Here is a 45,371-nt window from a genome sequence, read left to right on the forward strand (position 1 = left end):
CCGCGCCCCCGCACTCTCGTACAGCGAGTCGGGGAAGCTGGCCCGGGCACCGGCGTCGTGTTCAACGACAACCTCGTAGCCCAGCTTGATCAGCTTTCCCGCTGTGTCCGGAGTAGCGGCGACCAGAGTCTGATCGCCAGACTCCCGTGGTACACCAATGCGCAACTTCACTCCTTTTGTCGTTACGTGCTAAAGACTCTTTCAGCATATCCCGCGCTCGGCGGGCGTGCGTCGCTTTCTTGCCGATGGGCTCGCGCACTATTGCCGTAGCGCGCAGATGGTGACGATGGCCCGCTCGAGCGCGTACTCCGGGTCCCGCGAGAGGCCCTTGACCTCCGCGTCCGCTGTGGCGATCGCCTGGATCGCCTCCGCCAGGCTCGCCCCCGACCACCCGCGCAGGTCCTGCTTGGCGCGGCTGGCCTGCCAGTTGTTGAGCTTCGGAGTGGGCCGGCCCTTGGCCGAGCGCACACCCAACACCTGCGCCATCGTGCGTAGCTTCATAGCGATCGCGCCCACGATCGCGACGGGCGAGTTGCCGGTGGCGACCGCGTGCCGGGCGAGCTCCACGGCCTTTCCGGCGCGACCTGCCACGACGGCATCGGCGACATTGAATGCGGTGGCCTCCACGCGGCCGGCGAAGTAGGTGCGCACGTCCTCCTCGGTGATCGTACCCTTCACGTCACTCAGGAGCTGGCTGACGGCCGAGAGCAGTTCGCGCAAGTCGGAGCCGAGTGCGGCAACGATCGCGTCCACCGCGTCCGACGTCATTTTCCGGCCCGCATCGCGCACGTCCTGCACCACGATCTTCGCCTTGTCGTTGGGGTACTTGACCTTCTCAAAGGCGTAGGTGGGCACCTTGCCCTTGAGCGCGTCGAGCACCTTTTTCCCGCGTTGGCCCCCGTTGTGGCGCAGCACGAGCACCGAGTCCTGCTCCGGGGCCTGGATGTAGGCAAGCAGGTCATCTTGGAAGGGCGCGTTGACTTGCTCGAGGTTGGGCACGACGATCGCGCGCGGCTCCCCGAACAGCGACGGCGTGAGCAGGGCCTCGAGCTGGCCGCTCACGTACTGCGAGGAGTCAATCTCCACGATGTTCGTGTTCGGATCCGCCGCGCGCAGCTGGCGGCGCAGGGAGGCCACCGCCCGATCCCCCAACACGGGTTCGCCGGAGGTGATGAGCACGATGGGTGCGAGTGTGACTGCCATGCGTGCCATTATTCCACGTCCATCCGACAACCCGAGACCATCTCGGCTGCCCCGAGCACGGCGGGCCCGCACAGGTCCGTGCGCACCTGGATTGGCGCGTGCCAGATCTCCAGCGCCTCGCGCGTGGGGTGGCCGTACGTGTTGTCCTTACCCACGGAGAAGATCGTCACCCTCGCCTCGAGCCTCTCGGCAAGCTCCCGGCTCTGGTCGCGCGCCCCGTGATGGCCGACGACGACGACGTCGATCTCCCCCACGTCCCCGAGCAGGGATCGCTGACGGTCTTCGGGTGCATCACCGAGGATGAGGATCCGGTGCGAGGCGGTGACCATCTGCACCACCAGCGAGTCGGCGTTCGTGGAGTCGTCGGTGCCGATCACCGAGCGCGGGCCGATGATCTCGATCCCGCCCGTGCGCTGGCCAAACTCCACCGGTCGGTGCTCGACGCCGCGCCGGTCCATGAGCTCAAGGGCCCAGGAAGAGTTGTAGACGTGGTTGAGGTTGGGCGAGTACCACACTTCGCCGACGTCGGCCGCATCCAGCACGTCCTCCAGTCCGCGCACGTGGTCGGCGTCGAAGTGGCTGATGATGACGAGGTCAATGCGGGCAACGCCAGCGAGCTCCAGGCAGGCCGCCATGTTGCCGCCCTCGGGCCCGACGTCGACGAGGACAATGCCTTCTTCGGTCCGTCCGAGGAAGGCCGAGCCCTGCCCCACGTCACACTGGATCGCCTCCCAGTCCCCCGCCCCGCGCTGCGGGATGAAGGCGGAGACGAGCGCGGCGCAGACGAGCGTGCCCACCGCGCCGAGGATGACGCGCACGCCCCCAAACGCCAGGGCGGCGAGCAGCACGCCGAGGAAGGCGACATTGGCGATGAGCACGGCGATCGTGGGCAAGCCCGAGCCGGGCAGACCGATGAGCAGGGTGGTCACCTTCGCCATCCACCACGTGCATGCTTCGCACGCGCGCAGGATCGGGGTGGCCAGCCAGGGCGCCACGGGTAGCAGGAGCGTGCCGGCCATGCCCCCAATTGTCAGTGGTGCCACGACGGGCGCAACCAGCGCGTTGGCCAGGATCCCCCATAGGGAGGCCCGTTCCTGGATGGCGAGAAGCGGCGGGCCTGTGGCGATGGCGGCGATGAGGGAGATGGAGACGACGTCGGCGATCGCCCCGGGCACGTGCTCGGCCAGCCGACGCTGGAGCGGGTAGGAAAAGACGATGATGGCAGCCGTGGCGAGCGCCGAGAGCTGGAAGCCGAGGCTGCGGGCGAGCTCGAGGTCGAGCAGGCTGACCCCGATGATCGTGGCAGCGAGGAGCGGCAAAGCGTTCGTCCGCCGGCGCAGGGCGATCGCCAGGCACATGAGCACGCCCATGTAGCCGGCCCGAAGCACGGAGGCCTCGGGGCCGACCAGCGCCACGAGCCCGCCCAAGCTCGCCAGCGCGAATGCACCGGCAACGAGCGGTCGGCGTCGGCCCACCGCGCCGAGCACCACCGCGATCACGAGGGAAACGTGGGCGCCAGAGACCGCCGTGAGGTGGGACAGGCTGAGCATGCGCATCTGTTCGGTGGCAAGCTCGGGCAGGCCCGTGTCGTCGCCCACCACCACGCCGGGGATGAGTTGGGCGTGCCAGGGGCGGTCGGCAACGTACTCGCGCAGGGCCGAGCGCAGGCGCCCTGTCAGGGGCGCGGAGAGGGGCTCGATAGTGGAAGCGTTGAGGCGGAGCATGGCATCGCCGGCCGACAGCCTGCCGCGTGCCACGAATCGCGTGCCTCGCTCGAGGCGTTCGCCTTCCCAACGCATGTAGGCGCTCGCGCGCGAGCTCATCGCCGGCCCAGAGTTAGCCGCAGCGCTCACCCGTGCGACCGCCTCGATCCGCACCATCGCGCCGAACTGCCCGCCCGTCGTCTTCGGGTGGCGTTCGATTGCGCCGGTGACCTCCACCTCGCGGCCGACCTCGTGATAGATGGCATCCGACTCCCCCACCAGGGCATCCGTCCCGCCCGCGATCGTCCCGGAGAGCAACGCCACCCCGACGATCGTGGCGAACCAGTTGCTTCTCAGCGCCCCGAGCAGGGTGACAAGGAGCGCCACGAGCCCGAGCGCGAGGTAGTCGGGGGCGAGGAGCGCCACCGCCCACACCACCCCCGCAGGCACGAGCAACCGGAAGTCCTGCATCAGATGCGCACGTGGTCGCGCAGCTGCTCGAGCGTCTTGGGACCGATCCCTCGCACGTCGATGAGCTGGTCGATCGAAGTAAAGGTACCGTTGGCGTTGCGCCAATCGATGATGGCTTTGGCTGTCACCGGCCCGACCCCCGGAATCGCCTCCAGCCCCGCCTGGTCCGCCGTGTTGAGGTTGACCTTCCCGTCCGCAGCGCCGGTATCTCCCGCCCCGCCGCTCGCTGCTCCTTCCCCGCCGACGACGCCCGAGCCGGTCGCGTCCCCTCCCTCTCCGACAGCGGGGACGTGGATGTGAACGCCGTCACTGATGGGCCCGGCCAGATTGATGCGGGCGAGGTCGGCCTCCCCGGTTGGCCCGCCGGCCGCCTGCACGGCGTCCGCAACCCGCGCGGGCGCCGGCAACGTGACGACACCCGGCACCGCCACCTGCCCTGACACGTGCACGACGATCGTCTCCGCCCTCGCGCTCGCCTCCTCCGAGCCCGCAGAATCTGGCGCTGCCTTGCCACTGGCGGTACCGTCCACTGCGTGCCCACCCTCGGTACTCTCGCCGGAGCCTGCTCCCCCGTCCCCCGCGCCGGCCTTAGACTGCGCTGACTCTTCTCCCTGCGGGATCGCGGCCACCTCGGTGGAGCGCCCGGACAGCGCTCCGATCACCCCCGACAGCGCAAGGACGAGCAGGAGGACCGCGGCGATGCGCAATGAGTTACCGTCAAGCACGAAGCGGCGCTTCATAGCGGGCGTGGTGAGCGCCCCGACGTCGTCGCCGGCACCGAGGCGCATGGCCGTGCGGGTGAAGCCCTCGACCTTCTCCCAGTCGGCGGTCGACTGGCGGGAGGCGGGGCGGCGGGTAGGCATTGTGGTCATGAAGCCATTATGTGCGCTCGTCCCCACGTGCCTTCGCGCCCGAGCCCCAAAAATGGGGTTGCCCTCCCGCGAGCGAGATTGTGGAAAATGACTCGCACCTCGGCCCCGGCCTGCCCGTAGACTGGTCCCATGAACGATGAGATCCTCCGTTTGCAAGCTGAAGCGCTCGAGGCCGAAGCTCAGGCCGCCGCGGCAAAGGCGGCCGCCGCCAAGGCCCGCCTCGAAGCCGCCCTCGCGGCCCAGGAGTCTGGCTCCCCGGAGCCGCAGCCCAACGAGGACACATCTCCCGAACCCGCGCCAGCAGCAGCGCCAGCGAAGTCGGCCGTGCCCGCAACAGAGCAGCACGCCGAACCGGCCGCCTCCCCCGCACCAGACCCCGCACCCGTGCCCTCACCCGCAGCCTCGGACTACGAGCAAACCGTCCGCGCCGGCTACACCTTTGACGGCCCGACACTCACGGTCGGCACCTACATGGAAGACGGCGTTCCCCGCCCGGCCACACAGGTGCGCCTGCCGCTTGGCATGCTCAACCGCCACGGGCTCATCGCGGGCGCCACCGGCACCGGCAAGACCCGCACGCTCCAGCTTTTCGCCGAGGGCCTGTCGGCCAGCGGCGTGCCGTGTTTCGTCACGGACATCAAGGGCGACCTCACGGGCTTGCTCGAGCCCGGCCCGGCATCGGACAAACTCGCCGCTCGCGCGGCTGAGCAGGGGCAGGATTGGGCGGCGTCGTCGTTTCCCACGGAACTGTATGCGCTGGGAGGCGAGGGCAACGGCACCCCGATTCGCACCACGATCTCCGACTTCGGCCCGATCCTGCTCGCCAAGGTGCTCGGCCTCAACGAGACGCAGGAATCGGCGCTGTCCCTCATCTTCCATTGGGCCGACACGAATCAGCTGGCCCTCATCGACATCACCGACCTACGGGCCGTCTTCTCCTACCTCACATCCGATTCGGGCAAGGACGAGCTGAAGGCGATCGGCGGGGTCGCGCCGGCCACCGCGGGCGTCATCTTGCGCAACGTCGCCGAGCTCGAGGCCCAGGGCGGCGCGCTGTTCTTCGGCGAGCCCGCGTTCAGCGTGGCTGAGTTCATCCGGACCGACGACGGCCGAGGCGTCATTTCCGCCCTCGAGCTCCCGGACATCCAGTCCCGGCCCGCGCTGTTTTCCACCTTCCTCATGTGGCTGCTGGCCGAGCTCTTCCAAGAACTGCCCGAGGTAGGCGATCCGGACAAGCCCAAGCTCGTGTTCTTCTTCGACGAGGCCCACCTCCTGTTCGACGGCGCCTCGAAGGAGTTCCTGCGCCAGGTGGTGCAGACCGTGCGGCTCATTCGCTCGAAGGGCGTGGGCATCGTCTTCATTACCCAGACCCCGACGGACATCCCGGCCGACGTGCTCGCCCAGCTCGGCTCCAAGGTCCAGCACGCCCTTCGCGCCCACACCCCCGCCGAGGCGAAGAAGCTCCGCGAGACGGTGGCGACCTTCCCCACCTCACCCCTCGACCTCGAGCAGATCCTGCCCAGCCTGGGCACGGGCGAGGCGATCGTGACGATCCTCGACAAGAAGGGCCGCCCCAGCCCCGTGGCCCCAGTGCGGATCTGGGCGCCGGCCGCCGTCATGGGCCCGGCCAGCGCGCAGGCGATCGACGCCGCCCTGCGCAACTCCCCCACCCTCGCCCGGTACAAGGACCCCATCGACCCCGAGTCAGCCTTCGAGCTGCTCGAGCAGCGGATGGCCGCGGAGGCGGCGGCCCGCGAGGAGGCCCAGCGCCTGGCCGAGGCAGCCAAGGAGGCCGCCAAACTCGAGGCGGAGCGCAAGAAGGAACTCGACCGCCAGGCCCGCGAGCTGGAGAAACAGATCGAGCGCGAGCGCCGCGAGGCGGAGAAGGAAGCCGAGCGTCGGCGTCGTGCCGCCGAGGCCGAGGCGGAGCGCCAACGCAAACGCCGCGAGGCCACGGTCGATCAGATGGTGCGCACGGCTGGCCGCACGCTCACGCGCGAGATCACGCGAGCAATCTTCGGAACCCGCCGCCGCTAGGCCGGGCCACGCGAAACGGGTGGGACCTGATGAGAGTCGAGGGTGCCAGAGCAAGCCAAAGTCAATGGCCATTGACTTGTTATAGTCTACCGGTCTAGACTAATGTGACGAAGCGAAGAATCCTCATCAAAACGCTAGAAAGGATCGCACGCGAAAGAGGCGAAATACTCATTCTGACTGAAGGTGGTAATCACACGAAAGCCACCATTGGCCAATGGAGCGAGCCGATCCCCAGACACCGAGAAGTCAGCAAACGCCTCGCCAAAGCAATCATTAGGAGGGCAAGTCAATGATCGATATCCTCATCTCCGCCGTCCGCGACGGTAAGTGGTGGGTGGCAGAATTCGAGGTTGAAGGTCACCCGTACGGGACACAGGCGCGCCGCCTCGATCAGCTCGAGGGCATGGTCAGGGACGCCGCGAGCCTCATGACCGGCAAGCCGGCCGCCGAGTTCAACGTCGACATCAACGCTCAGGGCATTCCCGGAGAGGTCGTTGAAAACTACCGCAAGGCCGCCCAGGAAGCGAGTGCCGCCGAAGCCCGCCTGTCTGCGGCATCGCGCCAGGCTGTTAGCACACTGACGGACGCTGGCCTGTCCATGCGCGATGTCGGCGCGCTGATGGGCCTGTCCACGCAGCGCGTCTCACAGCTGGCCAAGGCCTAGAAACCCGGTCCCCACCCTTCGCCAACAGTAAGTGCCATAGCGCAACCCGGGCGCGGCGCCGGCTCTAGCGGCGGAAGGTCAGCGTGGCTGTCATCTGGCGCGACTGGCCGGGCTCCACGCGAACCGAGCCGACGGCGTCGGGACGATTGAACGAGTCGGCAACGGCGGACATGGGCGCGAGTGCGATGGCTGTGCGGGGGTCGCGCTCGAGGCGGTCGCCGGTGTCGATGTGGACGACCGCGGCCTCGCCGGGCTCCTGCGTGAGAACTACGGAGGCGTTGGTGGACGGGGTGACGACGCGTGTGGCGACCACCCCGTAGTTGTCGGGCACGAGCCCGCGGTAGTAGTCGTTGAGGGACGCCGACCCCAAATAGTCGATGACCACGGGCGTGTTGACACCGCCGTAGGCGGACTCCCCCGGCAACGGGACGCCACGGCGGTCGGTGAGGATCTTCGTGCGCGCAGGGATGGACAGGCCGAGGTTCGACACGGTCTCCATGCCCGGCAGCATGAAGTAGGGGTGCCAGCCCACGGCGATCGGCGCGGGCTCATCAGAGAGATTTTTCGCCTCGAGGGTGATGGAGAGGTGCTCCTCGCCGTCGGCGCCCGAATCGAGGGAGAAGTGCACGGACACCTGGCACGTCCACGGGTAGGAATCGCAGGGCTTGATCACGGTCTCCATCGACAGGGTGGTGCCGGCGGAGACCACGTGGAAATCCTGTAGGTAGGCGAGTGAGTAGGCGCGCACGGCGTCGTCCACCTGGATGTCACGCCCGTCGAAGGTGTAGGTGGCGTCCGCGATCGGGCCGGACCACGGGGCAAGGATCATCGAGCGCGCACCCGCGCCGGCCTCGAGTTCCTCTTTCGATTGATGGCCTGCCAACACCTCCACGCCGGGCTCCGGCTGCCAGGACAGCAGGGTGGCGCCGCGTTCGGACACGATGGCACGCGCGCCCGTCGGCGAGGCGATCTCCCAGGCGGCATGCCCAAACTTGTCGACCTTTGAGATGTCAGTAGATGCCATCACACACCCTTTCCTTCGTCGTTCACTGTATCGGTTCTTGAGCTGGCGCGCCGAGCCGATATCACTGGCTGGAATTGTTACGAAAAACTACGGAACAATGTTGACCAGGTTCGGCTCGCGCACGATCACCTTGCGCGGCTCACCCTCCAGGAACTTGGCCACCTTCTCCGAGGCCAGCGCCATCGCCTGCAGGTCAGCCGCCGAGATGTCGGCCGGGACCTCCAGGCGGTCGCGGACCTTCCCGCGCACCTGCACAACCGCCGTGACCGTGTCCTCGGCCAGCAGCGATTCGTCCGCCACCTGCGGGAACGGCGCGAAGGCAAGCGACTGATCGTGCCCCAGCCGGCTCCACAGCTCCTCGGCCACGTGCGGCGCCACGGGCGCGACCATGAGCACGATCGCCTCCGCCACCGAGCGCGGCACCTCACGGCCGGTCAGGTGGTTGTTGAGCATGATGAGCTTGGCGATCGCGGTGTTGATCCGCATACCCTCGTAGTCCTCGCGCACGCCCACGATCGTCCGCGCCAGCAGCTTCGCCGTCTCCAGGTCCGCTTCCCCATCGACGACGACGAGCTCGCCCGTCTCCTCGTCCACAATGTTGCGCCACAGGCGCTGGAGGAATCGCTGGGAGCCGACAACCGCGCGGGTCTCCCACGGGCGGTCCACGTCGAGCGGGCCCATCGACATCTCGTACAGGCGGAACGTGTCCGCGCCGTACTGCTCAGCCATCTCGTCAGGGGTGACGATGTTCTTGAGCGACTTGCCCATCTTGCCGTACTCGCGGTTGACCTTCTCGCCCTGGTAGACATAGGTCACCTCGCCCGAGGCGTCGGCGGCGGCCACTTCCTCCACCTCGTCGGCCGGCACGTACTGCCCGCGCGAGTCGGTGTAGGCGTAGGCCTGCACGTAGCCCTGGTTGAACAGCTTGTAGAATGGCTCAAAGGAGGACAGGTGTCCGAGGTCGAACAGGACCTTGTGCCAGAAGCGGGCGTAGAGCAGGTGGAGTACCGCGTGCTCCACGCCGCCCACGTACAGGTCCGCGCCGCCCGCGACCTTGCCCTCGCGTGGGCCCATCCAGTACTCCTCCACCGCCGGGGCCACGAAACGTTCGGCGTTGTGCGGGTCAAGGTAGCGTAGCTCGTACCAGCACGAACCTGCCCAGTTCGGCATCGTGTTCGTGTCGCGCGTGTACATCTGCGGGCCATCCCCCAGGTCGAGCTCCACGTTCACCCAGTCCTGCAGGCGCCCGAGCGGCGGCTCAGGGTTAGACGAGGCGTCGTCGGGATCGAAGGAGCGCGGCGAGTAGTCCGGGGTGTCCGGCAGGTCCACCGGCAGCATCGACTCAGGCAGGGCGTGAGCGTTGCCATCGGCGTCGTAGACCACCGGGAAGGGCTCGCCCCAGTAGCGCTGGCGGGAGAAAAGCCAGTCGCGCAGGCGATAGGTCACCGTGGCCTTGCCCAGGCCCTTGGCGGCCAGCCAGTCGCTCATCGCGGCCACCGCTTCGGCCTTGTACATGCCGTTGAGCGAGATCTCTTCATTCGCCGAGTCAATGATCTCGCCGTCTTCCTCCCACGCGCTCTCCCACTCGAAGCCGTCGGCGGGCTTCATCGTGGGTACGATGTCGAGGTCGTAGGCCTTCGCGAAGTCGAAGTCGCGCTGGTCGTGGGCCGGCACGGCCATGATCGCGCCGGTGCCGTACCCCATCATGACGTAGTCCGCAGTGAACACCGGGATTTGCTTGCCGTTGACCGGGTTCGTCGCGTAAATGCCGGTGAAGACGCCGGTCTTTTCCCGCGCGTCGTCGGCCCGGTCCATGTCGGACTTCATCGACGCCTGGCGCTGGTAGTCCATGACCGCGCCCATCGGCGTGCCAGCCCCGCCGGTCCACGCCTCCTTCGTGCCCTCCGGCCATTCGGTGGGCACGCCCGAGCCGCCCAGCATCGGGTGCTCCGGGGAGACCACCATGAACGTGGCGCCGAACAGCGTGTCGGGGCGCGTGGTGAAGACTTCGAGCGTGACGTCGCCCTCGGCCGTATGCGCCGCGAACGTCACCTTCGCGCCGTGCGACTTGCCGATCCAGTTGCGCTGCATGAGGCGCACCTTCTCCGGCCAGTCCACGTAGTCGAGGTCCTGGGCGAGGCGGTCGGCGTAGTCGGTGATGCGCATCATCCACTGGCGCAGCTCGCGCTTGAACACGGGGAAGTTGCCGCGCTCGGAGCGGCCCTCGGCCGTGACCTCCTCATTCGCCAGCACGGTGCCCAAGCCCGGGCACCAGTTGACGGGCGCGTAGTCGATGTAGGCAAGGCGCCGGGCATCCACTGCACGACGCCGTTCGGCCGCGTCCAGCTCGGCCCACGGGCGTCCGTCCGGGGTTGCGACCTTGCCCCGCTCGTATTCTTCGACGAGCTCTGAGATAGGGCGGGCGCGGCCCACCGTGCCCGCGACGCGGCCGGGGGCTTCGGTGTCGTACCAGGAGTTGTAAATCTGGAGGAAGATCCACTGGGTCCAGCCCACGAAATCCGTGTCGGTGGTAGCGACCGAGCGGCGCGCCTCGTGCGACATGCCAAGGCGGCGCAGCTGGCGGCGCATGTTGGCGATGTTTTGCTCGGTGGTCACGCGCGGGTGCTGGCCGGTCTGCACGGCGTACTGTTCGGCGGGCAGGCCGAAGGCGTCATATCCCATCGTGTACAGCACGTTCTTGCCCTGCATGCGGGCGAAGCGCGCGAGCGTGTCGGTGGCGATGTAGCCCAGCGGGTGGCCCACGTGCAGGCCCTTGCCCGACGGGTAGGGGAACATGTCGAGCAGGTAGAAGGGCTCCTTGAGCTCCGCGCGACCGTCCGCGAGCGCGCCAGCCGGGTTGGGGGCGTTGAACGTCTCCTCGCGCTCCCAGCGATCCTGCCACTTCTTCTCGATCTCGCCGGCAAGCTCGGCGGTGTACCGATACGGGGTGCTCATGAGTCTCCTTTACTTAAGATCGCGGCTATTCTAGCTCAGGTGCCTGGCCCGGCCCGCCGGCGGCCACTGTGAGAGACATGACGCACGCCGTAGAATATAGCCATGAGCACCATCTTTTCCAAGATCATCGCCGGGGAGATCCCCGGCCAGTTCGTCTGGGCCGACGACGTGTGCGTCGTCATGGCCACCATTGAGCCGGTTCGCCCCGGCCACGTCATGGTCGTCCCCCGCGCCGAGGTGGCGAAGTTTAATGAGGTGGACGCCGGCGACTTCGGCCACATGATGCGCGTGGCGCAGATCGTGGCGAGCGCCCAGGAGAAGGCGTTTGGCGTGCCGCGGGCCGTGGTGGCGATCCTCGGTTTCGAGGTGCCGCACACGCACGTGCACGTGATCCCCGCCGAGTCGGAGGAGGCGGCGCGCTTTTCCGACGCCGTGGCCGCACCTGCCGAGGAGATCGCCGCAGCAATGGACAAGCTGCGCGCCGCGCTGATCGAGACCGGGTACGCCGATCAGGTGGCAGCCGCCCGGTAGTGCCTGTGCCGCCGTCACTTTGGGGTTGTTAAGGGAATAGACTCTCCTTGCACTCACACCCGAGGAGAGTATTATGCGATCACTATTTTCGCGTCTTGCGACCGTCGCATTGACGGCGGTTCTCATGGTGGTTGCCGTGGCACCCACCGAGGCGAGCACGATCCGTTCCGGCTACCGGGACACGCTTCTTGCCCGCCATACGAACAATGATCTTTATGCCTACGGGGGGGGGAGCGCTAGCTATCTCTCTCCGGGCATGAAGATTGGCCACGGCTGGGGCGGTTTTGATTACGGCATCCAAATTGCCTCGCTCGACGGCGCCGATTATGGCGACGTCATCGTCCGCTCCCCCGACGGCCTGCTGCGCATCTACCACTCGGATGGCACCTCGCTGACCGGCGGGTACCAGATCGGGTACGGGTGGCACGTCATGGCCGATATCGTCCCGGCCGATGACTGGGACGGGGACGGCCACCCGGATCTCCTCGCCCGCCACAGGGACGGCCGCCTGCTCCTCTACCCCACGCTGAGCGCGGGCGAGTGGGACCGGGTTCGCGAGATCGGATGGGGCTGGGACGACATCGACATGATGGTGGTGCCCGGCGACATCGATGGTGACGGGGTGGCCGACCTCGTCGCCCGCCACAAGCCCACGGGCCGCCTGCTCCTCTACCCGGGCGACGGCAGCGGTGAATTTGGCGCGATGCGCCAAATCGGCCACGGCTGGGAGTCCTTTACCAACATCACCTCGATTGGCGACATCGATGGCGACGGCCGCCCCGACATCATCGGCCAGCGCGCGGACGGCAAGCTCTTCCGCTACACGAGCCTGGGCAACGGCTGGTGGTCCAAGGCCGTGCAGATCGGCCACGGCTGGCAGGACATGACCCTGCCGGGCAAGTGGAAAGCCACCACGGTTGCGGGCCCACCGGCGCCGAAGCCGCAGCTGCTGCGCCAGCCCTTCGTCTACGGCACGCTCCGCACGGGCGACATCGGCTACCACATGGTTCAGGGCCGCGTGATCTCGGAGCGCAAGGATACCGTGCCGCGTTACGCCCTGTGGGTCACCCACAAGGGCACGTGGCCGTGGGCGATCCCCAGCGCCACGAGCCGCCCGATCGTTGGCCAGATCATGGAGTTCCCGGCCTCGACACTGGCCGCGAACCTCACGCGCCTGGACGTCTACGAGGGCTACTACCCGAACCGTAACATCAACACCTTGCGCTACTTCCGCAACGCGGCCACGACGACGTCGGGCAAGCCGGTCTGGATCTACGAGACCTCCCCGCGCCAGGCGCAGTGGGTGGTGCGAAATGGCTACCGGGTGTCGAATGGTGACTGGTTCAACCAGATCCGCGCGACCTCGCTACGTAGTGCGTCGGGCGGGCTGTGGGTCTCGCCTGATGCCGAGGCGTACGTGCAGGTTGACAAGGCCACCGAGATCACGACCTGCACCTCCGAGCTCGGGAGCCTGGATGGCCAGTTCCTCCACCTCGATCTGACGGCTACCGCCCCGGCCTCGACCGAGCAGGGCTACATCTCCGTCCCGGCGGAGTCCTTCGTAGCCGTGGATTCGGACGGCAACCCGTTTGCACCGTTCGACGAGTCGGCGCGGTACTGCTCCGCCATGAATGACCAGCTCATCGCGTTCGTCGACGACGGCGTCACGGCTTCCGGCACGCTCACTCTTTCCGGTGACATTGCCGAGCTGTACTGGGTCAACGACGACGGCGAGGCGGTCCTCATCTGGTCGAAGAACCCGGCGCAGCTCAGCCAGCCAAGCACGGAGCCGACAAAGGATCCTACCGCTGAGGTGACCGAGCCGGCCGAGGGGGCGGACCAGTCCGCGACAGAACCGGCCGCCGAGCAGACCGGTGAGCAGACCGGAGCGGCGGAGTCGGACAACAACGACTAGTCGGAACGCCGCCTGCCTAACAGTGAGGGCCTCCGGGGATTCCCGGAGGCCCTCACCATTGGCGGAGGTTGATTAGAAGACGAGCGCCCAGGAGTCCCAGAACCAGATGACGGTGAACAGGACGAGGACGAGGTAGACCACTGCCACGGTGATCCAGCGGTTGCGCACTAGGGCCGAGCCGAAGCCCTCGGCACCCTCCCCAAGGTGTCCGGCTTGGGCCACGCGGGCCAGCAGCACGATGAAGAGCGGGATGGTCACGATCCACACGACCAGGCAGAACGGGCACAGTGACCTGTTGACCACGTAGGATTCGTAGGCGAACCAGACCACCCACACGATGCCCATGCCGGCGCCGGCGAGCGCGGCGTTCCACAGCCAACGGTGGAGGGTGCCGCCGAAGGCGAGCACGAGCCCGAGGGCCACGATTCCGGCGAAAAACATCATGCCGAACAGGGCGTTGGGCACACCGAACAGGAGGTGACCCTGCCAGGCGGTGAAGTACTTCGAGCAGCCGATCAGCGGGTTGACGTCACAGATGAGGCTGGCGTTCGGGTTTTTGTAGTAGGTGAACTCGGACAGGACGAGCATGAGTGAGGCGAACAGGCCGATCGCCCCAGTGATGATCATGGTCAGCGAGGTTTCGAGCGAGGCGCCGCCGGCGCGCTCGTGCTCGCTGGCCTTGGCCTCAAACTTGGCGATTCGACGATCCATTTCCTCGATGTCGAGTTCACTCATGATGTTCCTTCGCGTTTGCGACGTACGATTCAACAAAGTGGGCCGTGTCGGACCAGTCGGAAACGGCGTGGGTGTCGATCCCGAGTCGGGTGACGGGGTAGTCGTTGCCGCCCTCGTCGAGGCGGTCGCCCACAAACAGCATGTTCGCGATCGGTATGCCCGTGACCTTCTCCAGTTCGGCGATTCCGTAGGCCTTGTCCACGCCCTTGCGGGTGATGTCCACCGACGTCGATCCGCCCGATCGCACTTCGAGGTGCGGTAGGCGCGGGGCGACGGCGGCGCGCAGGGCCTCCTTCTTCTTCCCCGTGGGGTCCCAGGCCTTCTTCGCCTCGAGGGGCGCCTGCTGGCCGAGCGCGGAGAACGTGATTTGCGATCCGCGGTCTTCGAGGATATCTCCCCACACCTCGGTCTCCCACAGCCCGAGACGCTTGGCCTCTTCCTCCACGACTGCCATCGCCTCGGCCCTCTCCTCGGCGCTCAGGTCACGCACGTAGACGGGCCGCCAGTCGGCGTCGTCGTAACGCATGTAGCGCGTGCCGCACGTGGGCATGAGGTGGAGGCGGGCGAGCTGGGCGTCGGTGGCGTCGAGGTTGGCAAGCAGCTGGCCGCGGAACTGGTCAAACGTGCCGCCGGAGATGACACACACGTCGTGAAGATCGAGCAGGTCGCGAAGCGCGGCGGCCATCCGAGGTGACAGGGGTGATTTCGACGGTGCGAGCGTGTCATCGAGATCGAAGGCGAGCAGTGCGTACAAGGTTCCTCCTGAGCAGTTCGGCGTCCATTCTCTCACGCCACACGGAATAAAACACATTTCAACTATTTCACGTTGGAAAAAATGCAGCCTCACCCGATAATGTGGCACCTATGGAAGATTTTCAGCCACAACACGCACCGGACTTCGAACCTGACGAGGTGACGGTCAAGGCACACGAATACCGCTCCCCCGTCCCATCCGCCCTTGAAACCGCCGCCGGATGGGCGTGGCGCATCATCGTTCTCGCCATCCTGCTGATCGGCGTGGGCTGGGTCACCTTCAAGCTCTCCCTCCTCTTCATCGCGCTCATGGTGGCGCTCCTCATCGCCGTCGTGCTCGAACCTGCCAGCGCTTACCTACGCAAGCGCTGGAACTGGCCGCCGGCCGCCGCGGCCGCAGCCGGAGTGCTCGGGTTGGTCGTCATCATCCTCGGTCTGCTTGTGGGGGCGGGCACCGGAATCGTGGCGGGCATGTCCGACCTGGCCGACCAGGTTATCGCCGGCGTGTCCACGATCGTCGACCTTCTGACTGACAAGTTCCCCACCCTCCAGCAAACACTGAACGAGAGCTGGTCGAAGGCGCAAAGCGCCCTACAGAACAACGCCGCCACCCTGCTGGGCGGCGTGGCCTCCATCGGATCGAGCGTCACGGGCTTCCTCACCGGCATGATCCTGTCCCTGTTCTCCCTATTCTTCTTCCTCAAGGACGGCCGGCGCCTGTGGCACTGGATCGTGCGCGCCACACCGCGCTCGCAGCACGACCGGGTCAACGAGGCCGGCATCCGCGCCTGGGTGACGATCGGGAACTACACCCGCACGCAGGCGATCGTCGCCGCTGTCGACGCCGTCGGCATCGGTATCGTCGCGATGCTCCTGAAGACCCCGATCTCGCTCGCCTTCCCCATCGCGGTGGTCGTCTTCCTCTTCTCCTTCATCCCGATCGTCGGCGCCTTCCTCTCCGGCTTCCTTGCCGTGGTGATCGTGCTGGTCAACACCCAGTCGGTGGGCTTCGCGCTGCTCATGCTGGCCGGTGTCATCCTCGTCCAGCAGATTGAAGGCAACGTCCTCCAGCCCGTCCTCCAGGGCAACGCGCTCAACATGCACGCCCTGGCTGTGGTGCTCATCGTGGCAGGCGGATCGGCGCTCGCGGGCATCATCGGAGCTCTGTTCGCCGTGCCGCTTGCCGCCGCGATCAACACCGCGATCCTCTACCTGCGCGGGCATGACACCTACCCCTACCTCAACCGGATGCAGGACCGCCCGGGCGGCCCGCCGCGCGCGTTCGAGGAGGTCTCGGCCGAGCACTGGGAGCGCTTTGACGAGAAGGTGGCCCAGCACCTCACGCCGAAGGAGCGCAAGGCGAACGCCAAGCAGGCCCGCGCGGAGCGGCGAGCCGCCCGGCGCTCGCGTTAGACTAGATCAGTAAACTTTCCGCCTTACGTTAAGGAAGAACATGGCAACGCCACACATCAACGCAGAAAAGGGAGACATCGCTCCCGCCGTCCTCATGCCGGGTGACCCGAAGCGCGCCGAGCGCATGGCCCAGATGCTCATGCCGGACGCCAAGGTCGTGTCGGACGTGCGCGGCATTAAGGCCTTCACGGGCACGGTGGATGGCAAGCCACTGTCGATCATGGCATCGGGCATGGGCCAGCCGTCGCTGGGCATTTACGCCTCGGAGCTTTTCTCCATGTTTGACGTGCAGCGCATCATCCGCGTGGGCACGGCCGGCGGCCTGTCGAAGGACGTGAAGGTGGGTGACGTAGTGATTGCCAGCGGCGCGCACTACGAAGGCGTGATCAACACCTACCTCATTCCGCAGACCCACTTCTCGGCTATCGCCTCCTTCAACCTGGTCAGGGCCGCGGCGGACGCGGCTGGGGATGACCCGGACGTCGTCGTGGCACCCGTGATCTCGCGTGACCGTTTCTACAACGTGCCCGAAGAGGTCAACGAGGCCGCCGCGAAGGTGGGCACCGCCGGAGCCGAGATGGAGGCAGGCGCACTCTACGGCCTGGCGTCCCTGTACGGCAAGGAGGCCCTTGCCGTGCTGACCATCTCGGATCACATGACCGTACCGAGCGAGGACATGACGCCGGAGGAGCGCGAGACTAAGTTCGTCAAGGCGCTCGAGCTCGCGGTGGCGGCAGCCCTTTCCTAATGAACACGCTCTCCCCCTCGACCGAGGATTACCTCAAGACGATCTGGTCCATCTGCGAATGGTCCGGCGATGAGGTAGTCCCGATCGAGCTTGCGCGCCGCATGGGGCTGAGCCCCTCCACTGTGACCGAAGCCGTGAAGAAGCTCAGCTCCCAAAACCTGGTCAGCCATCGGCGCTACGGCCCGATCCGCCTCACCGAGGAGGGCTTGCGCGAGGCACTGCGGGTAGTGCGCAAGCACCGGCTCATCGAAACCTACTTGCACACCCACCTGGGTTATGCCTGGCAGGAGCTGCATGACGAGGCCGAGGTGCTCGAGCACGCCGTGTCCGCGCGTTTCATCGACGCGATTGACGACCTGCTCGGCCACCCGCTGCGCGACCCGCACGGCGACCCGATCCCCCAGCCCGACGGCTCGATGCCAGCCATGGACGTCTTCCACTTGCACGAGGCAGCAGAGGGCGCGCCCGTGGTGATCGAGCAGGTGGACGACGACGACGCCGACGTGCTCATTTACCTGGGCGACCTGGGGGTGCGGCCCGGCAAGAACGCCACGGTGACCTCACAGAGCGCGGTGCTGGGCCTGACCACGATCGAGATCGACGGCCAGTCCATTGCACTGCCCAACCCCGCCGCCCGGCGGGTGCGCGTGACAATCCCAGAGCGCTAACTCATCGGGCGGGCGCGCACTGCGCGCCCGCCACGTGAGCGCCGCCCACGCAGGGTACACATCCACGTCAAAGGGCATATCCTGCCCGCGGGTGAGGATCCATGTGAGCCGCAGCCGGCCCGTGTATTGGCGTTCTTCCATCTCCATATCTCCACTCTCCCATGCCCCTCCGACAATTCTTTCCCGCCGATGCCCTATGCTGGTACAGCTGGACACTTTCGAAGGGATGAGCAGTGGCAAAACTGTATTTTCGTTACGGCACGATGAACTCGGGTAAGACCGCCGGCCTGCTCATGGCGGCCCACAACTTCGAAGAATCCCACCAGCAGATCCTCATCCTTAAGCCCGCCCTGGATTCGAAGGCCGGCGCCGCGCTCTACACGCGCATGGGGATCGAGCGGCTCGTGGATCACCTCGTGGCCGAGGACGACGACCTGTTCGAGCTTGCGAGTAACTGGCTCGCCTCCATCGAAGGCAAGACGGTGGGCGGGATCCTCGTGGACGAGGCGCAGTTCCTCACCACCGCACAGGTGGACCAGCTGCTCATGGCGGCCCTCACCCTCAACATCCCGGTGCTGTGCTACGGGTTACGTACCGACTTCCTCACCAAGGTCTTCCCCGGCTCGGCCCGCCTGCTGGAGACTGCCCACACCCTCGAGGAACTGAAGACGATGTGTGGGGCGGGGTGCCGGCGCAAGGCGAACTTTAACGCCCGCAAGGTCAACGGCCAGTTCATGCTCCACGGCGAACAGATCGAGATCGATAACCGCTCCGAGGTGGAGTACATGGCCCTGTGCGGGCAGTGCTTCCTCAAGCTGGTGGGCCCGATCGACGGCCACCGCGAGTAGCCCTGCAAGCAAGTACCGCAAGTAATCACCGACTTCCACCCTCAGATGCATCCGAGCGCAGACGCATCTGGATTCTGCGCCCGAAGACTCCGCTTTTAGCAACAAGACAGCCCAGGGTTCTGATCGATCCACACGTGCGCGTTACGCCACACCCCACCACCTTCATATCGATATCGATTCCCGTTACACTTGTAGGTGATAAAGATTCTCAATTGAAAGTAGGTGATCCTTCTTGTCGCGTCTGAGTTGGGCGAAGCGGCTCGCCGCCCTCACTACCTTCGCACTCGCCGTCTCCTTCTTGGCACCGGCGGCGGCCGCGCCCACGGAGGGCAAGGCAATTTTCGATCAGGGCCACACCGATTCCCCGAAGGTGTTCTGGGAGAATGACGCCCTGACGATCAAGGCTTCCGGCCAGCAGGTCACGCCGCTGGAGAAGGGCCTGCACTGGCTGCACCAGGGCTACGATTCCAGCGGCAAGCAGTACTTCTATTACACCGCTGGCGAGCATCCCCAGTATCGCTTCCTGGGAGAGGCGGGCGACCTGTTCTACTGGGGCTCCCCCATCAATGCCACGGGCGGCGCTAAGAACCTGTGGATCGGCTACGGTTCGGACGCCGGCATCCCGGTGGAGAAGTTCCGCGACCAGATGTTCCAGCTGGAGCTCGTGGACTTCACCGGCCCGGGCCAGATGGAGATGTTCCGCTACACGAATGATGATTATCCGCAGGAGCGCTTCCTCTCCAGCCACCAGAACGACTACCGTTTCCTCCAGCTCGGCGCCGGTGCTCACACGCACCTCAACACCACGTTCTCCAAGCCGGGCACGTACCACCTCACCTACCGCACCACGTACCGCGATGCCACGACCGGCCAGTTCGTGACCTCCGCTCCGCAGGATATGGAGTGGCAGGTTGGCGGTAGCAATCCGCGTCAGGCCAAGCTGGGCAACGTGATCGACGCTTACAACGCCTCCCAGGAGACGGGCTCATCGCAGTCCTTCAAGCCCACGCTCACGCTTGCGCCTTCGGGCACCGAGCCGATGACGTCGATCACCTTCGACACGGGCGATCCGGCCGCCACGGGCCGCGTGGCCTTCTACATCGACGGTTACTACCTGGCCGAGCAGCCTCTGACCGGCGGTTCCGCTACGTGGAGCGAGATGATCGGCTCCCAGACCTCAAGCTTCCAGGCCGTTTACGTTCCCGACGCCGGCTCGCCCGCCCCGCGCTGGATGACCGCCCCGGTCTCTTACAAGCTCGGCGATAAGGCGACGACGACGTCGGAGCCCGGCCAGTTCCCGGCCCCCACGAACACCAACATCCCGGCGAAGAACCTGAGCCCGGCGGCGATCACCTCCACCAAGGTGACGATGTCGAGCAAGCTCGAGGGCGATAACTACGTCATCACCGCCATGCCCGAGGATCCGAACGTGGAATTCGGCGTGGTTGGCGGCTTCGGCGAGGACGTGTCGAGCACCGCCGAAGAGTGCCCGATCAACTTCACCTCCACCCGCTCCTCGCGCTCGATGACGATTTCGAAGAGCTTTGTGGACGACTGGTGTGACACCACCCAGGCCCACTGGGATCTCACCCCGGCCACGCAGTACCCGGCGGCCCGCACCACGCTGGACGCCGAGGGCGCGGAGTTCACCGCGACTGCGAACTTCGCCGCTGCACCCGATAGCGATGCGCCCGCACCCTCGGAGCCGGAGACTCCGGCGCCGGAGAACCCGGACAACCCCACCGACCAGCCGACCGGCGATGCCGGTGGAAACGGTGAAGCTGGCGATAACGGCAAGCCTGGCGAGGCCGAGGACAACGCCAGCGCCGAGACCGAAGGCGCCATCAAGACCGAGGCCGTGACGATCACGGAGGGCCACATCGACTACGGCCCCACGCTCACGCCGGACGGCTCGCTGCGAATCATCGTCGGCGACGATTCACGCACTATCGAACCGCGTAGCGTGGTTCGCGATCCCGACGCCGTCACTCTCAAGGCCAAGGTGCGAAAGCAGGTGCGCTCCAAGCGCGTCTTTGGCGATGAGTCCTACAACTTCTTGGGCGATTACGGCACGCCGCTGTACGTGCTGCCGCAGTCGCAGGTGAGGGGCTTGGTATGGCCGGGCTTCTCTACCGAGCGCCTGCCCACGGAGACCTTCCCCAATGGCACGACGATGACCTTTACGCCGATCTCGGTACCCTCGGGAGGCGCACAGGCGACTCCCGAGGTTGCTGGACGCGCGATGCCGATGATGGCGTCGATGGCTCGTTCGGCGTCGGCGGACGAGGGCGCGAAGGCCTGGGCCTTCACGCAGGGCCTCGCGGGCCTGCAGGATCTGCTGGTCGACTCCTCGAAGACTACCACGGTGACCAACACCCTTCCGGCGCACATCCACGCCAACTGGGTCTTCACCCACCCGGGCACGTACGAGTTCGCGATGCAGGTCTCTGCCACGGATAAGGACGGCACGTCGATAACGTCGGACATCGGCAAGATCCGGATCGTCGTGGAGGACAAGTCCGCGCCCGACGCCGGTGACACCGACAACACGGACACGGGCAACGGCAACGACGAAGCCGGCAACGGCTCCGGTAACGACAACACGGGCAACGGCAACACGGATGGCTCGAATAAGGGCGACGCCGACAACGGCGGCAAGCCCGGCGGCAAGACCCCGGACAAGCCGGCCGGCGCCCCCGGCACCACCGGAACACCCGGCGCCACCGGAACGCCTGGCGCTACCGGCACCCCGGGCGCGGCGGGCACCGGCCCGGCGGGCACGATCACGGGCGGCGGCGCCGCTGTGGAGCAGTGCATCCCCACCCCGATCGAGACCGAAGTTTCGGGCCCGGCGGCGAAGGCATCGGGCGGTTCTTACACCGTGCCGGCCAACACCCACTCGCACCCGAACTGGGTGTTCACCAAACCGGGCACTTACAAGGCGACGATCACGCAGACCGCCAAGCTCAAGAGCGGTAAGCGCGTCCAGGCCACGGGCACCCTCACGTTCAATGTGGGAGGTTCGGGCAACGCGGATTCGGGCCACTTCGACATCGGCTCGGTCCTCGAGGGCGACAAACTCATGTTCAAGGTGAAGGATGACCGCACCCAGCCGGCCAAGTGGGTCGATCCGGGCTCGCTCGTCTTCGGCCTGAGCGACGCTTCGAAGGCCACCGCACCCGCAGGCCTGGAGTTCATCGCCCCGAAGGGCTCGCAGATTTGGATGATCTCCTCCGCCGCTGTTCCGGGCGTGCCGTGGGTGGGCGCGAATACGCAGCACCCGTCGATCGTCTCGGGTACCACCGGTGAGGTCACGTGGTCGCTGTCCAGCGTGACCGGCCCGGGCCAGCTCGCGGTGTTCTCCTCGGGCAACCTCGGCCAGGTGGTTGGCGAGCGCTGGTTCGGCGGCGCGGCCAGCGATAACGGCCTGCCGGCGGGCGTGGAGAAGAAGGGCGATAAGTACATCAAGACCGAGTGGGTGGGCAAGACGGCGTCGGGCGCCGACTGCCAGCTCTCGGCCGAGCAGATCGTCCAGCTCCAAGCGGAGGGCAAGAACGTGGCGGCCGGCCAGACCACCGCGCTCACTCACGCCGGTGCAACCGTGTCCACGCTTGCGGCCCTCACGATTGCACTCATGGGCATCGGCGGTGCGCTGATTGTTCGCAGGCGCTTCGCATAACCGGGGCGGGCTCGCCCGCTCCCTAGCACTCCTGGCCAGCCTCGCGCTGGCCGGGTGCGCCGCACCTACGGAGGACTCGGCCGGGGTGGTCGCCACCACCCCGGTCGTGGCCGACTTGGTGCGGAACGTGGCGGGCGACGCGATCGACGTCGTCTCCCTCGTTCCGCCCTCCTCCGACCCCCACACGTACGAGCCGCCCTTGTCGATGCTGCGCCACGTGACGCGCGCGAAGACGGCGTTCTCTAACGGGCTGCTCCTGGAAAACGAGTCGATCCGTGCGATGGTCGATTCGAACCTTCCCGCGGGCAGCCCGAACGTGGCGCTTGGGGACGAGTCGGTGGCAGTGGGCGGCTACCACATCCCGCTCGTCGAAGACCAGGCGCTGGACACGATCTGGTTGGGCCTGCGCGTGGCCGGCCGCTACTCCGACCCCGGAACGGTGACCTTCCGCGCCACCGCGCTCGAGGGCCCGGGCAACATCTCGGCCTTCACCACGGGCGTGTTCGGCCAGCCCTCGATCTGGCTCGACTCCTCGAACGGCCTGGACGGCGACCAGCTGGCCCTCCCCGCCGGCTCGCACACGCACATGTCGTGGGGGTTCACCGCCCCCGGCCGCTACCGCCTCACCATCGAGGCGATTCCCGACGCCGACATGCGCGGCTCCTCCCCCGCCGAGGCGACGATCGAGTTCGCCGTTGGCACCGATCCGGGGCCGAATGCTCTGGATTCGGGGCACGTGGACCTCTTCGCTCAGGCCGACCTCACGCTGCGCGGGGAGGACAAGGGCCGCAGCTTCGAGCGCAAGCCGGCCGACGTCGTCGTCGCGGTCCCGCACGCCACCCGCACGCAGGTGCCGGCGGACCCGCAGTGGCGTTTTCTCGGCAAGCCCGGGGAGGACGCGTGGGTGCTGGCGCAGGCCGTGATCGGCAGGCACGTGCACGGGGAAATTGACCCGCACATGTGGCTGGATGTTGCCAACGCGATCGCCTACGTGGAGGTGATCCGCGACCAGCTCTCGGCGATCGAGCCCGAGCACGCGGACGTCTTTGAGGCCAACGCCTCGGCATATATCGCCAGGCTCGAGCGGCTCGATGCGTGGGCCGCGAACGTGCTCGCCACGATCCCGCCCGCTAACCGCCGCCTGGTGACGGCCCACGACGCCTACGGGTACCTGGCCAACGCCTACGGGCTTGCGATCACGGGGTTTGCGTCGGCGAACCCGTCGCTTGAGCCGTCGGCCGGGGCGCTCGCCACGCTCACCGCCACGCTGCGCGACCTGCACGTACCGGCGGTTTTTACGGAGGCCTCCACGAAGTCGGGGGCGGGCGAGTTGACGTCGATCGCGGACGGCCTGGGGATTAGCGTGTGCTCCCTGTCCTCCGACTCGCTCACCCCGGACGCCCCCACCTACATTGACCTGGTGGTTCACAACATCACCGCATTAAAATCGTGCCTGGATCCGAGCTCGTATCCAGCATGGAGGTTTGAAGGATAGACATGAAACGACTCTCCGCGCTCACCGCGCTCGCCCTCGCCGCCACGGCCCTCACCGTGCCCGCGGCCGCCACCACCGACTCCACGGCCGTGGACCCCGCGCTCACGCAGCGCGTGAACGCCGACGAGGCGGTAGCCCCTGCCGGCGAGCAGACGGTGATCGACGCCGGGCACGTGGACATGGGCCCGCGCATCATCGACGGCCAGTGGCAGGTCCTCGCCCGCGACGACACCGCCGCCACCCCCACATGGCGCCAGACCAACGACGTCGTCTACCGCGTCTCCGACGACGCCCGGCTCGACGTGCCCGAGGGCTACGACTTCGTGGGCGGCACGCAGGCGTGGGTGATCCCCCAGCAGGAGATCTCGGGCGTGCCGTGGCTGGGCTGGAACACGCAGGACCCGGCAGTGATTGACCAGGTCAACGGCACGGTCAACATCGTCTTCGAGGGCCACGAGGGCCCGGGCACCTTCACCGCGTTCGTCCAGGCCGGCAACTTCCAAGGCCCCGACCTGCTGTGGGATTCGGCGAAGGCCGAGTCCCAGCCGATCTCGGTGGAGCTTAACACGCACACGCACGTCAACTGGGCCTTCACCGAGCCGGGCGTGCACCGCATCCGCCTATCCTTCACCGCCACTCTCAACGACGGCACGACGGCCGGCGGCACAGCTTACATCAACGTGGCAGTCGGCTCTGAGACGAGCGTCGACGACGTGTGGGCGGCCATCGCCGCCGTACAGCCGGACTCCACGACGCCCGACGGCTCGGCTGACGCCTCGGAACAGACGGGCGAGGGCCAGTCTGGCGCGGGCCAGAGCAGCAATGGTTCGGAGCAGGCTGACGACGCCAGCCCCGACGCCACCGCGCGCGACCAGCGCGACTCGAGCACCGGCGTCGTCGTCCTTGGCATGGCGGGCCTGGCCCTGCTCGTCGTGGCCGTCTTCGTGGTGCTACGCAAGCGCACGAGCTCCGCGCAGGCCCGCGCCCTGGAGGACAAGTGAGCGTCCTTGCCCTTCGCGACGTGGACGTGTGCCTGAGCGGGCGCACGATCCTCGAAAGTGTCTCGCTCACGGTGGAGCCGGGCGAGATCATGGGTCTGCTCGGGCCGAACGGCGCGGGCAAGACCACGCTCATGCGCGCGATCATGGGGCTCATCCCCACTGCGCGCGGCACGATCGAGCGCTCGGGTGCGCCGGGCTACGTTCCCCAGCGCCACGACATCGCCTGGAACTACCCCATCTCCGTGCAAGAAACGGTCATGACCTCCCTGCAGGCGCGCATGCGCCCGTGGCAGTGGGCGAAGGCTGAACACTGGCGGTCCGTCTACGACGCCCTGGAGATGGTGGGGATGATCGACCTGCGCGAGCGCACGCTCGACGAGCTCTCGGGCGGGCAGAAGCAGCGGGTGCTCATCGCCCGCGCGCTCGCCCCTGGGCCCCAGGTGTTGTTGCTGGACGAGCCGTTCACCGGCCTCGACCACCCCACCCAGGACTCGCTCACCGATCTCTTCACCTCCCTGTCCGAGGCCGGGGTGGCGATCCTCATGTCCACCCACGACCTCACGCAGGCCGTGGGCATGGCCGACCGACTGGCCCTGCTCGCCGGCACGATCCGCGCCGTCGACGCCCCGGACAACCTGCGCGACCCCCACATCTGGATGGACACCTTCGCCGTCCGCCCCGACTCCGCCCTGCTTCGTACCATTGGACTGACATGAGCCTGCTCGACTTCCTCGCCGACCTCGCCAACCCCCAGCTTGCCTTCCTTCAGCGGGCCATGGTGGTGGCAATCCTGTCGGCTATCATCTGTGGCGCCGTGGGCGTTCACACCGTCCTTCGCGGCATGAGCTTCATCGGTGACGCGCTCGCCCATGCCGTCTTCCCCGGCATCGCCGTGGCCTTCGCCGTGGGCGGCTCGGTACTGCTGGGCGGGGCGGTGGCCGGCGTCGTCGTCACCCTCCTCATCGCCGTGTTCACGCAGAACCGGAAGGTGGGCGAGGACTCGGTGATCGGCATCTTCTTCGCCGCCGCCTTCGCGCTCGGCCTGGTCATCATGGCGCGCATCTCCACCTACACCGGCTCGCTCGAATCGATCCTGTTCGGATCGCTCACGGGCGTCCAGCCCGGCGACCTCACCTCCATCGCCATCGGCGCCGCCGCGATCCTCACCGCCCTGGCGCTCGCCCACAAGAAACTGGTGATCGTCTCCCTCGACCGCGCCTACGCCTCCTCGCTCGGTATCCGCGCCGGGCTCGTAGACGTGGTTCTCTACCTCACCATCGCCGCCGCGGTGGTGATGAGCGTGCAGATCGTGGGCAACATCCTAGTGCTCGCCCTGCTCATCACGCCGGCCGCCACCGCCCGGCTCCTGACCGATCGCTTGGTGCCCATGATGCTGATCGCGCCCGCCATTGGCTCGGCGGGCGCGTTTTTCGGCATTTGGGCGTCCTGGGTGTGGGACCTGCCCACGGGCGCGGCGATTGTCCTCATTTTGACGGCCGCGTTCGCGCTCGTGTGGGCGGTCCGGGCGCTACCCGCACACCGGCTTAGGCGTTAAGCTCGGCGCGCGTAGGCGCGTAGGCTCCCGTGTGTGCCACGGTGATCCCAGCGTTCTTCGAAGCGCGCTCGAGGATGGCGCGCACCTTCGAGACCCAGGTCGGCCATCGTCACGCGCTTTGCTATCCTCGTCCTTTCCTCGGCATCATTCTGCCATCGACGCCGGACGCCGGCACAAAAGGGTGCGGTCGAGGTCTCCCCCGGCCGCACCCTTGCTCGTACTTACATCTTCTTATCGTGCCCGCGCACCACCATGCCCATGGTCCCGAGCGCAGAACTCACGAAGTGGCCTAGCTGCCACACGGGGTTCTTGCGCAGATGCAGGGTGAGCCGGGTGGGCACCGGCACGTCGTCGTAGGAACGGATGATGGTCGGGTTGTCGGCGTTGTTCATGATGCCCTCTCTATTCCGGAATGAGCGTCCAGCCCGGCAGGGCCTTCGCCTTGTAGATGAACAGGTAATGGAGGAAGGTCTTCATCCAGTGGCCAGAGAGCCCGATCTTGCCGGTGGTGAGCTTGGTGTTGCGGCCGCCGGTCTGCGGGTACTTCTGGTAGTTCGGCACCACGGGGTACATTGCCATGGATGCGGCCGAACCGTTGAGGATGTCGTTGCCGGCGGAGGCCACGCACACCGCGCCGAGGCGGGACATGGAGGCTTCGTGGGCCGGGGCGGACGCGCCGTTCTTGATCCGGTCGCGGATCGTGAGTGCCACCGTCTTGCCCATCACGCCCGAGGGCATGCCCGTACGCGGCGGGGCAGGCGCGATCGCAGTGCCGAGCGCGGAGGCGCGCGGCTTGGAGATCGGGTGCGGCGGGGCGAAGGCGATACCAACCGCGAACATATTCGGGTACTGCGGCACCTCGTACTTCTCGGGCCAGTCGGTGGCGAGCCACTCGTCATAGGACTTGGGCGTGTAGTTGGCATCAACCTTCATGAAGTTCGCCGGGTTAAACAGACCCTCGATGGGCTCGCCGTCCTTGTCCACGGCCGACAGGCCCTGGCCGGTGAACGGGGGCAGTAGCATGGCGAAGTCGTACTTGAGCTCGTACGTCTTGTCGTCGTCGACCACCTCGTACTTGATCGTGTCCTCGGTGATCTCCTTGCAGCCGGCGCCCAGGATCGAGGCGACCCCGCGCTCCGTGAAGATGGACTCGGTCCACATCTTCGAGGACTGCTTGAAGCCGCGCTCCACAAACTGCATGCCGCCCACGCCGAAGTCGCCCAGCTCGTATTCGTTCGTGAGGTAGATGAGGTCCGCCTTGTCGCGCACCCCGTAACGCTTGAGTTCGTGGTCCACGTTGAACGTGTATTCGAAGGCCGCGCCCTCGCAGGTGCAGTTGCCGGCGCCCATGCCGACCACGAGGGTCTGGCGTTCGCCGCGCTTCATCTTCTCGATCGACTCCATCAGCTTTTCATTGGCTTCGACGGCGTGATCCGCTGTGCAGACGGAGACCGTGTAGCCGTTGTCCGGGCCGAGGCCCGGGGTCGCACCGAAGTTGAGCCGCGGGCCGGTGGCGTTGACGAGGTAGTCGTAGTGGATCTTCTCCTCTTCGCCCTCGCGCTTCGGGTCGGTGTAGACGACCTCGACGTAGGGCCGCGAGTCGCCGGCGTCACCCTCGGGGTGGATGACGGTGGCGCGCGCCTGGCGGAAGTCCACGCCCTTGCGCTTGTAAATCGGTGCGAGCGGGAAGACCACGTCCTTCTTCTTCATTCGCCCCGTGCCAACCCAGATATTCGACGGAATCCAGTTCCAGTGCGAATTGGGGCTGACAACCACAACCTTGTGACTCTTGCCCAGCATCCTCTTCAGGTGCAGGGCTGTGGTGTGCCCGGAGATTCCGGCTCCGAGAACTACAACTGTGGCCATTTTCCCTCCAGCCATTTAGCGATGCGGCGTCGTTGCCGCTTGTCACGATCATACGCTATACCCCACCGGGTATCTTCGTTTTTCTGGAAGTACACCAAAGTCTTTTCTTTTTCGGTTTCACGACGCCGTCCGCGCGGCCTAGTAGCGTTCGGCGATGCGGGCCTTCTGGTCTCCCGACGCCGTGGCAAGGTATCTTACCTTCGGCGCCCGGCCGCTTACCCCGGCGAGCTCCACGGTGTACCCCGCCAGCAGGCCGTATTCGACGTCGGTGTGCGGCTGTTCGCGCTGGTAGATCTCCTACTTGCCGGCCTGCGCGGCGAGGGATTCGGCCAGGAGGTCGCGTGGGGCGGGCAACTCCCGCGAGCGCGAGAGCAACCAGTAGCCCACCGACAGGGCGAGGATGTAGGGCACGCCCGCATACCAGGCGATCGGCATGAGCCAGTAGAGTGCGATGAAGATGGCCACGCTCGCGGCGAGGACCACCACGTTGGTCACGGGGCTGCCCCACAGCCGGTTGGTGGGCAGGGGCAGGCCGGCCCGGGCACGCTTGGCGCGGAAGGCGATGTGGGTGCTCATCACCATCACCCAGGTGACGAGAATGCCGATGGTGGCCATGCCGTACAGCCACATGAACACGTTGCCCGGGCTGAGGATCGCGAGCGCAGCGGCGAGTGCCATTCCGCACATGGCGAGGCCCACGGCTCCGCGCGGGGCGCCCTTGGCGTTGGTGCGGCTGGCGAAGCGTGGGGCTTCGCTGTCGACGGCGAGTGAGTGGAACATGCGGCTGGAGGAATAGAGGCAGCCGTTTGCGGCCGAGAGCGCGGCGACGATGAGCACGGCGTTCATCACGTGCGAGGCGCCGGCCACGCCCGTGATCTCCAGGACCTTGACGAACGGTGACTGTTCTACCGTGCCGGCCACGGCTGCCGTCAGCGTCCAGGGCTGGAGCATGAGGACCACGAGAATCGCGCCCACGTAAAAGATGAGCAGGCGCCAGATCATGGTGTGAGCGGCGCGGGGGATATCGCGGGTGGGGTTGGCGGACTCGGCCGCGCCCACCGACACGTTCTCAATCCCACCGAAGGCGAAGACCGCCATACACGCCGCCGCCAGCACTCCCCCAACGCCCTTGGGCAGGAAGCCGCCCTCGGTCAGGTAACGCACGCCGACGGCGTCGTTGGCCCCAAGCCCCAGCACCACGGCCAGGCCGAGCAAAATGAAGACGACGATCGCCACTACCTTGATCATTGAAAACCAGTACTCAGACGAGCCGTAGAGATGGACGGAAAACATGTTGAGCGCGCCGATGAACACCGAGCACAGGATTGTGCCGAGCCACAGCGGGAGTGCGGGGAACCAGTAGGTGAGGTACGTGGCGGAGGCGACCACCTCGGCGCCGACTGCCACCATCATTGTGATCGCGAAGTTCCAACGCGTGACGAAACCGCCGAAGCGCCCCAGGTACGACGCCGCCACCGCGCCATGCCCGCCGGGGACCGGGTGGACCGTGACCATCTCAGCCAGCGCCCACACAATCGCCAGGGCAAGGCTGCCCGCGAGCGCGTAAGAGATGACGGTGGCGGGGCCGGCGTAGGCGATGACCGAGCCCGAGCCGAGGAAAAGCCCGGTGCCGAGCGCCCCGGACAGGGCAATCATGGCAACCTGTGCCGAGGTGAGGCCGCGTTGGAGTTGGGAATCGTCGTTCACGCCTTCATGGTAGCCCCGCGACGGGAATGGACGTCAATTTCGTGAGTGTCGTGTTGCATTAGGCCATTATGCCCGCGGAATGTCGGAGGCAGCTCCTATCCTCTTAAGCGAGGGGTTTTACGCCTAGTAGAGAGAGACTTTCATGGACGATATCAAGTACAGGGACATGCTGCCCGTCGGGCCGGATAAGACGGAATACCGCCTGGTCACCACCGAAGGCGTGGAGACCGTGGAGGGCCCCGATGGGATGACGTTCCTCAAGGTGGACGAGTCGGCGCTGGAGCTGCTGGCTGAGACCGCGTTCCACGACATCAACTTCTACCTGCGCACCGCCCACCTCAAGCAGGTGGAGAAGATCTTGGAAGACCCGGAGGCCTCCCCGAATGACCGCTTCGTGGCCAAGACCCTCCTGCGCAACGCGCTCATTGCGGCCGACGGCGTGCTTCCCATGTGCCAGGACACCGGCACGGCCATCATCAAGGGCGAGCGCGGCCAGCGGGTGCTGACCCCCGGCGTCGACGAGCGGGCGCTTTCGCGCGGCGTACAAAACACGTACGGCAAGTACAACCTGCGCTACTCACAAAACGCGCCGTTGACCATGTACGAAGAGAGGAACACCGGCACCAACCTGCCCGCGCAGATCGAACTGTACGCGGACACCGAACCCGGGCACGAAAACGAATACCACTTCCTGTTCATGTCGAAGGGCGGCGGATCGGCGAACAAGTCCTACCTGTACCAGGAGACGAAGGCGATCCTGAACCCCGACTCGATGATGCCATTCCTCGAGGGCAAGATCCGCTCGCTCGGCACGGCCGCCTGCCCGCCATACCACCTGGCGATCGTGATCGGCGGAACGTCGGCGGAGTACGCGCTCAAGACCGCGAAGTACGCCTCGGCCAAGTACCTCGACGAGCTACCCACCCACGGCGGCGAAGAGGGCTACGGCTTCCGCGACCTCGACATGGAGGAGCAGGTCCTCGAGATGACCCGCAAGATCGGGATCGGCGCTCAGTTCGGCGGCAAGTACTTCTGCCACGACGTGCGCGTGGTCCGCCTCCCCCGCCACGGAGCCTCCCTGCCGGTGGCGATCGCGGTGTCCTGCTCTGCGGACCGTCAGGCGAAGGGCAAGATCACGCCCGAAGGCGTATTCATCGAACAGCTCGAATTCAACCCGGGCCAGTTCTACCCGGCTGAGACGGACGCGGAGATCGGGCACACCGCAGGCGACGAGGTGGTGCGCATCGACCTCAACCAGCCGATGAAGGACGTGCTCGCCGAGCTGACCAAGTACCCGGTCAAGACCCGCCTGTCGCTCACCGGCACGATCATCGTGGCACGCGACATCGCCCACGCCAAGATCCAAGAGCGCCTGAACAAGGGCGAGGGTATGCCGCAGTACATGAAGGATCACCCCGTGTACTACGCCGGCCCGGCGAAGACCCCGGAGGGCAAGCCGTCCGGCTCCTTTGGCCCCACCACGGCGGGACGCATGGACTCGTACGTGGGCCCGTTCCAGGCCGAGGGCGGGTCAATGATCATGCTGGCCAAGGGCAACCGATCCCAGCAGGTGACCGACGCGTGCAAGACGTACGGCGGCTTCTACCTCGGCTCGATCGGCGGCCCCGCCGCCCAGCTGGCCGAGGACTGCATCAAGCACGTCGAACTCCTCGAGTACCCGGAGCTGGGCATGGAGGCCGTGTGGAAGATCGAGGTGGAGGACTTCCCCGCCTTCATCGTGGTTGACGACAAGGGCAACGACTTCTTTGCCGGCTCCCAGACCGTGTCCGTCACGTTGGGGAAGCGTCCGGGGCTGTAAGGTTCGGCTGATACAGCACGGGGTGCCCGGGACGTGAGGTCCCGGGCACCCCGTGTGTTTGCCAGGCCGGCCCGTGACCTTGCCTACACTTCACCCGAAGGGTGAGATCCTTTTGCAGCGCCAAGGATCGACGTGTTTACTGTTCACTGTAATCACCGGACAGGTCGCCACCTCGGCAGCGTTTGGACCGGTGGCGAAGAAGGAGAACCATGATTGAGCTGCAAGGGGTCACCAAGGTGTACCCCCGCAAGGGAGCTGAGTCCGTTGTGGCACTCGACGACCTCTCGCTCACCATCATGGACGGCGAAATCCACGGCATCGTAGGCGAATCGGGCGCGGGCAAGTCCACGCTCATCCGCTGTCTCACGGCCCTGGAAAAGCCCACCTCCGGCGCCATTCTCGTGGACGGTAAGGACCTCACCACTCTCTCGGGCCGCCCGCTTCGCGCAGAGCGTCGCCGCATCGGCATGGTCTTCCAGGGCGCGAACCTGCTAGAGGCCCGCACGGCGGCCGAAAATATTGAATATCCGCTTAAGGTCTCGGGCATCCCGAAGGCCGAACGTGACGCGCGGGTGGCTGAGCTACTCAACCTCGTCGGCCTTGCGGACCGCGGGGCGTCCTATCCTGCGCAGCTGTCGGGTGGCCAGCGCCAGCGCGTCGGCATCGCCCGCGCGTTGGCGATCCGCCCCTCGGTGGTTTTGGCTGACGAGCCCACCTCGGCACTCGACATGGAGACTACCGACCAGATCCTCGACCTCCTGAAGAACGTGCGCGAGCAGCTCGGGGTGACGATCCTGGTCATCACGCATGAGATGGGCGTGGTGCGTAAGATCTGCACGTCGGCAACCCTCCTGGACGCGGGCCGGATCGTCGAATCGAGTTCGATCGACCACGCGCTCGCGAACCCCGAGTCGCGCTTGGCCAAGAAGCTGATCCCGCTGCCCGAAGTTGAGCCGGAGTGCCTACGCGACGACACCCTGGTCGACATCTACTTCACGTCCCGCCCCGGCATCCCCACGGGTTCGAAGGTGATGGCTCGCGTGGCCGAGCTCGGCGGCGACATCGCGGCCGGCCTGTTTGAGTCGGTGGGAGAGATGCAGGTGGGCCGCCTCGCGCTGGCGATTCCGGCGCAGAAGGTTTCCCACGCTCTTCAGGCATTCGCAGCCGACGGCATTCACGCGGAGGTGCGCGCATGAGTTTCGACATCTTCCTCGCCACGGATTCCTGGTTTTCCAACCCGGCGATCGCGCGCGGCTTGTGGCCGGCGGTCCTGGAAACGATCTACATGGTTGGCCTGTCGTCGCTCATCACTGTGGCGATCGGGATTCCGATCGGCCTGATCCTGTCCGAGACCCGCAAAGGCGGCCTCATCGCCGCGCCCACCACGAACAAGATCGTGGGCGCCTTGGTCAACCTGGGCCGCGCGATCCCGTTCATCATCCTGGCGATCATCGTCCTTTTCTTTATCCGCGGCATCGGCCTGCCGTTCCTCAAGGCGACCGGCTGGCTGGCGTTCACCATCGCGCTCGCGGTATCCGCGATCCCCTACTTCGCCCGCATGGTCGAGTCGAACGTACTCGCAGTCGAGCCGGGCAAGGTGGAGGCCGCGCAGATGACCGGCGCGCCTGCGGTGCGCATCATGTGGGACGTGCTGGTGCGCGAGGCCCTGCCCTCAATCATAAATTCGGTGACGATCCTCGTCATCACGATTGTGGGCTACTCGGCGATGGCTGGCGCCGTGGGTGGCGGCGGCCTGGGCGCGCTCGCGATTAACCAGGGTTACCAGCGTTACAACTTCGACGTCATTGTGATTGTCGTTGTCGTCATCCTGCTCATGGTGCAGATGATCCAGTGGCTCGGCGACATGCTGAGCCGGATGGTTGACCACCGCTAAGGCGCAGCCATCCGGGACCTCGCTTCAGTCTTAGCCTCCACTTTCGTACCCATTAGACAAGGATTCATCATGCGTAAGATTTTTGCTCTCGTGGCCTCCGCGGCCCTCGCCCTCACGGCGTGCTCTTCTGACAACGGTTCTGCTAACAGCTCGGAGTCGACGACGTCATCGTCCGCCTCCGCCGACGGCCTGACCACCCTTGTGGTTGGCGCTTCCCCGGTACCGCACGCCCCGATCCTGCAGTTCGTGGCGGACAACCTGGCCGAGAACGCGGGCCTGCAGCTGGAGATCAAGGAGTACACGGATTACGTCCAGCCGAACGTAGCGCTGGATGCTGGCGAGCTGGATGCCAACTTCTTCCAGCACCTGCCCTACCTCGAGGCCCAGATCGCGGATCGCGGCTACGACTTCGACCACGGAAAGGGCGTTCACATCGAGCCCTTCGGCATCTACTCGGAGACGGTCACCAACCTTGACGACGTGCCCGAGGGTGGCGTCGTGCTGGTGACGAACGACCCGTCGAACCAGGCGCGCGGCCTGTGGCTGCTCGAGACCGAGGGTCTCATTACGCTGGAGGACGTGGACAGCCCCACGATCTACGACATCAAGGACAACCCGAAGAACCTGCAGATCCGCGAGTCTGAGGCGCCGTCGATCCCCGTACAGCTTCCCGACGTCGACCTGGCTATTATCAACGGCAACTTCGCCCTTGAGGCGGGTCTGGTTCCGGCGAAGGACGCGCTCGCGCTGGAGTCCGGTGAGAACAACCCGTACGCCAACATCCTGGCGTGGAAGGCGGACTCCGGCAAGCTTGACGCGATCAAGAAGCTTGACGAGCTGCTGCATTCCCCGGAGGTTGCCAAGTTCATCGAGGAGACCTACCCCAACGGTGAGGTGACCCCGGCCTTCTAAGGCTTAGGTCCCTCGAAGGTGGCGGCCCTCGCGGCCGCCACCTTCCTTTTGGCCGGGTTGTGCCCAAACGTGAGCTTTCTGGCAGGCCGAGTTGCGGCGTCGTGAGCGCAAATGGGCATAGATTCGGCATAGACGTGCGCGAAGTGAAAGGACACGTATGCCAGTCGAGGATCATGAACAGGAAGAGACCCTCCATCGCGGGTTGTCGAACCGCAACATCCAGCTGATCGCACTGGGAGGGGCGATTGGCACGGGCCTGTTCATGGGATCGGGGTCGACGATCCATTCGGCGGGCCCGTCGATCATCCTGGTTTACATGATCTTGGGCCTGGTGCTGTTTCTTATCATGCGCGCGATGGGCGAAATCCTCATCCACAACCTTGACTACAAGTCGTTCCAGGATTTTGCCCATCACCTCATCGGCCCGTGGGCGGGATTCGTGACGGGGTGGACGTACTGGTTTTTGTGGGTGGTGATCGCGATCGGCGACATGATCGTGGTGACCGGCTACTTCAACTTTTGGATCAAGAACATCACCGTCTCGGCGTTCGTGACGCTCGGACTGCTCGCGCTGCTCGTGGTCATCAACCTGCTGACGGTCAAGCTCTTCGGTGAGGTCGAGTTCTGGTTCGCGCTCATCAAGATCGCTGCGATCCTGGCCCTCATCGCCGTGGGCGTGGTGATGGTGGCCAGCGGCTTTACGGGGCCGACGGGCGAGCCGGCGTCGTTCACCCACCTGTGGGACCACGGGGGCTTCTTCCCCACCGGCGCCTCCGGGTTCCTGGGCGCGTTCTCGATCGCGATTTACTCGTTCATCGGTACGGAGCTGATCGGCACCACTGCCGCCGAAACCAAGGACCCCACGCGCACGATCCCGCGCGCCATCAACCAGGTGCCGTTGCGCATCGCGGTGTTCTACGTGGGCGCGCTGGCGGTCATCATGGCGATCACGCCATGGGACGCCATCAACCCCGAGACCTCCCCCTTCGTCTCCGTGTTCGCCATGGTCGGGCTGGGGGCAGCGGCGTCGGTGATGAACTTCGTGGTGCTGACGTCGGCGGCGTCGTCGGCGAACTCGGGGATCTTCTCCTCCTCGCGCATGATGTACGGGCTAGCCAAGTCGCACCAGGCGCCGCGCCTGTTCGGGCGGCTGTCCTCACATCGCGTGCCGCGCCGGGCCCTGCTGTTCATCGGCCTGCTGATCCTCATCTACCTGCCGATCTTGTTCGTGGGCGGCAGCGTGCTCAAAGGCTTCGAGCTCATCGCCGCGGTGGCGACCACGCTCATCCTGTTCATCTGGGCGCTCATCCTTGTTTCCTACATCCGCTACCGCAGGCGTCACCGCGCCGCGCACGAGGCCTCCGAGTTCAAACTCCACTTTGCGGCCGTCACCCCGTGGCTGGCACTGGCCTTCATCGCGTTCATCGCGTGCGTGCTCGTCTACTTCCCTGCCACCCGCGTGCCCACCCTGCTCACCCCGGTCTGGTTCGTGGTGCTGGGCCTCGTATGGGTGGTGCGCAAACGGATTCTGCTCCGCCGCGGGGTGACGTTGGACATCATCAACGGGTAGGACTGTTTTCAGCTTACAATCCGGACTCGGCGAGCAGCACCTCTCCCCCGCCTGCTAAATTGTTTCCATGAACAACGGTCAGTGGTGGTGGCTCTAGACGAGCCTTCCAGTGTTGACCCCAAGGCTCGTGCGAAAGCTACGAGCCTTTTTTGTAGCCTTCGCCGGAAAGGGCAGACATGAAGATTTACCGCAGGCAGGTGCCCTACGTCGACGACGTAGCGGCGCTCATCCCCTACCTGGACGCGCGCGACTCCGGCTACGACCCCTCCACACTCATGCTCCTGGAGTCGGCGGACATCGAGACCCGCCAGGGTCTGACCTCCATCGCGATCCTACGCGCGTCGGTGCGCGCCACCTGCGAAGGCCAGTCGGTCACGCTCGAGCCGCTCACGGCCACCGGGCGCATCATTGCCGAGGACGTTCTCGCCGGGCTTTCCGGCCTGTGCCGCGTGGAGGGCAACCAGGCGATCTTCGAAGTGTCGCACGACGTCGACGAGCGGGCCCGCCTGCTCGCACCCTCCACCGTGGAGCCCCTGCGCCGACTGCTGGCCCTCGACTTCGGCGACGCGCAGCCATGGGTAGGCGGCACCTTCGCCTACGACTACGTGGCCACCTTCGAGGACCTGCCGGGCGTGGCGGAGTCGGCCAACACCTGCCCCGATTACCAGTTCGTACTCGGGGAGGTGGTGCTGGTGGTGGACCACACGGCTCGCACGGCCGAGCTCATCCAGGCTGACGCCACGGGTACCGGCTCCGACGTCGACGATCTGGCCTCCGCCCTGACGCACGCGCAGGAGGCGCTCGCGGCAGCGCAAGCCTCCCCTGGTGCAACGCCGGCGGCGGACGCGGCCGGCCCGAACGGCGTTGTGAAAGCGAAAGCAGACATCAGCGACGCGGGATACCGGGAGATCGTGGCGCAGATGAAGGAGGCGATCGTCCGCGGGGACATCTACCAGGCGGTGCCGGCGCGAACGTTCACGCTGGCGTGCCCGGAAGCGGCGGCGGCGTACGCCAGGCTGAAGGAGTCGAACGCGAGTCCGTACATGTTCTTCCAGCGCGGGGTGGGGCGCGATGGGAAGCCGTTCGAGCTGTTTGGGGCGTCGCCGGAGTCGAACCTAAAGTTTGACGCGGCCACCCGCGAGGTCGAGCTCTACCCGATCGCCGGCACGCGGCCACGCGGGCGTGGGGCGGACGGGGCGATCAGCCACGAGCTGGACATCCGCGCTGAGCTCGACATGCGCACGGACGCCAAGGAGCTCGCCGAACACACGATGCTGGTGGACCTGGCGCGCAACGACCTCGCGCGCGTGGCCACGCCCGGCACCCGGCAGGTGGCGGCGCTGCTGCAGGTGGACAGGTACTCGCACGTGATGCACCTGGTGTCGCGGGTGACGGCACGTCTGGCCGACGGCATGGACGCACTCGACGCCTACCGGGCCTGCATGAACATGGGCACGCTGACCGGCGCGCCGAAGATCAAGGCAACCGAGCTGCTGCGGTTGCTCGAGGGGCGCCGGCGCGGCTCGTACGGGGGTGCGATCGGGTACCTGCGCGGGGATGGGTCGATGGACACGTGCATCGTGATTCGCTCGGCGTTCGTGGCCGGCGGCGTGGCGGCCGTGCAGGCGGGCGCGGGCGTGGTGCGCGATTCGAACCCGCAGTCCGAGGCGGATGAGACCCTGCACAAGGCCCGGGCCGTCCTGGAAGCCATCGCCCGAGCTCAGGGTAAGAAACTGGAGGTGGAGCGATGATCGTCCTGCTCGATAACCAAGATTCCTTCGTCTACAACCTGCTGGACGCGTTCGCCGGCACGGGCCGGGAGTGCGTGGTGGTGCGCAATACGACGCCGGTGTCCGCCATCACCGACCTGGGCCCGGAGATGATCTGCCTCTCGCCCGGGCCGGGCCACCCGCGCGAGGCGGGCGTGATGATGGAACTCATCGACACGGTGGTGGGTCAGATCCCGATCCTGGGCGTATGCCTGGGTTTTCAGGCCCTGCTCGAGCATTGGGGCGGGGTGGTGCGCGCGTGTGGACCCGAGCATGGCCGCGCGATTCCCATGACCCTGACCGAGGCTGGCCTGGCCAGCCCTATCTTCGCCGGCCTCGCCACCGACACGCTCCCCGACCAGCCCGGACGCTCCGTGCCCGTGGCGCGCTACCACTCGCTCGGCTGCACCGACGTGCCCGAGCAGATGGAGGCGCTTGCCACCACTCCCACGCAGATCGGTGACGTGGTCATGGCCGCGCGCAGCCGGGACGGCAAGGCACTCGGCTTCCAGTTTCACCCCGAGTCGGTGCTGACGATGTCCGGGCCCACGATGCTCGAACGCGCGATCGAGGAGCTGACGGCTGACTGACCAGCCCCAAAGACCGGCTCTAGTCGGCCCCCGGCACAACTCGTGAATCTGAAGGCGACCAGGCCCCTATAGAAATCGGCAACCGGTATATTCACGACTTCTGTCGGCACAGCGCCAAGACAGGGTGCGCGAGCCCGAGTGGGTGCCGATAATTTGGGTTGGCGGTCCCGCCGAGGCTAGCTAACCAGCGCGAGGACCAACGCGAACATCCCCGTACCCGCCAGCAGCGAGGCCAGGACCTTGCGGAAAGCCAAGTGCACGCCGAGCGTGGTGAGCACCCCGGCGGCCGGAGGCATCCAGGAATCGGCGCTGGCAAAGGTGACGTCCTGGAGGGTGAAGATGACGAGGATCAGCATCACGCCCGCGGGCATGGCGGCGCCGAGGTAGGCGAGGGTCTCGGAGTCGCGGACCTTGGACAGGAACACAAAGGGCGCGGCTCGCAGAGAGAATGTGATGGCCGTGGTGACAGCGATGATCGCAATAATGTAGTTCATGGCATGGAGTCCCTTCGCTCCCGGCTGTGCTCGGTGCGGCGCTCCCGGCCCGGCCGGCTCACTGCCCTGCCCAGCGCGCCGACAGGCTCCCCGACCACCGACTCGACACGCGAGGCAATGAGCAGCGCCACTGTGAACAGGACCAGCGCGGCCAACAGGTACACAGAAGACGGCAGGAACAGCGCCCCCACGCCGATGACGGCGGCGAGCGCGAAGTCCACCCGCTTGCGGTTGGCCAGGTAGGACTCAAGCATGAGCACCACGAACAGGGAGGTGAGGACGAAGTTGAGGATCCGTGAGTCTATGGGGACGGCCAGGCCCACGAGCGCCCCGAGCGTACACCCAAATATCCACGTGGAATGAGCGAAGACCTGGATCCACACCACGCGCTCCCCCGTCAGCTCTTCCCAGGGTTTGGAGGCGACCACGGCGTAGACCTCGTCGGTGAGCGCGTGTATCGAATAGAGCTTGGCCAGTAGATGCCGCACCAGGTGGAGTGGGAAGCTGATCCCGTAGAAGGCGTGCCGGAACTGGATGAACAACGTGGCAAGCGCAACGACAGCGATCGGCTCACGGGTCACGATCATTGGGACCACCAGGTACTGCATCGACCCCGAGTAGATAAACACCGCGAAGATCGGCGCCCACCACCACTCGAGGCCCGCGCCCGTCAGCGTCATCCCCATGCCCATCCCGAGCGGGACGTAGCCCAAACCGACCGGCAGGGCATCTTTCAGGGCCAACGCGAACGCGGACGGGGAAGCAGGGGACATACAAAAAACCTACGTCCGCCACCCCACCGGGGCAACCCGGTCCACAACGTGACCGTGACCGGGCACTGCTCCTCGTAGCCCACGAGCGCGCGGAGCACGTAAAGGTTGAGGAGCGTGCGAGCCGAGAGCTCGTCGGTGCAATAGACGTTGAATGTCTCGTTGACGCGGATGTCTTCCGTTTCGGTTTTCTTCTCGCCCTTGCGGGCCGCCTCGTACCCCACCTGCTTTTCGCGCCCGAACAGGCCTTTGCCCGTGGGGATGATCCGGATGTGGCCGGACGGTCCCGGGACGGATTGGCGGGATTCCGTTCGCGAAGCCATCTGCGTACGTTCAGGTAGCGTTTCCGTGTGGTTTCCGACGACGCCGCCGCCCAGCTCGCGCCCGGCCGTGCGGCTCTTAGCCGGCGTGGTGGAGGCGGGCCCGAACCCGGACCATCGCGCCCACGGGCACGGGTACCGGACAGGGCATCGAGAATTCGCGCGCGGGGAAGTTGATCTCGGCAACGGGGTTGCCGTCGGCGTCCTGGAGGCCGTCGGCAGGGACGGCCATCGCCACGGGGGCCGAGCCCGGGAAGAGGATCTCCATCTCCTTGCCCGGGGCCAGCTTGTTCTTCGCGTGCAGGCGGAGGCGGGAGGTTGCGGGGTCGTAGCCCGTGACGATTCCCGCGAGCAGCCACTCGTTAATGTAGCCGCCCCTGTGGATCTCCTCGCCCGCGGGGTTTTCCGGGTAGTAGAAGCCGGTGGAGTAGGCACGGTGGGTGACCTTGAACGGCTCGTCGTGTAGCCAGGTCGGGAAGGTGACGGGGGTGGCCGGGCGAGGGGCGGCGGGCAGGTGGACCTGGTCGTGGAAGGGGACGAGGGTTGCGCCGGCGGCGTCCTCGAAACCGCGCTGGACCATGTACTCCCCCACAGCCGTCTTGTAAGCGTTGGTCATGGCGGCCACGTAATAGGCGCTCTTCGCGCGGCCCTCGATCTTGAGGGAGGTGACTCCGGCGTCGAGGATGTCGTCGATGTGGGTGAGCGTGTTCATATCGTTGGAGTTGAACAGGAACGTGCCCTGGTCTGTGATCTCCACAGGGATGAACTGGCCCGGCCGGCGCTCCTCCACCACGTGGTACTTGTAGCGGCAGGACTGGGCGCAATCGCCGTGGTTGGCGTCACGGCCGGTGGTGTGTTGGGAGATAAGGCAGCGGCCCGAGAAAGCCATGCACATCGAGCCGTGCACGAAGGCCTCGATCTCCAGCTCGGGAGGGGTGTGAGCGCGGAGCTCACGGATGTCGGCAAGGCTGAGCTCGCGGGCCAAGACCACACGGGTGGCGCCCAGTTGGGCCAGCGCGTTCGCCGCCTGGTAGTTCGTGACCCCCGCCTGCGTGGAGACGTGGATCTCCGTGTTCGGGGCCACCTGGCGGGCGGCCATAAGCACCCCGATGTCAGTGACGATGAGGGCGTCCACCCCGATCTCCCCCCAGTTGGCCCATGTACTCGTTCATGGAAGTGACCTCGGCGGAGGTGGGCAGGATGTTGCAGGTGACGAACACGCGCCCGCCGCGCTCATGGGCGTAGGCGACCGCCTCGGCGATATCCTCCAGTGTGAAGTTTTTCGGGGCCGACCGCATGCCAAATTCCTGGCCGCCGAAGTAGACCGCATCAGCGCCGAAGTCGAAGGCGGTTTTCAGGGTGGCGAGGTTGCCGGCCGGGGCCAGGACCTCGGGGCGGGTGCGGCGGCGGACGCCAAAAGGTTCGATCACGACCGTAAGCATAGCCGGCCGCCCCGCCGGGCTACCAGCTGGCTGGCGCGGCCGGGCCAGTCTTGCCGGCCTGCGGGCGCGCTTCTACCAACCGCGCTCTGCCAGCCGGTGCGGGGCCGGCAGGTCGGCCACGTTGATCCCCACCATGGCTTCGCCCAGCCCGCGGGAGACCTCGGCGATCACCTGCGGGTCGTCGAAGGAGGCGGTGGCCTTGACGATGGCGGCGGCGCGGGCCTTGGGGTCGCCGGACTTGAAGATGCCGGAGCCCACGAACACTCCGTCCGCGCCGAGTTGCATCATCATGGCGGCATCTGCCGGGGTGGCCACGCCTCCGGCCACGAAGAGCGGCACGGGCAGCTTGCCCTCGCGGGCCACCTGGGCCACGAGGTCGTAGGGAGCGGCGAGGTCCTTGGCGGCAACAAACAGCTCATCCTCGGTCAGGCCCTTAAGCTCGCCGATTTCCTTGGTGATCTGGCGGATGTGCTTGGTGGCTTCGGAGACGTCGCCGGTGCCTGCCTCGCCCTTGGAGCGGATCATGGCGGCGCCTTCGTTGATGCGGCGCAGCGCCTCGCCGAGGTTGGTGGCCCCGCACACGAACGGTACGGTGAACTCGCGCTTGTTGATGTGGTTGACGTAGTCGGCGGGTGAGAGCACTTCGGATTCGTCTACCCAGTCGATGCCGAGCACCTGCAGCACCTGCGCTTCGACGAAGTGGCCGATGCGCGCCTTGGCCATGACGGGGATAGACACGGCTTTCATGATGCCTTCGATGAGGTCGGGGTCGGACATGCGAGCCACCCCGCCTTCGGCGCGGATGTCGGCGGGCACGCGCTCGAGTGCCATGACGGCCACGGCCCCCGCCTCCGCGGCGATCTTGGCCTGCTCGGCGGTGACCACGTCCATGATCACCCCGCCCTTGAGACCGGCTGCGAGTTGGAGTTTGTTGTCTTCAATGGTGTAACTCATGGTCTCCATTCTCGCCCGCGTATGGTCTACAATTAAGTCCACTTCTCGCCTACATTTTTAGACCACCCATACCCCCGCATCCCAGGAAGTACCCCGTGCCCTCCATTCCCGCCACCATCGTCGCCGACATCCGCGCCCGCCTCGAGTCCGGCTCTCTCACCCCTGGCGACCGCCTCCCCTCCACCCGCGCCCTCGCCGACGAACTCGGCGTCTCCCGCGGCTCCGTTGTCAGCGCTTACGAACAGCTCGAAGGCGAGGGCATCCTCCTCGCCTCCCGCTCGGGCAGCCGCATTCACCCGGCCCTCGTCGACACCGCCCAGCCCTCCTCCCCTCGTTCACCTTCGCCAATAACACCGTCACCCCCGTCCCTGCTCCGCCCTGGCGCGCCCCTAGAGGCACTGACCAGTTCGGCCTGGCGCGCAGCTTGGCGGGCCGCCGTGGCCGAACCGCACGCCTACCCCAGCCCGGGTTCGCCGCGCCTGCGCTATCTGCTCGCCGAGCACCTCCGCCTCACCCGGGCCGTCAGCATCGACCCGGAGCGGATCCTCATCACCGCCGGCGCCCGCGACGGCCTGCGCGCCACTCTCGCCGCGCTCGCCGCCTCCGCCCAAACCGGCCAAACCCAAACCAGCCACCCCCACCGCCTCGCCGTCGAGGACCCGGGCTTTGGCTCGCTCCGCGCGGTGCCGGCCTCAATCGGCTGGGACGCCATGCCGGTCACCACAGACGGCGAGGGCCTCTCCCCGGCGGCGCTTCATGTCCTCGCGCCCGCCGCCGCACTCGTCACCCCGAATCACCAGTTCCCCTTCGGCCTGCAGATGCCCGCATCCCGCCGCCGCGAGCTGGTCGAATGGCGCCGCGCCACCCCGGGCGCGCTCCTCATCGAGGACGACTACGACTCCGAACTGCGCGCCACCCACCCCGCGCTCGTGGCGCTCGACCCCACAGGCACCGCCCTGCTCGGCTCCTTCGCCAAGACCCTCACGCCCGCCCTCGGCCTCGGCTACGTGATCGCCCCGCCTGGGCTGCACGCCGCTATCGAGGCCCGCCTCATCCCCGTCTCCGGCATCGCCCAGGACGCGCTGTCCAACTTCCTCGCCGCCGACGGCCTTCGCCTCCACACGGCCCGCATGCGCCGCGAATACAAGCACCGCCGCGGCTTGTTCGAGCGGATTTTCCCCGAGGGCCGCACGATGGACGGCGGGCTTGGCGCCATTATTCCTTTGTCCGACGACGACGAAACCACCGCCCTCGCCCGCGCACGGCACGCGGGGTTGGCGGTGGAGTCACTCGGTCAGTATTGGTCGGGGCGGGGTCGGCGGCCAGGCATCGTGGTCGGTCTGGGTGCCGGTAGCAGGGAGAAACTCTCGGCGGCCTTGAGCCAGCTGCGGCAGATCATCCCCGCGCCCGCCGCCCCAGCGCCCGCCCCCTAAATCTCAGACGCCGCGGACCAGCAGGTCGCCGCGATCGGCGAAGCCTTGCTTGGCAAAGTACACGGGGTCGGCGGCGTCGCGCAGGGGCACCGCCACGGAGTTAACCGCGAGGCCCTCGAACAGCGAGGCGTTGCCGTAGAGGAACGCGCCGGGCGTAAGGTCGCGGAAGCGTTCGGTGACGTAGTCGATGAGGATGTGGCCGGTGTCGCCCTCTGGGCGGAGGGCGAACAGGCCGATGACCTCGTCTTCGTGCATGAGGAGGAAGGCGCGGGCACTGGGGAGGGCAGCGCGGTCGAAGCGTGGGAAGGCCTCGGCGATGGCGGCGGCGTGGCGGTCGAGGAAGCGGGCGACCAGCGGCTCTCCGGCGTCGACGTCGAGCACGGAGTAGCCGCGTTCCCCGTCGTCGCGGGTGAGGCGCCACAGCCAGTAGGCGTCGATGATGACGATCACGCCGTTCATGGCGGCGTAGGGCCAAATGCCGAAGTAGATGTTGTAGACGGTGGCGATGAAGGAGCCCAGGAGGTTGAGCACCCGGAATCGGCGGATGCTTGGCACCATGAGCGAGACGATCACGAGCACGGATCCCGCCCATCCAATAAACTCCCACAGCGGCATGTTTGTCTCCATTTCTGTTCGGCATCGTGACATGTCTTTGGCACGGTGGCACAAGTATATGAGCGTTGTAGCACGGCCCACGGGCACCTTGTGCGAAAGTGCCGAAGGTCGCACAATCGCATAAACTTGGGGCGGTTCTTGATGAAAGGAAATACCATGCTTCTTGCGTTCTCGATCGCCCCGCAAACCTCCGACCAGCCCGACGGCTCCGTTTCCGAGGCGGTAGCCGCGGCGGTGAAGATCGTCAATGAGTCGGGACTGCCGAACGAGACCACCTCCATGTTCACCACCCTCGAGGGCGAGTGGGATGAGGTGATGGCCGTGGTCAAGGCGTGCGTGGAGGAGCTGGAGAAGCACACGCCGCGCATCTCGCTGGTGATGAAGGCCGACATCCGCCCGGGCTACACGGGCCAGATCACGGCGAAGGTGGAGCGGGTGAACAAGCTGCTCGAGCAGTAGGACAGCACCGCCACCAGCGATTAAGGGATGGTAGATGACAGCTCACCGGCTTCAGCTGGCGTGGTAAGGACAAGGCGCTGATCCCGCGGAGGCCGGCAAGTACGGTTACACGTGGGTAGACCCGTCCGATCCGCGTTACTGCGAGCCCCACACGTTGATGTGCGACGAGGACGCGCGCGGTCGGCACCCCCAGTAGGATAAAGTCCGCGCGCTACATGCTTTAAATGAGTTTGGCCGGCCACTTCACTTGGAGTGGCCGGCCAAACTGTTACGGGCTAAGCGCTACCTGTTTGTTAGGTTGCGCGTGGCGTGTTGTTACGCCCGGTTTCGCCTAACTAGCGCCACGCCAGCGCCAAGCAGGCCAAGCGCAAGGGCAACGGTCATGCCGATCTCAACACCCGTGCGTGGCATCGGGTCACGCGGCTTTTCTGGCTTGTGCGGGGTCGGCCCCGGAGGCGTGTCCTTGGTGTTGGTCACCACATAACCA

41 protein-coding genes (1 of these 41 only partly in view) are annotated in these 45,371 nt (G+C 66.4%); 22 read left to right on the plus strand and 19 right to left on the minus strand.

Features of this window, described 5'->3' with window-relative positions:
• The 4 genes from HMPREF3174_RS08615 to HMPREF3174_RS09485 all read right to left on the minus strand — a co-directional run.
• Window positions 1-165, minus strand: partial view of a Re/Si-specific NAD(P)(+) transhydrogenase subunit alpha gene (locus tag HMPREF3174_RS08615; protein WP_062613792.1) — the 5' end (the start) only. It extends 1,368 nt beyond the left edge of the window; only the first 165 of its 1,533 coding nucleotides appear in the window; it begins with the start codon at window positions 163-165; its stop codon lies off the left edge, out of view.
• Between the two features lie 93 nt (window positions 166-258).
• Window positions 259-1,203, minus strand: coding sequence for a DNA polymerase III subunit delta (gene holA / locus HMPREF3174_RS08620; RefSeq protein ID WP_236698679.1), 945 nt, complete (start codon window positions 1,201-1,203; stop codon window positions 259-261).
• Window positions 1,204-1,211: 8 nt separating this feature from the next.
• The gene (locus HMPREF3174_RS08625; RefSeq protein ID WP_062613790.1) at window positions 1,212-3,377 is read right to left on the minus strand and encodes a ComEC/Rec2 family competence protein; all 2,166 of its coding nucleotides are present in this window, start codon (window positions 3,375-3,377) and stop codon (window positions 1,212-1,214) included.
• A complete protein-coding gene (locus HMPREF3174_RS09485) occupies window positions 3,377-4,249 on the minus strand; it encodes a helix-hairpin-helix domain-containing protein (RefSeq protein WP_201783162.1) in 873 nt (290 codons plus the stop codon). Before HMPREF3174_RS09485 ends, HMPREF3174_RS08625 begins: the two co-directional genes overlap by 1 nt.
• Window positions 4,250-4,378: 129 nt before the next feature.
• On the opposite strand from HMPREF3174_RS09485, the gene HMPREF3174_RS08635 reads away from it, so the two are divergent.
• Both HMPREF3174_RS08635 and HMPREF3174_RS08640 read left to right on the plus strand, forming a co-directional pair.
• Window positions 4,379-6,286 carry a helicase HerA-like domain-containing protein gene (locus tag HMPREF3174_RS08635; RefSeq protein ID WP_068538973.1) on the plus strand — a complete coding sequence of 636 codons (1,908 nt, stop codon included), beginning with the start codon at window positions 4,379-4,381 and terminating at the stop codon, window positions 6,284-6,286.
• 289 nt (window positions 6,287-6,575) lie between these two features.
• Window positions 6,576-6,950 carry a hypothetical protein gene (locus tag HMPREF3174_RS08640; RefSeq protein ID WP_070448380.1) on the plus strand — a complete coding sequence of 125 codons (375 nt, stop codon included), beginning with the start codon at window positions 6,576-6,578 and terminating at the stop codon, window positions 6,948-6,950.
• 64 nt (window positions 6,951-7,014) lie between these two features.
• Here HMPREF3174_RS08640 and HMPREF3174_RS08645 read toward each other — a convergent pair whose 3' ends face one another.
• Together HMPREF3174_RS08645 and leuS are read right to left on the minus strand one after the other, a co-directional pair.
• Window positions 7,015-7,974, minus strand: coding sequence for an aldose 1-epimerase (locus HMPREF3174_RS08645; protein WP_068538971.1), 960 nt, complete (start codon window positions 7,972-7,974; stop codon window positions 7,015-7,017).
• Window positions 7,975-8,061: 87 nt separating this feature from the next.
• Entirely contained in the window at window positions 8,062-10,929 is a 2,868-nt protein-coding gene (gene leuS, locus HMPREF3174_RS08650; protein WP_068538970.1) for a leucine--tRNA ligase, read from the minus strand.
• A 102-nt stretch (window positions 10,930-11,031) separates the two neighbouring features.
• On the opposite strand from leuS, the gene HMPREF3174_RS08655 reads away from it, so the two are divergent.
• Entirely contained in the window at window positions 11,032-11,460 is a 429-nt protein-coding gene (locus HMPREF3174_RS08655) for an HIT family protein (RefSeq protein WP_062613785.1), read from the plus strand.
• A gap of 256 nt (window positions 11,461-11,716) precedes the next feature.
• On the plus strand, window positions 11,717-13,375 hold the full coding sequence (locus tag HMPREF3174_RS08660; RefSeq protein WP_068538969.1) for an FG-GAP-like repeat-containing protein: 1,659 nt from the start codon (window positions 11,717-11,719) through the stop codon (window positions 13,373-13,375).
• 72 nt (window positions 13,376-13,447) lie between these two features.
• Here HMPREF3174_RS08660 and HMPREF3174_RS08665 read toward each other — a convergent pair whose 3' ends face one another.
• Both HMPREF3174_RS08665 and HMPREF3174_RS08670 read right to left on the minus strand, forming a co-directional pair.
• On the minus strand, window positions 13,448-14,110 hold the full coding sequence (locus HMPREF3174_RS08665; protein ID WP_062613783.1) for a vitamin K epoxide reductase family protein: 663 nt from the start codon (window positions 14,108-14,110) through the stop codon (window positions 13,448-13,450).
• Complete coding sequence (locus HMPREF3174_RS08670) at window positions 14,103-14,921, minus strand: HAD-IIB family hydrolase (RefSeq protein WP_083281068.1); 819 nt, start codon at window positions 14,919-14,921, stop codon at window positions 14,103-14,105. Before HMPREF3174_RS08670 ends, HMPREF3174_RS08665 begins: the two co-directional genes overlap by 8 nt.
• Before the next feature lie 53 nt (window positions 14,922-14,974).
• On the opposite strand from HMPREF3174_RS08670, the gene HMPREF3174_RS08675 reads away from it, so the two are divergent.
• The 9 genes from HMPREF3174_RS08675 (at window position 14,975) to HMPREF3174_RS08715 (ending at window position 26,270) form a co-directional block, all read left to right on the plus strand.
• Window positions 14,975-16,276, plus strand: a complete 1,302-nt coding sequence (locus tag HMPREF3174_RS08675) for an AI-2E family transporter (protein ID WP_068538967.1) — start codon at window positions 14,975-14,977, stop codon at window positions 16,274-16,276.
• A 40-nt stretch (window positions 16,277-16,316) separates the two neighbouring features.
• Entirely contained in the window at window positions 16,317-17,024 is a 708-nt protein-coding gene (locus tag HMPREF3174_RS08680; RefSeq protein WP_062613780.1) for a purine-nucleoside phosphorylase, read from the plus strand.
• Complete coding sequence (locus HMPREF3174_RS08685; protein ID WP_070448382.1) at window positions 17,024-17,692, plus strand: metal-dependent transcriptional regulator; 669 nt, start codon at window positions 17,024-17,026, stop codon at window positions 17,690-17,692. Before HMPREF3174_RS08680 ends, HMPREF3174_RS08685 begins: the two co-directional genes overlap by 1 nt.
• A 233-nt stretch (window positions 17,693-17,925) precedes the next feature.
• Entirely contained in the window at window positions 17,926-18,540 is a 615-nt protein-coding gene (locus HMPREF3174_RS08690) for a thymidine kinase (RefSeq protein WP_070448383.1), read from the plus strand.
• A gap of 232 nt (window positions 18,541-18,772) precedes the next feature.
• Complete coding sequence (locus tag HMPREF3174_RS08695) at window positions 18,773-22,219, plus strand: choice-of-anchor M domain-containing protein (RefSeq protein ID WP_070448384.1); 3,447 nt, start codon at window positions 18,773-18,775, stop codon at window positions 22,217-22,219.
• On the plus strand, window positions 22,197-23,714 hold the full coding sequence (locus HMPREF3174_RS08700; protein ID WP_070448385.1) for an anchored repeat ABC transporter, substrate-binding protein: 1,518 nt from the start codon (window positions 22,197-22,199) through the stop codon (window positions 23,712-23,714). Before HMPREF3174_RS08695 ends, HMPREF3174_RS08700 begins: the two co-directional genes overlap by 23 nt.
• A gap of 2 nt (window positions 23,715-23,716) precedes the next feature.
• A complete protein-coding gene (locus HMPREF3174_RS08705; RefSeq protein ID WP_070448386.1) occupies window positions 23,717-24,715 on the plus strand; it encodes a choice-of-anchor M domain-containing protein in 999 nt (332 codons plus the stop codon).
• Window positions 24,712-25,431 carry an anchored repeat-type ABC transporter ATP-binding subunit gene (locus tag HMPREF3174_RS08710; RefSeq protein WP_062613774.1) on the plus strand — a complete coding sequence of 240 codons (720 nt, stop codon included), beginning with the start codon at window positions 24,712-24,714 and terminating at the stop codon, window positions 25,429-25,431. Before HMPREF3174_RS08705 ends, HMPREF3174_RS08710 begins: the two co-directional genes overlap by 4 nt.
• On the plus strand, window positions 25,428-26,270 hold the full coding sequence (locus HMPREF3174_RS08715; protein ID WP_070445614.1) for an anchored repeat-type ABC transporter permease subunit: 843 nt from the start codon (window positions 25,428-25,430) through the stop codon (window positions 26,268-26,270). Before HMPREF3174_RS08710 ends, HMPREF3174_RS08715 begins: the two co-directional genes overlap by 4 nt.
• A gap of 221 nt (window positions 26,271-26,491) precedes the next feature.
• On the opposite strand, the gene HMPREF3174_RS09435 is transcribed toward HMPREF3174_RS08715, so the two are convergent.
• The 3 genes from HMPREF3174_RS09435 to HMPREF3174_RS08725 form a co-directional block, all read right to left on the minus strand.
• Window positions 26,492-26,662 (minus strand): hypothetical protein, encoded by a 171-nt coding sequence (locus HMPREF3174_RS09435; protein ID WP_160326878.1) that lies wholly within the window; start codon window positions 26,660-26,662, stop codon window positions 26,492-26,494.
• A 10-nt stretch (window positions 26,663-26,672) separates the two neighbouring features.
• Window positions 26,673-28,136 (minus strand): NAD(P)/FAD-dependent oxidoreductase, encoded by a 1,464-nt coding sequence (locus HMPREF3174_RS08720; protein WP_062613772.1) that lies wholly within the window; start codon window positions 28,134-28,136, stop codon window positions 26,673-26,675.
• A gap of 297 nt (window positions 28,137-28,433) precedes the next feature.
• Window positions 28,434-29,843 carry an amino acid permease gene (locus HMPREF3174_RS08725; RefSeq protein ID WP_070448387.1) on the minus strand — a complete coding sequence of 470 codons (1,410 nt, stop codon included), beginning with the start codon at window positions 29,841-29,843 and terminating at the stop codon, window positions 28,434-28,436.
• Between the two features lie 142 nt (window positions 29,844-29,985).
• Here HMPREF3174_RS08725 and HMPREF3174_RS08730 point away from each other — a divergent pair, with 142 nt between their 5' ends.
• The 7 genes from HMPREF3174_RS08730 (at window position 29,986) to HMPREF3174_RS08760 (ending at window position 38,397) form a co-directional block, all read left to right on the plus strand.
• Complete coding sequence (locus tag HMPREF3174_RS08730) at window positions 29,986-31,662, plus strand: fumarate hydratase (protein WP_068538961.1); 1,677 nt, start codon at window positions 29,986-29,988, stop codon at window positions 31,660-31,662.
• Window positions 31,663-31,871: 209 nt separating this feature from the next.
• Window positions 31,872-32,858, plus strand: coding sequence for a methionine ABC transporter ATP-binding protein (locus tag HMPREF3174_RS08735; RefSeq protein ID WP_068538960.1), 987 nt, complete (start codon window positions 31,872-31,874; stop codon window positions 32,856-32,858).
• The gene (locus HMPREF3174_RS08740; RefSeq protein WP_062613768.1) at window positions 32,855-33,556 is read left to right on the plus strand and encodes a methionine ABC transporter permease; all 702 of its coding nucleotides are present in this window, start codon (window positions 32,855-32,857) and stop codon (window positions 33,554-33,556) included. Before HMPREF3174_RS08735 ends, HMPREF3174_RS08740 begins: the two co-directional genes overlap by 4 nt.
• Window positions 33,557-33,625: 69 nt before the next feature.
• Window positions 33,626-34,468 carry a MetQ/NlpA family ABC transporter substrate-binding protein gene (locus HMPREF3174_RS08745; RefSeq protein ID WP_062613767.1) on the plus strand — a complete coding sequence of 281 codons (843 nt, stop codon included), beginning with the start codon at window positions 33,626-33,628 and terminating at the stop codon, window positions 34,466-34,468.
• A 157-nt stretch (window positions 34,469-34,625) separates the two neighbouring features.
• The gene (locus HMPREF3174_RS08750) at window positions 34,626-36,038 is read left to right on the plus strand and encodes an amino acid permease (RefSeq protein WP_062613766.1); all 1,413 of its coding nucleotides are present in this window, start codon (window positions 34,626-34,628) and stop codon (window positions 36,036-36,038) included.
• Window positions 36,039-36,214: 176 nt separating this feature from the next.
• Complete coding sequence (locus tag HMPREF3174_RS08755) at window positions 36,215-37,789, plus strand: anthranilate synthase component 1 (protein ID WP_062613765.1); 1,575 nt, start codon at window positions 36,215-36,217, stop codon at window positions 37,787-37,789.
• A complete protein-coding gene (locus HMPREF3174_RS08760) occupies window positions 37,786-38,397 on the plus strand; it encodes a glutamine amidotransferase-related protein (RefSeq protein ID WP_068538957.1) in 612 nt (203 codons plus the stop codon). Before HMPREF3174_RS08755 ends, HMPREF3174_RS08760 begins: the two co-directional genes overlap by 4 nt.
• 176 nt (window positions 38,398-38,573) lie before the next feature.
• Here the strand turns inward: HMPREF3174_RS08760 and HMPREF3174_RS08765 are convergent, their stop codons facing one another.
• From HMPREF3174_RS08765 to pdxS, 6 genes are all read right to left on the minus strand, one after another.
• The gene (locus tag HMPREF3174_RS08765) at window positions 38,574-38,891 is read right to left on the minus strand and encodes a branched-chain amino acid transporter permease (RefSeq protein ID WP_068538956.1); all 318 of its coding nucleotides are present in this window, start codon (window positions 38,889-38,891) and stop codon (window positions 38,574-38,576) included.
• Window positions 38,888-39,664: an AzlC family ABC transporter permease gene (locus HMPREF3174_RS08770; protein ID WP_070448388.1), complete on the minus strand. Its 777-nt coding sequence runs from the start codon at window positions 39,662-39,664 to the stop codon at window positions 38,888-38,890. The genes HMPREF3174_RS08765 and HMPREF3174_RS08770 overlap by 4 nt, the downstream gene beginning before the upstream one ends.
• Window positions 39,625-39,984, minus strand: a complete 360-nt coding sequence (locus HMPREF3174_RS08775) for a DUF3137 domain-containing protein (RefSeq protein ID WP_068538954.1) — start codon at window positions 39,982-39,984, stop codon at window positions 39,625-39,627. Before HMPREF3174_RS08775 ends, HMPREF3174_RS08770 begins: the two co-directional genes overlap by 40 nt.
• 76 nt (window positions 39,985-40,060) lie before the next feature.
• A complete protein-coding gene (locus HMPREF3174_RS08780; protein ID WP_246783085.1) occupies window positions 40,061-41,116 on the minus strand; it encodes a U32 family peptidase C-terminal domain-containing protein in 1,056 nt (351 codons plus the stop codon).
• Entirely contained in the window at window positions 41,094-41,411 is a 318-nt protein-coding gene (locus HMPREF3174_RS09590; protein ID WP_246783086.1) for a peptidase U32 family protein, read from the minus strand. The genes HMPREF3174_RS08780 and HMPREF3174_RS09590 overlap by 23 nt, the downstream gene beginning before the upstream one ends.
• A gap of 84 nt (window positions 41,412-41,495) precedes the next feature.
• Window positions 41,496-42,377 carry a pyridoxal 5'-phosphate synthase lyase subunit PdxS gene (gene pdxS, locus HMPREF3174_RS08785; protein WP_062613854.1) on the minus strand — a complete coding sequence of 294 codons (882 nt, stop codon included), beginning with the start codon at window positions 42,375-42,377 and terminating at the stop codon, window positions 41,496-41,498.
• Window positions 42,378-42,472: 95 nt separating this feature from the next.
• Here pdxS and HMPREF3174_RS08790 point away from each other — a divergent pair, with 95 nt between their 5' ends.
• Window positions 42,473-43,810, plus strand: a complete 1,338-nt coding sequence (locus HMPREF3174_RS08790; protein ID WP_083200602.1) for a MocR-like pyridoxine biosynthesis transcription factor PdxR — start codon at window positions 42,473-42,475, stop codon at window positions 43,808-43,810.
• A gap of 3 nt (window positions 43,811-43,813) precedes the next feature.
• Here HMPREF3174_RS08790 and HMPREF3174_RS08795 read toward each other — a convergent pair whose 3' ends face one another.
• Window positions 43,814-44,425 carry a YgjV family protein gene (locus tag HMPREF3174_RS08795; protein WP_062613758.1) on the minus strand — a complete coding sequence of 204 codons (612 nt, stop codon included), beginning with the start codon at window positions 44,423-44,425 and terminating at the stop codon, window positions 43,814-43,816.
• 156 nt (window positions 44,426-44,581) lie between these two features.
• Here HMPREF3174_RS08795 and HMPREF3174_RS08800 point away from each other — a divergent pair, with 156 nt between their 5' ends.
• Entirely contained in the window at window positions 44,582-44,884 is a 303-nt protein-coding gene (locus tag HMPREF3174_RS08800; RefSeq protein ID WP_068538952.1) for a thiamine-binding protein, read from the plus strand.
• 315 nt (window positions 44,885-45,199) lie between these two features.
• Here the strand turns inward: HMPREF3174_RS08800 and HMPREF3174_RS09690 are convergent, their stop codons facing one another.
• Window positions 45,200-45,295 (minus strand): MYXO-CTERM sorting domain-containing protein, encoded by a 96-nt coding sequence (locus HMPREF3174_RS09690; protein WP_210382950.1) that lies wholly within the window; start codon window positions 45,293-45,295, stop codon window positions 45,200-45,202.
• Between the last annotated feature and the right edge of the window lie 76 nt (window positions 45,296-45,371).

It is taken from the genome of Trueperella sp. HMSC08H06 (assembly GCF_001808465.1).
Lineage (GTDB): Bacteria > Actinomycetota > Actinomycetes > Actinomycetales > Actinomycetaceae > Trueperella > Trueperella bernardiae.

Excerpts from the sequence above, each read along its gene's own strand:
- HMPREF3174_RS08720 (WP_062613772.1), bottom strand. The coding sequence starts at position 28,136 with ATGGCCACAGTTGTAGTTCTCGGAGCCGGAATCTCCGGGCACACCACA.
- HMPREF3174_RS08745 (WP_062613767.1), top strand. The coding sequence starts at position 33,626 with ATGCGTAAGATTTTTGCTCTCGTGGCCTCCGCGGCCCTCGCCCTCACG.
- HMPREF3174_RS08655 (WP_062613785.1), top strand. The coding sequence starts at position 11,032 with ATGAGCACCATCTTTTCCAAGATCATCGCCGGGGAGATCCCCGGCCAG.
- HMPREF3174_RS08770 (WP_070448388.1), bottom strand. The coding sequence starts at position 39,664 with ATGTCCCCTGCTTCCCCGTCCGCGTTCGCGTTGGCCCTGAAAGATGCC.
- HMPREF3174_RS08735 (WP_068538960.1), top strand. The coding sequence starts at position 31,872 with ATGATTGAGCTGCAAGGGGTCACCAAGGTGTACCCCCGCAAGGGAGCT.
- holA (WP_236698679.1), bottom strand. The coding sequence starts at position 1,203 with ATGGCAGTCACACTCGCACCCATCGTGCTCATCACCTCCGGCGAACCC.
- HMPREF3174_RS08675 (WP_068538967.1), top strand. The coding sequence starts at position 14,975 with ATGGAAGATTTTCAGCCACAACACGCACCGGACTTCGAACCTGACGAG.
- HMPREF3174_RS08715 (WP_070445614.1), top strand. The coding sequence starts at position 25,428 with ATGAGCCTGCTCGACTTCCTCGCCGACCTCGCCAACCCCCAGCTTGCC.
- HMPREF3174_RS08755 (WP_062613765.1), top strand. The coding sequence starts at position 36,215 with ATGAAGATTTACCGCAGGCAGGTGCCCTACGTCGACGACGTAGCGGCG.
- HMPREF3174_RS09435 (WP_160326878.1), bottom strand. The coding sequence starts at position 26,662 with ATGAACAACGCCGACAACCCGACCATCATCCGTTCCTACGACGACGTG.
- HMPREF3174_RS09690 (WP_210382950.1), bottom strand. The coding sequence starts at position 45,295 with ATGCCACGCACGGGTGTTGAGATCGGCATGACCGTTGCCCTTGCGCTT.
- HMPREF3174_RS08705 (WP_070448386.1), top strand. The coding sequence starts at position 23,717 with ATGAAACGACTCTCCGCGCTCACCGCGCTCGCCCTCGCCGCCACGGCC.
- HMPREF3174_RS08775 (WP_068538954.1), bottom strand. The coding sequence starts at position 39,984 with ATGGCTTCGCGAACGGAATCCCGCCAATCCGTCCCGGGACCGTCCGGC.
- HMPREF3174_RS08750 (WP_062613766.1), top strand. The coding sequence starts at position 34,626 with ATGCCAGTCGAGGATCATGAACAGGAAGAGACCCTCCATCGCGGGTTG.
- leuS (WP_068538970.1), bottom strand. The coding sequence starts at position 10,929 with ATGAGCACCCCGTATCGGTACACCGCCGAGCTTGCCGGCGAGATCGAG.
- HMPREF3174_RS08685 (WP_070448382.1), top strand. The coding sequence starts at position 17,024 with ATGAACACGCTCTCCCCCTCGACCGAGGATTACCTCAAGACGATCTGG.
- pdxS (WP_062613854.1), bottom strand. The coding sequence starts at position 42,377 with ATGAGTTACACCATTGAAGACAACAAACTCCAACTCGCAGCCGGTCTC.
- HMPREF3174_RS08760 (WP_068538957.1), top strand. The coding sequence starts at position 37,786 with ATGATCGTCCTGCTCGATAACCAAGATTCCTTCGTCTACAACCTGCTG.
- HMPREF3174_RS08635 (WP_068538973.1), top strand. The coding sequence starts at position 4,379 with ATGAACGATGAGATCCTCCGTTTGCAAGCTGAAGCGCTCGAGGCCGAA.
- HMPREF3174_RS08660 (WP_068538969.1), top strand. The coding sequence starts at position 11,717 with ATGAAGATTGGCCACGGCTGGGGCGGTTTTGATTACGGCATCCAAATT.
- HMPREF3174_RS08640 (WP_070448380.1), top strand. The coding sequence starts at position 6,576 with ATGATCGATATCCTCATCTCCGCCGTCCGCGACGGTAAGTGGTGGGTG.
- HMPREF3174_RS08740 (WP_062613768.1), top strand. The coding sequence starts at position 32,855 with ATGAGTTTCGACATCTTCCTCGCCACGGATTCCTGGTTTTCCAACCCG.
- HMPREF3174_RS08645 (WP_068538971.1), bottom strand. The coding sequence starts at position 7,974 with ATGGCATCTACTGACATCTCAAAGGTCGACAAGTTTGGGCATGCCGCC.
- HMPREF3174_RS08670 (WP_083281068.1), bottom strand. The coding sequence starts at position 14,921 with ATGTGTTTTATTCCGTGTGGCGTGAGAGAATGGACGCCGAACTGCTCA.
- HMPREF3174_RS08795 (WP_062613758.1), bottom strand. The coding sequence starts at position 44,425 with ATGCCGCTGTGGGAGTTTATTGGATGGGCGGGATCCGTGCTCGTGATC.
- HMPREF3174_RS08730 (WP_068538961.1), top strand. The coding sequence starts at position 29,986 with ATGGACGATATCAAGTACAGGGACATGCTGCCCGTCGGGCCGGATAAG.
- HMPREF3174_RS08765 (WP_068538956.1), bottom strand. The coding sequence starts at position 38,891 with ATGAACTACATTATTGCGATCATCGCTGTCACCACGGCCATCACATTC.
- HMPREF3174_RS09485 (WP_201783162.1), bottom strand. The coding sequence starts at position 4,249 with ATGACCACAATGCCTACCCGCCGCCCCGCCTCCCGCCAGTCGACCGCC.
- HMPREF3174_RS08625 (WP_062613790.1), bottom strand. The coding sequence starts at position 3,377 with ATGCAGGACTTCCGGTTGCTCGTGCCTGCGGGGGTGGTGTGGGCGGTG.
- HMPREF3174_RS08800 (WP_068538952.1), top strand. The coding sequence starts at position 44,582 with ATGCTTCTTGCGTTCTCGATCGCCCCGCAAACCTCCGACCAGCCCGAC.
- HMPREF3174_RS08665 (WP_062613783.1), bottom strand. The coding sequence starts at position 14,110 with ATGAGTGAACTCGACATCGAGGAAATGGATCGTCGAATCGCCAAGTTT.
- HMPREF3174_RS08680 (WP_062613780.1), top strand. The coding sequence starts at position 16,317 with ATGGCAACGCCACACATCAACGCAGAAAAGGGAGACATCGCTCCCGCC.